Here is a 57,239-nt window from a genome sequence, read left to right on the forward strand (position 1 = left end):
TACCGGGTGAGCGGGCGGCTGGTCTATCGCAACGACCTGATCGGCAGTTGTTCCGGCCTGTCGCGTGGCGACACGCTGATCATCAAGACCTGGGGATCGCAATATTGCCGCGGCGACATGGCGACCAGCGCTGACCTGACGACCGGCATGGTGACGGGAAATTGCGCGCTGGGGGACTTCACGCCCTATCGTTCGCCGGGCAAATAAGGCTCACTCACCCCTTATACAGCGCGTCCAGCCGTTCCTGATAGCGGGCGCGGATGACATGACGGCGGATCTTCATCGACGGCGTCATCTCGCTATTGTCGATGGTGAAGGGTTCGTCCGCCAGGATGAAGCGCCGCACCCGCTCGATCACCGACAGGTCGTCATTCACCCGGTCGACCGCTCCGCGCAGGGCCGCCTGATAGGCCGGGTCGTTCCCGATCCCGTCGACGCTGCGTCCTTGCGCCTGCGCCCATTCCCGCGTCCATTCGGCATCGGGCACCAGCAGCCCCACCAGATGCGGACGGCGGTCGCCATAGACCATCGCCTGCCCGATCTCCGGCAGGAGCGTCAGTATCCCTTCCACCTTCTGGGGCGAGACATTGTCGCCCTTGTCGTTGACGATCAGATCCTTCTTGCGATCGGTGATGCGGATGCGGCCCTTGGCGTCGATCTCCCCGATGTCGCCGGTGTGCAGCCAGCCATTTTGCAGCGCCTTCTCCGTTTCCGCCGGATTGCGCCAATAGCCGTGCATCACCAGTTCGCCGCGCACGAGAATCTCACCATCCTCCGCGATCCGCACTTCTACCCCGTCGAGCGGCGGGCCGACCGTGTCCATCGCAATTCCGGCGCGGGGGCGGTTGCAACTGATCACCGGTCCCGCCTCGGTCTGGCCATAGCCCTGGAGCAGCGTCAGGCCCATGGCGTCGAAGAACAGGCCGACATCGGGGTTGAGCGGGGCGCCCCCCGACACCAGCGCCTTCATCCGCCCGCCGAAGCGCGCCGCGATCTTGGGCTTGAGCGTGCGGGACAGCAGCGCCTTCATAGGCAGGTCGAGCAGCGATTTCTGTCCGCGCTGTTCCTTTGCCGCGATGCGCAGCGCCTGGCCAAGCAGATAGGCGGGGAATTTGCCCTGCTTCTCGATCGACTTGATGATGCGGGTGCGCAGCACTTCGAACAGGCGGGGGACGACGACCATGATGGTCGGCCGCGTTTCCTCGATATTGCTGGCGAGCTTTTCCAGCCCCTCCGCATAATAGATCTGCCCCGCCAGCATGATCGGCATGAACTGGCCGCCGCTATGCTCATAGGCGTGGGAGAGGGGGAGGAAGGAGAGGAACACCTCCTCGCCCCATCCGAAATCCTCCTCCAGCAGCCGACCTGCCCCCTCGATATTGCAGAGGATGGAGCCATGATGCTGCATCACCCCACGCGGCGCGCCGCCCGTGCCGCTGGTGTAGATGATGCAGGCCAGATCGTCGCGCTTCGCCGTCTGGCTGGCCGCGCAGGCGTCGATGTCGGTGGGATGATGGGCGATCAGGTCGCTCCACAGATGGCAGGCGACATGGCCCTGCGCGCCCCGCAGCGGCTCCATGCCGATGACGAAGCTCGCCTGCGACCGCAGCACGGCGGGCATCAGATTTTGCGCCAGCTTCGCGGTGGAGACGATGACGGCGCGGGCGCCGCTGTCGGTCAGGATATGCTGGTGATCGCGGGTGGTGTTGGTGGTGTAGGTCGGCACCGTGACACAGCCCGCCGCCATGATGGCGAGGTCCGCGATGCAGAATTCCGGCCGGTTCTCGCTGACCAGCATCACCGGGTCGCCCGGTTTCAGCCCCTGGGCCTGCAAGGCGCTGGCGAGCGAGGCGACGTCATGGGCGACCTCGGTCCAGCTCAGCGATTGCCATTGGCCGGCCACCTTGCGCCAGAGGAAGGGCGTGTCGCCCATCGCCCTGGCGCGGGCGAAGAACATGGTCACCAGATTGGGAAAACGCTCGATCGCCCTCAAAACGGCATCTCCTCACTCGCGGCGCGTCGCTTGCGCGCGTCTTCGCCTGCCTCGCAGGCTATAACCTCGCCATGCCGTAACGGCCATGATTTTTCGCGGATTTCTGAGACGCGCTTTGGGGTATGCGGGGGATGTGGCTCAGCGGCGAAGATGGGTGGAAGGCGGACATTGAGGTTTGTCCTATGGCGCGCCGTGCTCCTGCGAAGGCAGGAGCCCAGTTCAGATGGTGCGATGATTCACTGAGGGCGCAAATGGGCTCCTGCCTACGCAGGAGCACGTACCGCTCAATGGCAAAGACTGACCAATTTCCGACCAACCCTATCCTAATCGAACAACCCATCCTGAACATTGGACGGCGGGTTCAGCCCCAGATGCTTCCAGCCGGGCCCATTGAGGCAACGCCCCCGCGCCGTCCGGGCGATCAGCCCGAGCTGGATGAGATAGGGCTCGATCACTTCCTCGATCGTGTCGCGCGCTTCGGAGAGGCCCGCCGCCAGCGTCTCGACCCCCACCGGCCCACCGCGATAAATGTCCGCGATCATGGTCAGATAGCGCCGGTCCATCAGGTCGAGGCCGAGATGATCGACCTCCAGTCGGGTCAGCGCGGCGTCGGCCACCTGGGCGTCCACCGCCGCCGCGCCCGCCACATTGGCGAAATCGCGCACTCGCCGCAGCAGCCGCCCAGCGATGCGCGGCGTGCCCCGCGAGCGCCGGGCGATCTCGACCGCGCCATCGGAGGTGATGGCAAGGTCCAGCAGCCGTGCGGCCCGGCGCACCACCAGTTCCAGCTCATCGACGGTGTAGAATTGCAGCCGCACCGGAATGCCGAAACGGTCGCGCAAGGGCGTCGTCAGCAGGCCTTGTCGCGTGGTCGCGCCGACCAGGGTGAAGGGCGGCAGGTCGATCCGCACCGATCGGGCGGAGGGGCCTTCCCCGATCATCAGGTCGAGCGCCCGATCCTCCATGGCGGGGTAGAGCACTTCCTCGACGGCTGGGTTAAGACGGTGAATCTCGTCGACGAAGAGGACGTCGCCCTCATCCAGATTGGTGAGCAGCGCGGCCAGATCGCCCGACTTGGCGATAACCGGGCCGGAGGTGGCGCGGAACCCCACGCCCATCTCGCGGGCGACGATTTGCGCCAGCGTCGTCTTGCCCAGGCCGGGCGGGCCGAAGAAGAGCACATGGTCCAGCGCCTCGCCACGCCCTTTGGCGGCCTCGATGAAGATGCGCAGATTTTCCCGCGCCGCCTGCTGGCCGATGAATTCGGCCAGCGACTTGGGACGCAGCGCGGCGTCGACATCTTCGATGCGGCGGGTGGAGGAGATCAGGCGATCCTCGCTCATGCGCGACACTCACCCCAACCGTCATGCTGAACTCGTTTCAGCATCCATCGTGCCGCTGGCCCGGATGAAGAGGCGATAAACCAAGGCTGGGAGCCAGATCCATCCACCTTGGATTCTCGGATTCGATCAGATTGATCTTCCACTGCCGATGCCAGCGCTTGAGCCGCTTTTCCCGGTTGATAGCTTGTTCCATCGTGTCGCATATTTCGAAGCGGACGAGATTGTGGACGGCATATCTCTCTGTGAAGCCCAGAATGCCGTTCATGCGGTGCTGATGCAGACGTCCGAGCAGGTTCGATGTCACTCCGATATAGAGCGTGCCGTAAGGCTGACTGGCGAGGATATAGACGCATGGTTCTTTCATCATCTCCTCCCTTCGGTGTGAGAGGCCTGATGGATGCTGAAACAAGTTCAGCATGACGGGTGGGGAGGGGGAGGCGCATCATTTCGCCGCTTTCCTGAGCGCCAGGCGGACCAACGCGTCCAGCGACGCGCCCTCGCCCAGTTCCTCTTCCGCCGCAACGACGGCGGTGCTGGCTTCGGCGGGCTTGAAGCCCAGATTCTGCAGCGCGGAGATCGCATCGGCGCTGTGGCCGCCGGTCGGCAGCGGGGCGAACCCACCGCCGATCCCGCCGGCGGGCGTGGGCACGGCGCCGATCTTGTCCTTCAGCTCATTGGCGATGCGCTGGGCGAGCTTGGGGCCGACGCCGTTGGCGCGGGCGATCATCGCCTTGTCGCCGGTCGCCACGGCGCGGTGCAGCTCCGCCGGCTCGAGCGCGGAGAGGATGGCCAGCGCCACCCGCGAACCCACGCCCTGCACGCCGGTCAGCAGGCGGAACCAGTCGCGTTCCTCGGCGCGAGCGAAGCCGACCAGGCGGATCGCATCGTCCGACACCAGCATTTCGGTGTGGACCGTCACCGCTTCCCCCACCGGACCCAGCGCGGCGAGCGTGCGGGAGGAGGCGCCGACCAGATAGCCGACCCCGCCGACATCGATGATGGCATGGTCCAGGCCCGTGCTGTCCAGCCGCCCTTTCAGTTTCGCGATCATGCGCCCTGCCCTTTGGTCATGGTCTGTTCTTTAGGGGCGTCTCCGGCGGGGCGCCAGCTAAAAACCGACGGGCCGCAAGGCACCAATTGCGAACCCAAGCGTAGAGCGACCAAGGGGCAGGGAAAGGAACCTTTTTTCATGTCGATGCAGGCGCCATTGCTGGGCCCCAAGGATTTCGAATATCCCACGATCATGCTGTCGGGCTATGTCGACCATGGCATGTATCTACATTTCCGCAATTGCCTGTCGTCGGCGCCGCAGCAGGGGCTGGTGGTGGTGGAGATCGCCACTTTGGGCGGCGATCCGGAAATCGCGCGGATGATGGGGGAGGACATACGCTTCCATTCCGATCTCTATCCCGACCGGCGGCTGGTGTTCCTGGGCAAGACGGCGGTCTATTCGGCGGGCGCGACCTTCATGGGCTTCTTCGCGGCGGAGAACCGCTATCTGGCGCGGGGGACGCGGCTGATGATCCATGAGCGGATCATCACACGGGACATCCATCTGGAAGGGCCGTTGTCGACCTGCATCGCATCCCTCAAGGCCACGCTGCATGAGATCGAGGCGTCGATCGCGATCCAGAATGAAGGGTTCGCGAACCTGATCCTGGGGTCGCAACTGTCGATGGAGGAACTGCTGAACCGCGCGCCGGAGAATTGGTATCTGGAGGCGAATGAGGCGCAGGCGTTGGGGCTGATCGCGGCGGTGATATAAAGCGGCTTGTACGGCGCGCTGATTTTGCCTTTGATGCGGGGCATGAGCCGGTCGCAAATCTTCCCCTGGCGTTATGGCATGTTCCTGGCCCTGCTGGCGAGCATGGTGCCGTTCGGGCTGCTGCTGCTGCCCTGGCATGAGGCGGTGATGGCGGGCTTCGATGTCGCGGCGCTGGCGTTCATCCTGTCGGCATGGCCGCTGCTGGATGCCGATCCGGACGCGATGCGGCGCAAGGCGGCGGACAATGACGCGAACCGGCAGTTGATGCTGTTGCTGACGGGGATCGTCTCGGTGGTGATCCTGATCGCCGTGGGGGTCGCGGTCAGCCAGCATGGCGGGCACAGCGTGGCGGCGATCGCCCTACTGCTGGGGACGCTGGCGCTGGCCTGGCTATTCTCCAACCTCGTCTATGCGATGCATTATGCGCACATCTTCTATCTGGCGGGCGGGAAGGGCGGGGATAGCGGCGGGCTGGATTTTCCCGATACGCGGGAGCCGGGCTATTGGGATTTCCTCTATTTCGCCTTCACCCTGGGAATGACGTTCCAGACGTCGGACGTGGCGGTGACGAATGGGGAGATGCGGCAGACGGCGCTGTTCCATTGTCTGGCGGCGTTCGTGTTCAACCTGGGGATATTGGCGTTCACCATCAATGTGCTGGGCGGCGGCTGAGGCGACAGGATTCGAGGCGTGTTTCGGGGTGGGTTTGGTCAATAGCTGCCGTTAAGCATGCCGTGTTCCTGCGAAGGCAGGAACCCAGTTCAGATGGTGCGATGATCCACTCAGGGCAGGACTGGGCTCTTGCCTTCGCAGGAGCACGACTTACTCCAGAAGGTTCGCCATCCACCCATTCCCACCTTCGGGGGTTGTTTACCAATTTTCGCTAGGGCCACGGCATGAGCGACCCTGCCGATCCCTGCCCCAAATCCGCCGTCAGCCATGGGGTTGGCGTGGCCGGGCTGGTCGGGTTGGGGCTTTGGACGCTGGTCGCCCGGCATTATGGGATGGACGGCCCCAATGCGGGCTTTGCCGCCGTGGTCGCCTGTGGCGTGCCGATGGTGTTGTGGTCGCTGCTGGTCGACAAGGTGCATCGCAACGCATCGACCGGGATCGATTGGGCTGCGCCGGCGCGGCCCTGGCGGGCGGTGCTGGATGTCAGCCTGGTCAAGATCGCCGGGCTTTGGGCGACATGGCTCGCCATCGCGGTCTTCTATTGCGTCGCGCGCTGGTATTGGAACGGGGATTACCGCTTTTCCATGAACCTGTTCATGGGCGCGGCGCCCTGGTTGCTGGTCGCGTCGGTGCCTTATGTGATCTGGCTGGACCGGCGGCTGGTCGAGCCCAGGGACGCCAGCTACGCCTTCGGGCAGTGGGTCATCGGTGGAAAGGCGGATCGCGTCGAGGTCGCGAATCATGCGCGGGCCTGGGCGGTGAAGGGCTTTTTCCTGGCCTTCATGGTGTCGATCGTGCCGGGCAATTTCGCCAGCGTGGTGGCGTGGCGGATCGAGGACGCCTTCAGCCATCCCGTGGCGCTGGCGAGTTTCCTGATCGCGGTCATGTTCATGATCGACGTCTGCATGGCGACCGTCGGCTATATGCTGACGATGAAGCCGCTGGATTCGCATATCCGGACGGCCAATCCCCTGTTGGCGGGCTGGGTCGCGGCGTTGATCTGCTATCCGCCCTTCGTGCTGATGGGGAATGGCGGGCCGCTCGATTATCATGCGGGCGGGGCGGAATGGGACGTCTGGACGCGGGGCCATGGCGTCCTGCAATGGCTGTTGGGCGGGTGGCTTGTGCTGCTGACCGGGGTTTATGCCTGGGCGACCGTGGCTTTCGGGTTGCGCTTTTCCAATCTGACGCATCGGGGGATATTGACCCATGGGCCGTATCGCTGGACGCGGCATCCGGCCTATCTGTCGAAGAATCTGTTCTGGTGGTTTTCCGCGCTGCCGTTTCTCAGCGTGTCGGGAAGTTTGACCGACGTCGCGCGGAATTGCGTTCTGCTGGGGGTGACCAATGCGGTCTATTATTGGCGCGCGAAGACCGAGGAGGCGCATTTGAGCGCCGACGCGGATTATCGGGCCTATAGCGACTGGATGGCGCGCAATGGCGTGGTGCCACGCTTTTTTGCGTGGGTAGCGGGGCGGAAGCCTTTGGGCGCCGTTCAGCCTGCCGAATAGCTGTTCGTTTCCTGCATTCAAAAGCCCGTCATGCTGAACTTGTTTAGCATGACGGATAGGGGGGATGCTGTTGCCCTCCAGCATCCCACCGATCCTGCCTAGAAGCTTTCCTCGGCGTAGATTTGGCTGAGGTCGCCCTGCCACTCGCCATGATAGCGGGCGAGCAGCCGTTCGGCGTGGGTCTGGCCTGAGGCGATGATCTCGTCCAGCGGGGCGAGGAAACCGCTTTCATTGTCGCCCGACGCATTGAGCCGGGCGCGGGCGGAAAGGCCGCTACGGGCAATGGCGAGGACTTCGCCCGCTATGTCGCGCAGCTTGCGGTTGCCGCCGATGGGGGCATCCAACGCCAGTTTCGGCACGGAATCGCGCAAAATCTGGCGTTCCTCCATGCTCCAGTCCTTGACCAGATCCCATGCGGCGTCCAGCGCGCCCTCGTCATACAGCAGGCCGACCCACAGCGCCGGGAGCGCGCAGATGCGGTTCCAGGGGCCGCCGTCCGCGCCGCGCATTTCGAGGAAGCTCTTCATCCGCACTTCGGGGAAGGCGGTGGAGAGATGATCCTCCCAATCCTTCTCCGTTGGCTTCTCGCCTGGCAGGGCGGGCAGTTCGCCGTTCAGGAAATCGCGGAAGCTCTGGCCCGCCGCGTCGATATAGCGACCGTCGCGATAGACGAAATACATCGGCACATCGAGCGCATAGTCGGCATAGCGTTCATAGCCGAAGCCGTCCTCGAACACGAAGGGCAGCATGCCGGTGCGGCCGGGGTCGGTGTCCGACCAGATATGGCTGCGATAGGAGAGGAAGCCGTTGGGCTTGCCCTCGGTAAAGGGCGAGTTGGCGAACAAGGCGGTCGCCAGCGGTTGCAGGGCGAGCGAGACGCGGAACTTCTTCACCATGTCCGCCTCGCTGCCATAGTCGAGGTTGGTCTGGATGGTGCAGGTGCGCAGCATCATGTCGAGGCCCATCGTGCCGACGCGCGGCATGTGGCGCAGCATGATGTCGTAGCGGCCCTTGGGCATGATGGGCAGCTCTTCGCGCGTCTTGTCCGGCCACATGCCCAGGCCCAGGAAACCCAGGCCCAGCATGTCGCCCACATATTTCACCTGTTCCAGATGGCGGCTGGTTTCCGCGCAGGTCTGGTGCAGATTTTCCAGCGGCGCGCCCGACAGTTCCAACTGCCCCGCCGGTTCCAGGCTGATGGTGCCGTCGGTGCCGGACAGGGCGATGATATTCTCGCCCTCGAACACCGGATTCCAGCCATAGCGGGTAAGGCCGATCAGCAGCGTGTGGATGCCGCCGCGCTCGTCATAGCTTGGGGCGTGATGATCCTTGCGGCTGTAGACGAATTTCTCATGCTCGGTGCCGATGCGCCAGCGGTCCTTGGGCTTGGCGCCCTTGGCGAAGGCCGCGATCAACTGGTCGCGGCTCTCGATGATGGGATCGTCGCCCCCTGAGTCTGTTCTGGTGCTCATGCCCCGCCTTAATCTATCCCCCGGTTGCGGCAAAGGCGCAACGTTCGGCGCTCAAATAAGCTGCGTTGATGAAGGCTTCAATCCGGTTGCGTAAGAAAACGATATTTGGGGGTTGGCACAGCGTGCTCCTGCGCAGGCAGGAGCCCAGTCCCGCCGTCTGAACTAGGCTCCTGCCTGCGCAGGAGCACGCTGCGCCTAAATTCAGCGCCAATCCCCATTGATCGTCATCCAGGCGGTGGTCGCGGCGATGGCGGCGGTTTCGGCGCGCAGGATGCGGGGGCCGAGCGAGACCGCCACGGATTTGGGGTGGTCGCGGATTGATTCCCGTTCGGCGGGGTCGAAGCCGCCCTCGGGGCCGATCAGGAAAGCGGCTGGGCCGGGATGGGCCTTGAGCGTATCCGCCAGCGGTTCGCCGCCGGTTTCGTCCGCGAAGAAGAGCCAGCGATTGTCGGGCCAGTCCTTGAGCAGCGCGTCCAGCTTCATCATGGCGCCAAGCTCGGGAAGGGCGGTGCGGCCGCATTGTTCGGCCGCCTCGACCAGATGGGCGTGCAGGCGGTCGAGGTTGAGCTTGTCCACCACGGCGCGGCGGGTGAGCACGGGTTGCAGCCGCGCCACCCCCAATTCACAGGCCTTTTCCGCGATCAGGTCGATGCGGCCCTTCTTGATCGGGGCGCAGCAGAGCCAGAAATCGGGGACATGCTCGGGCGGCTTGGTTTGGCTGAGGACTTCCAGCACCAGGTCGCGCTTGCGGATGTCGCGGGCCCTGGCCGCCCATTCGCCCGAGCGGCCGTCGAAGAGCAGCACGATGTCGTCCGGCTTCACCCGCATGACGCTGATCAGATAATGGGCCGGATTGCCGTCTATGGGCACGGCGACGCCTTCGCCCAGTTGGGTCTCGACATAAAGGCGCGGGGCGCTTTGCGGCGGCCAGGCGGGGGTTGCGGTCATTCGGTTTGAACTCCGTTCGGGCTGAGCTTGTCGAAGCCCTTTTCTTCTCTAAAGAACAAGTGGAGCCCTTCGACAAGCTCAGGGCGAACGGAGTAATTGTGGCAAGTAGCATCGTTCCCGATAGCGAAGCGCGTGGGCTGGTGGCGCGGTTGCCGGATGTTCCGCGTGCCTTGGCCTTGCTGGCGCGGTTCGACCGGCCGATCGGCTGGTGGCTGCTGTTCTGGCCGGGCGCCTGGGCAGTGGTGCTGGCGGGCGGGGCGCGGGCGCATTGGCCGCTGATCCTGTGGCTGCTGCTGGGCAGCATCGCGATGCGCGGTGCTGGCTGCGTGTTCAACGACATCGTCGACTGCGATCTCGACCGGCAGGTGGCGCGGACGGCTTCGCGGCCCTTGGCGAGCGGGGCGGTTTCGGTGAAGACCGCCTGGGTCTGGCTGGTGGCGCTTTGCCTGATGGGGCTGGTGGTGCTGTTGCAGCTTCATCTTCATGCGCAGGTCGTGGCGCTGGGGTCGCTGGCGCTGGTGGCGGCCTATCCCTTCATGAAGCGGATCACCGGCTGGCCGCAGATCTGGTTGGGGCTGGTCTTTTCCTGGGCGGCTCTGGTGGGGTGGAGCGAGGTGGCGGGGGCGCTGACCTTGCCGGGGATATTGCTCTATGCGGGCTGCATCTTCTGGGTGGTGGGCTATGACACCATCTATGCGTTGCAGGACCGGGAGGATGATGCGTTGATCGGCATCGGGTCGAGCGCGCTCTCCATGGGGCGGCATGTGCGGGGCGGGGTGACGCTCTGCTATGCGCTGGCGCTGGCGCTTTGGGCGGGCGCGATCTGGCAGGTCCGGCCGCAGGGGCTGGCGTTGGCGGCGTTGCTGCCGATGGCGGCGCATCTGGGCTGGCAGGTGGCGACGTTGAAGGAGGACGGCATCGATCCCTTGGCGAAATTCCGCTCCAACCGCTTTGCCGGGCTGCTGATGTTCCTGGGCTGCCTGGTGGTGGGCAGCGCATGAGCGGGCCGCGCGAGGGGGAGGATTGCTGGCGCATCGGCCGGGCGTCGAAGGCCAGCGTGATCGTCGATGCGGACGCCTATTTTCGCCATGCCCGCGCCGCGATGATGAAGGCGAAGCGGCGGATCATGCTGATCGGCTGGGATTTCGACGCCGCGATCACGCTGATCCGGGAGGATGAGGCGGGCGATGGCGCGCCGACGGTAATCGGGGATTTCATAAGCTGGCTGGTGGAGCGGACGCCGGAGCTGGAAATCTTCCTGCTGCGCTGGGACGTGGGAGCGATGAAGTCGATGGTGCGGCCCTCGAACCTGTTCACCACGGTCCGCTGGATGGCCAATTCGCGCATCACGGTGAAGCTGGACAGCCATCATCCGACCGCCGCCTCGCATCATCAGAAGATCGTGGTGATCGACGATTGCTTCGCCTTTTGCGGCGGGATCGACATGACGGCGGACCGGTGGGACACGCGGCATCATCGCGATGACGATCCGGGGCGGCGGCATCCGGACGGGTCGGCCTATGGGCCATGGCATGACGCGACGACGGCCTTGCAGGGGCGGGTGGCGGCGGCCCTGGGCGAACATGCGCGGAACCGGTGGCAGGGGGCGGGCGGCGAGGCGCTGGCGCCGGTGGAGGGCGTGGAGGATTGCTGGCCCGACGCCCTGCCGGTGCAGTTCGAGGATGTCGATGTCGCCATCTCCCGCTCTGCGCCGGAGATGGAGGATCAGGAGCCGCTGATCGAGATCGAGCGGCTCTATGTGAACCAGATCGCCTCGGCGCGGCGCACTATTTACGCCGAGAGCCAATATTTCGCGTCCCGCCGCATTGCCGAAGCGATTGCGGCGCGGCTGGGCGAGGAAGACGGGCCGGAGATCGTCATCGTCAACCCGGAGCAGGCCGATGGCTGGCTGGAGCAGCAGGCGATGGACACCGCCCGCGCCCGGCTGTTCGAGGCATTGAAGGCGCGGGACGCCCATGGGCGGCTGCGGCTTTATCACCCCTTCACCGCGCGGGGGGAGCCGATCTATGTCCATGCCAAGATATTGATCGTCGACGGTCGGGTGTTGCGCGTCGGGTCGTCCAACATGAACAACCGCTCGATGCGGCTGGACACGGAATGCGACGTGACGATCGATGCGGCGCTGCCGGCCAATGCGGGGCGGGAGGAGGCGATCCGGGAGATTCGCGACGATCTGATCGCGGAGCATCTGGACCTGCCGGTCGAGCGGGTGGCGGCGGTGATTGCGGAGCGCGGGCTGATCGCGGCGATCGAGCAGTTGCGGGAGAAGGCGGGGCGGACTCTGCGGCCTTATGTCACGCCGGATCTGAACGAGGTGCAGGCCTGGTTGGCGGACAATGAGGTGCTTGATCCGGAAGGGCCGGGCGAGATGCTGGAGCCCATGGCGGAGCGGGGCTTGTTCCGGCGGATGCGGGGGTGGATGGAGGGGTGAGGCTCGTCATTCCCGCCTTCGCGGGAATGACGGTTACGAAATAGGGCTGGCTATTCTGCTGCCAGCAAAGCCTCCGCGCCCCCGAGATTGACGGAGACGAGGCGGCTCACCCCCCGTTCCACCATCGTCACGCCGAACAGGCGGTGCATGCGCGCCATCGTCACTGCATTGTGGCTGACGATCAGGTAGCGCGTGTCGGTCTGCCCCACCATGGCGTCGAGCAGGTCGCAGAAGCGCTCCACATTGGCGTCGTCCAGCGGGGCGTCGACTTCGTCCAGCACGCAGATCGGGGCGGGGTTCGTCAGGAACAGGCCGAAGATCAGGGCGACGGCGGTCAGCGCCTGTTCGCCGCCTGACAGAAGCGTCAGGGCGGCGAGCTTTTTGCCCGGCGGCTGGGCCATGATCTCCAGCCCCGCTTCCAGCGGATCGTCACTCTCGATCAGTTCCAGATGCGCCTGGCCGCCGTTGAAGAGGGTGGTGAAGAGGCGGCGGAAATGGCCGTCCACCGCTTCGAACGCGGCGAGCAGGCGCTGGCGGCCCTCGCGGTTGAGGCTGCCGATCGAGCCGCGCAGGCGGTTGATGGCTTGGGTCAGTTCCTCGCTTTCGGCGCGGCTGGTGGCCTGGGTGGTTTCCAGCTCCTCCAGTTCCTGCGCAGCGACAAGGTTGACCGGGCCGATGCGCTCGCGTTCGGTGGAGAGGCGGTCATGTTCCGCCTGTTCGGTCTGGGCGATGCGGATGTCGGCGCTGGCGAAGCCCAGTTTTTCGGGCAGGACCGGCGGCGGGCATTCGAAGCGTTCGCCCGAGAGGCGGTTGGTTTCGACGCGCTTTTCATCGGCCGCTTCAGCGCGGGCGGCGGCGGTGGCGCGGGCTTCGCGGCACCCTGCGAGCGTTTCGCCCGCCTGGGAAGCACGCTGTTCGGCGGCGCGCAGGGCGGCTTCGGCTTGGGTTTCCTCGCGGCGGGCAGTGTCGGCGGCCTGGGTCAACGCGTCGCCCTGCTCGGCAAGGCTTGCGATGGTGGCCGCAAGGCTGTCCGGCTGGTCCGCGATTTCGGCGCGCTCCTGGGCGATGGCGTCGTTGCGGTCGACCATGGCGGCGATGCGCTTGGCCGCTTCGCCCGCGCGAGCGCGCCAGCCCTTGGCCTCCGCATCGGCGGCGGCCATGCGTTCGCGGTCGCTGGCCAGCGCCCGGTCGGCCAGCGCCTGATCGGCCTGCAACTGGCTAACGGCGAGGCGGGCCTTTTCGCTGGTTTGCTGGAGCGTGGCGACGAGGGTGTGGGTTTCCTCGCCGTCCGGCATGGCGGCGCGGTTGCTTTGCGCCTTGTCATATTCGGCCTGCGCAGCGTTGAGATCGGCGCGGGCTTCGGTGAGGCGTTCCTCTATGGCTTCGCGGCGGCCAGTCAGGCGTTCGAGCGCTGTGGCGGCCTCGTCGGCAGAGCGCAGGGCAGTGCGCAGGCGCTGGTCGGCGCTGGAGAGCTGCGTGCGACCGGTGGCGAGGGTCTGGGCGGCCTCGCGTTCCTGGGCGGCGGCGGAGTCCTGCGCGGCGCGGGCGGTTTCGACTTCGGCCTCGGCGGCGGGGCGGGCGGCGGCGATGGCTTCGAGGCGGTTGAGGCGGATCAGCCGCTCGGCGGCGGCCGCGCCCCCTTCCAGAGCGACATAGCCGTCCCAGCGGCGAAGCTGGCCGTCCTTGGTGACGAGGCGCTGGCCGACCGCGAGGGGCTGGCCTTCGTCTTTGTCCGCGACCGCGACCTGAGCCAAGCGACGGGCGAGTTCGGGCGGGGCGGTGACATGGGCGGAGAGGGCGGTGCAGCCTTCGGGCAGCCTGGGGTCGCTGTCGAGCGCGGCGGCGCCTGCCCAGCGGCGCTTGCCCTCCGCTGCGATGGGCGCTTCCAGATCGTCGCCCAGCGCGGCGGCGAGGGCGCGTTCATAGCCGGGGGCGGCCTTCAACTGATCGAGGGCGCGGCTGCGGTTGTTGGCGCCGCTTTCGACGGCCCGTTTGAGGGCGGCAGCTTCGCTGTCCAGCGCGGCGAGTCCGGCACGGGCGGAGGCAAGCGCGGCTTCGGCGGTGGCGCGGGCTTCGGCGGCTTCGGCGCGGCTGGTTTCGGCGGTACGGATCGCGGCTTCGGCGGAGTCGCGGTCGACGCTGGCCTGCTGCTGGGTGGTCAGGGCTTCGGCGCGCTTGGCCTCCAGCGGCGCGGCGTCGGGCAGGGCGGCGGCTTCGGATTGGAGCCGTTGGGCTTCGCGACTGGCGCGCTCGAGGCGGCTGCGCGCCGCCGCGAGCGCGGCTTCGGCCACCCGCAATTCGGCCTGCTCGCCAGCCTGCTTCGCCATGGCCTTGGCGAGATCAAGTTCGGCGTCCCGCGCTGCATCCTCGGCGCGGGCGATTCGGCCGGCGAAATCGGGGCGCATCGCTTCGGTCTCGGTAATGCGCGCCTTTAGCGTGGCGATTTCGTCGGTAAGGCGGGCGATCGCCTCCGCCGCGTCATTGGCGAGCGTGCCTTCGCGTTCGCGGTCTTCCTCCAGCCGGGCGGCCTGCTGGGCGAGGTCGTGGAGGCGGCGGACCACGCCGTCGCGCTCGGTGCGGAGAGCCGTGAGCTTGTGGCCCGCCTCGCTGGCGGCGTCGCGGGCGGTCTGGGCGGCGGCGCGTTTCTGGGCAAGCGCCTCGACGGCGGCGTTGGCGTGGACGGCGGCGGCCTGCTGCGCTTCCTGTGCGGCGCTGACGGCGGTTTCGGCCTGCTTCGCTTCGGCGCGGGCAGCGTCGGCACTGGCGGCGGCCTCGCGCCAGCGGGCGAAGATGGTGCGGGCTTCGGCAATGCGGATCTGCTCCGACAGGCGGATATAGCGCTCCGCCGCCTTGGCCTGACGGCGCAGGCTGTTGGCGCGGGCGTCCATGTCGGAGAGGATTTCGTCCAGCCGCATCAGATTCGCTTCGGCGGCGCGCAGCTTTTGCTCGGCATCCTTGCGGCGGACGTGCAGGCCGGAAATGCCCGCCGCTTCCTCCAGCATGGCGCGGCGTTCCTGCGGGCGTGCGGCGATGACGGCGGCGATGCGGCCCTGACTGACCAGCGCAGGACTGTGCGGGCCGGTGGCGGCGTCCGCGAAGATCAGCGCCACATCCTTGGCACGGACGTCGCGGCCATTGGCGCGATAGGCGCTGCCCGCCCCGCGCTCGATCCGGCGGGTGACTTCCAGCTCGCCGTCGGCGGCGACCTCGACCGCGTTGAACAGCTCGCCCTGTTCCTGCACGGTCATCAGCGAGACTTCGGCAAAATCGCGCTGCGGGCGGGTGGAGGTGCCCGCGAAGATCACATCCTCCATGCCGCCGCCGCGCATCGACTTGGCGCTGGATTCGCCCATGACCCAGCGGATCGCTTCAAGCAGATTCGACTTGCCGCAGCCGTTCGGCCCGACAATGCCGGTCAGGCCGGGTTCGATGCGCAACTCCGTCGGATCGACGAAGCTCTTGAAGCCGGAAAGTTTGAGGCGCTTTATCTGCATGCGTGCCGGTAGGGGCAGCCGGAAGCCGCCCTGCGGCTGGCCCCTTGCGGGGCCAGCATATTTTTGTTGCCCGTGATTTCCGAGCCGCCGGATGTTGCCATCCGGCTTGAAATCACTTTAGCGGAAACCCGCATCGATGATGTCAGCCCCCTTTTACCCAATCCCAAATCCCTGACCTAGAGCGTTTTCCAAGCAGATAGAATCATCTGCTGACTCGGAAAACGCGGCAAAACAAAGGTCTAGAGCAGCCGATCCGATGCAATCGGGTCGGATTCTGCTCTAGAGTCCCGTTTCCTTGAGCTTGGTGCGCAGCGCCGGCCAGGCGGCGGTGTTTTCCACCATCACGCCGTTCAGGATGAAGGTCGGCGTGCCTTCGATCTTATATTGCTGATTGGCGTCTTCCACGCCCTTGGCCAGCTTTTCGGCGGCGGCGGTGTCGGCCAGGCATTGCTTGGCCTGATCCTCCGCTATGCCGCGCTGCTTGGCGAAGTCGACCAGGCCGACGGCGGCGGCAAGCTGGCCGAAGCGCTGGGCCGGGGGCGCGCTCATCAGCGCCTTGTATTTTTCGTCGCCCAGCGCCTGCGCCTTTTCGAACATCGCGTTCTGGTTGGCGAAAAACTGTTCGGACAGGGGATAGAAGATGTCCTTGCCGCCGCAACGGGCCAGCAGCGCCGTCGAAATGTCGATCGGGTCGCGCACATAATTGCGGAATTCGAAGCTCATCTTGCCGCTGTCGACAATCTGCTTGATCTCCTCCGCCGATTCAGCGGCGAAATCGCGGCAGTGCGAGCAGGTGTAGGAGCCATATTCGATCAGCTTCACCTTCGCATTGGGGTTGCCCATGACGAACTGGCCGTCGGGCGTCGCGGCGATGGTCTCCGACCATTTGGTGCCCGCCGGCGCGGCGACGGCGGCGACCGGTTCGGCTGAAGTTGCGCCGCCTTCATCCTTCTTGCCGCAGGCGGCGATGGTCAAGCTGAGAGCGATGAGGGCAAGTCCGGTAAGGGCTTTCACGGTATTTTGGCTCCGTTTGTCGGGCGTTATCGTGCACGTTTAGATCAGGGCAGTGCCGCCTGCAACCGCGTCCAGTCGGACCCGTGGACCAGCGTGCCGTTCAGCGTGAAGGCGGGGGTGCCGGAAATCTGCACCTTGTTCCAGGCTTCGTCGGTCATGGCGAGGATGCGCTGCATCGATGCGGGGTCGTTGATGCAGGCGTCGAGCTGGGCAGGCTTGAAGCCGCGCTTGGCCATCAGGGCGTAAAGGCCGGTCTTTTGCCCGATGTCGCGCAGGGCGGCCTTTTGATCGGCGGGCTTGGCGGCGTCCTTTTCATAGGCCTGGAGCTTTTCCATCCAGGCGTCCTGATTGGCGAAAAGAGCCTCATGATTGCCGAAGAAGCGCCGGGGGCCGCCGCAGCGGGCGAGCAGGGCGGCGGTCAGGTCATATTTGTCGCGCACGGCGTTGCGGACTTCGACGCTCAGCTTGCCGGGCTTCACATAATTGGCGCGCAGGGGCTCGCTGGCCTCGCCCACGAAATGGGCGCAGTGGGAGCAGGTGTAGCTGACATATTCGACCAGCTTGTCCGGCGCGGCGGGATTGCCCAGCACATGGCCGCCGATGGGGGACAGCACGACCTGGCTCACCCAGTTGACAGCGGGGGCGGCCCATGCGGACAGAGATGCGCCCGCGGGGATGGCGAGCAGGGCGAGGAGAGCCAGGCGGAGTTTGGTCATGCGGTGGTCCAGTGATGCGCCGCCCCTGTCACGGCCTTTGAATGTTTCAGGCTGTGTGGGGGATTTGGCCTGAAATGGTCAAGAGCGGACATTTCCTTACCGTCACCCCGGGCTTGACCCAGGGGCCCGCTGCCTTGGGCTGGGCGGGGCTTCAAAGAAAAGCGGAACCCCGGGTCAAGCCCGGGGTGACGAAGGTGGGGATGGCTGGAATTCAACCATTTTTTCCTAAGCTATGCTAACTGATCTTGGGCAAACCACCGCTATTGGCAAGCCCCTGCGCCAGCGATTCCAGCACCGCCCGCAATTCCGGATCGCCAATGTCGCGCAGGGAATCGCCCAGCTCGACCGGAATCGGCTTCAGGTTGCGCGGCGGGGGCCGGCGTTCCGGTTCCCTGGGCTGGATCATGCCCTGCTTCATCGCGACCTTGGCGACGGCGGCATAGCCGAAGAAGCGGTTCACCCGGTCGATGATGTCGGGCAACACATGCTGGATCATCGGCGCATGGCCGCTCATGACGGTGAGCTGCAATGTGCCGCCCGCCTTCTTGCCTGCCGGAAAGCGGATCGATTCGGGTTCGCTGATGGCGGCATAATGGGCGCCGACAATCTCCGCCCAGCGGGTGACGATGCTGGACTGGACGAAGCCGAATTTGCGGAAGGCGGCGGCGCCGATGGCGGGCATCAGGTCCGCGATCCGGCGCGGCGCGCCGACGCGTGGGCGTTCCTGGTCCCGCTCCTTGCGGCTTTTCATTTTAGGGGGCGCGGGGCGTTCCGTCATGGCTCTCTTAATGGCATAGGGGCGGCATGCGCGTCGAGGGTAACATCCAGAAAATAGCATCCGATTTGCTCGCTCATTATGATGTGCATGCGCGCAAACTGCCCTGGCGCGCCCCGCCGGGGGCCAATGCCGCCGATCCCTATCGCGTCTGGCTGTCGGAGGTGATGCTCCAGCAAACCACGGTGGCGGCGGTCGGGCCCTATTTTGCGAAGTTCACGGCGCGCTGGCCCGATGTGGCGGCTTTGGCGGCGGAACAGGATGCCGAGGTCATGGCCGCCTGGGCGGGGCTGGGCTATTATGCCCGCGCCCGCAATCTGCTGGCCTGCGCCCGGGCGGTGGCGGGCGAGCATGGCGGTGTGTTTCCCGATACCGAAGAGGGCCTGCGCGCTCTGCCGGGGGTCGGCGCCTATACGGCGGCGGCGGTGGCGGCGATCGCCTTCGGGCGGCGCGCCGTGGTGGTCGACGCCAATGTCGAGCGGGTGGTGGCGCGGCTCTTCGCCATCGCCACGCCCTTGCCTGCGGCGCGCCCGGAGATTCGCGCCGCGACCGACGCGATCACCCCCGATGCCCGCGCCGGGGATTTCGCGCAGGCGATGATGGACCTGGGCGCGACCATCTGTACGGCGCGCAACCCCGCCTGCGGCATTTGCCCCTTGCGGGAGGATTGCGCGGCTTTCCGCACCGCCGATCCCGCCGCTTTCCCGGTCAAGGCGGCGAAGAAGGCCAAGCCGCACCGTTTGGGCCATGGCTGGTGGATCGAGCGGCCCGACGGGCAGGTCTGGCTGGTGCGGCGGCCAGACAAGGGAATGCTGGGGGGCATGCGGGCGCTGCCTTCCTCCGAGTGGAACGATGCGCCCGACGCGACGCCGCCGCTTGCCGCGTCGTGGCGGCGGGTGGCCGAGCCGGTCGCGCATGTTTTTAGCCATTTCTCCCTCGCATTGACGGTGCACCATGCCCATGTCGGGCCGGACGTGACGCCGCCCGGCGAGGGTGAGTGGTGGCCGATGGCGGACATCGGGAAGGCGGGCCTGCCGACCCTGTTCGCCCGCGCCGCCGAGGCAGCGATGAAGGAGAGGATGGACGATGCACGGCTCTAGCACCCCGGATTCGCGGCTTGTGGCCTTTGGCGGGGGACGGCTGGACCGGGTCGACCATGTCCGCACCAATCCCGCTTTGCTGGCGGACGCCTTCGCCTCGCCGCTGGCCCGCCGGGTGGTGCTGGAGGGGCTGGAGCCAGTGGTCGAGGGCGGTCATCTGGTGATGGAACCGCTGCCGGGCGATGCCTGGATCGAGCATCATGCGCTGCTGGGCGTGGATGAGCAGCAGCGGCCGATCTTCGTGGAGTTGCTGGCGGATACGCCGGACAGTTTCCTGGCCTCGGCCCGCGCCCGGGCGCTGGCGGACGAGGTGCCGGGGCATGAGGTTGCGCTGTACGGCGCGGCGCGCAGCCTGCTGGCCTGGCATGCGCGGCATCGCTTCTGTTCGGTGTGCGGGCAGCGCACGGCGCCGGTCAAGGCGGGCTGGTCGCGGCAATGCGGGTCGTGCCGGGCCGAGCATTTTCCCCGCGTCGATCCGGTGGTGATCATGCTGGCCGAACATCGCGGGCGGGTGTTGCTGGGGCGGCAGCATAGCTGGCCTGCGGGGCGCTATTCTGCGCTGGCGGGCTTCGTCGAGCCGGGCGAAACGCTGGAGGAAGCCGTCATCCGCGAGATCAAGGAGGAAGCGGGCGTCGCCACCCATGCGGTGCGCTATGTGACCAGCCAGCCCTGGCCCTTCCCCTCCTCGCTGATGATCGCCTGCACGGCGCAGGCGGATGACGACGCGCTGAAGATCGATGAAAATGAGATCGAACATGCCTTCTGGTGCGATGAGGCGGGCGTTCGCGCCGCGATGGCTGGCGAAGAGGACGCGCCCTTCATCGCGCCGCCGCCGATGGCGGTCGCCTGGCATCTGTTGCGGCACTGGTTGGATGAGCGACCGGAAGGGCAGGTTGCCGACCATGGCCCAAGCGCGTAAGGCCGCCCCTTCGCCCTGCATATCCCCTTTCAGGAATCGACACAGTCCATGCTCAGCCTAGAAGAAGCCCAGTCCCGCGCGCAGGATCTGGTGACGGCGGCGCGCCGGGCTGGGGCGGATGCGGCCGACGCCATCTATGCCTGCAACGCCTCGACCAACATATCCGTGCGGCTGGGCGCGCTGGAGGATGTGGAGCGGTCGGAGGGCGAGGAAATCGGCCTGCGCGTGTTCATCGGCAGCCGGTCCGCCAGCATTTCGGCGTCGGACATGAATCCGGCGACATTGGCGACTTTGGTCGACCGTTGCATCGCCATGGCGGGGCAGGCGCCGGAGGACCCCTATGCGGGCCTTGCGCCCGAAGACCGGCTGCTCAAGAAGAAGCTGCCCGCGCTGGACCTGACCGATCCGTTCGAGCCGGAACCGGCGCAGCTCAGGGAGCGCGCCATGATAGCCGAGGAGGCGGCGCGGGCCGTGCCGGGCGTCACCAACAGCGAAGGCGGCGGCGCGGCGACCGGGCGGAGCCAGATGGCGCTGGCGACCAGCCATGGCTTTGCCGGGGCCTATGCGGGGACGAGCCATTCGACTTGGGCGAGCGTGCTGGCCGGGACCGGCGCCGACATGCAGCGCGACCATGCCAGCCACAGCGTCCGCCATATCGCGGATCTGGACGATGCAGAAACGGTCGGCACCCGCGCCGGGCATCGGGCGGTGGCGCGGCTCAATCCGGTGAAGGTGGGCAGCGGCGTGATGCCGGTGATCTTCGACCCGCGCATTGGCTCCAGCCTGGTCGGGCATCTGATCGGCGGCATGGTGGGGCCGGCGATCGCACGGCGGTCGAGTTTCCTGCTGGAATCGCTGGGTGAGGCGCTGTTCGATTCGGCCATCACGATTGTCGACGATCCGCTGCGGCTGCGCGGCCTGCGTTCGCGGCCCTTCGACGGCGAGGGGCTTCCGGTCGAACGCCGCGCATTGATCGACAAGGGTGTGCTGACCGGCTGGCTGATGGACAGCGCTTCGGCGCGGCAATTGGGGTTGGAGCCGACCGGCCATGCCAGCCGGGGCGGCAGCGGCGCGCCGGGCGCGGGCGTCACCAATGTGCATATGGAGCCGGGCACGGTCTCGCCGGGCGAATTGATGGCGGACGTGAAGCGCGGCCTTTACGTCACCGAACTGATCGGCATGGGCGTCAACGGCGTGACCGGGGATTACAGCCGGGGCGCCGCAGGCTTCCTGATCGAAAATGGCGCCGTGGGTCAGGCGGTGTCGGAAATCACCATCGCCAGCAATTTGAAGGACATGTTCCGGGCGCTGGTGCCGGCCAACGACCTGGCCTTCCGCTATGGCATGAACGTGCCGACCATCCGCGTCGACGGGATGACCGTTGCCGGCGGCTGACATCTCTTTGCGCGACGTGGTGGCGGTCGTGTCGGACGCGGCCGACCGGGCCCTGACGCTCTGGGCGGGCGGGGAGACGCGCGTGCGCCAGTGGGAGAAAGTGCCCGGCCATCCGGTGTGCGAAGCCGATCTGGAACTGGACGCGATGCTGCGCGAGCGGCTCTACGCCATCGATCCGTCGGCTGGCTGGCTGTCGGAGGAGACGGCGGACACCGTGCACCGGCTGAACCTGCCCCGCGTCTGGGTGGTCGATCCGATCGACGGGACGCGGGATTATCTGCGCGGGCGGCCCGGCTGGGCGGTGTCGGTGGCGCTGGTGGAGCATGGCGCGGTGCGCTTCGGCATATTGGCGGCGCCTGCGCGAAACGAACTGTGGATAGCGCAGGCAGGCGCAGGGGCGACCCGCAACGGGCGTATTTTGCAGGCGGGATCGCGGGCCATCCTGCCGGGTTCGCGGGTGCCGGCGGATCAGTTGCCCCGCCATGACCGCGATCTCGTCACCGTCGACAAGCCCAACAGCATCGCGCTGCGCATGGCGATGGTGGCGGCGGACGAGGCCGATCTGGTCGCCACGGTGCGCTGGGGCAATGAATGGGACGTTGCCGCCGCCGCGCTGATCGCGGAGGAGGCGGGGGCGATCGTCACCGATGCGCTCAGCAATCCCTTTTCCTTCAACCGGCCGCAGCCGACCGCCTTCGGATTGCTCTGCGCTGCGCCGGGGATTCATGCCGCGGCGGCGGAGCGTCTGGGGCCGCGGGCGCGGGAGATATTGGGGCGGGGGTAAGGGCGTCGGTCTGTCGGTCGGTGGGGCTGATTTGCCAATAGTTGCCTCTAAGCGCTCCGTGCTCCTGCGAAGGCAGGAGCCCAGCCCTGCCCTTTGTATATCATCGCACCGTCTGAACTGGGCTCCTGCCTTCGCAGGAGCACGGTGTATTTTAAGGAAAGCGACGCAAAGCAGACCGTCCGCCTCCCACCCCCATCAAGGCGCGCAGCGGCCTACCGTCTTGGGCGGCAGGACTTGCTTCAGCCGCTGGCGCACCACCTCCGCCCAGATGCGATACCCTGCCGGGTTCATATGCACGCCGTCGGGCTGGTAATTGTCGCCCAGCTTCCCGTCCTTCAGCAGCGGCGTCGTGATGTCGACATAATAGGTCAGCGGAACCTGTGGGATAAGCCTTTGCGCCGCCCCATTGAACAGCATCTGGTTGGAGAAGCTCGACCGGCGCGTCGGGCTGGGCTTCATCGACAGCACCAGGACCGGCACGTCGGCCATCATCCGGTTGCGCAGGTCCAGGAAATAGGCAAGGTCGCGGATGACGGTCCGGACCGCAATGCCGTTGGCGATGTCGTTTTCGCCGGCATAGAGAATGATCGCCACCGGCTTGTGATCGTCCCCCGCATTGGCGAAGCGCGGCAGGATTTGCGCGAAGGTTGCATTGTCGATGCCCCTGTTATGGGCCAGCCAAGGCCTCATGTCCTGGCTGAGACTGGTCCAGCGGTGCATGGACGAACTCCCCACGAACCACAGCGAGCAGGCGCTTTGCCGGGGGTCGTCGTTCGGCAGCGTCGCGCGCGCATCGCGATACCGGCCGACCGCCAGCCAGCCGCCGACGATCACGCAAAAGACCAGGACCGCCAGCGCGAACTTGGCGAAAGGGGAGGCGTCGAGGCGTTGCAGCAGCGGCGTCTTCATCGAAAGATATAGATAAAGATTTTTTCTCCGCTGCAAAGCCGTATTCGTTTCTTTCCGTTAACGATGTCGCAACCCTATGGCGCTAGCGTTCCGATTGGGACGCTGGGGCAAGATTTTCGTGGCGAAGAATCCGTCGATCGACCTGCTGAAAGGCATGCTGATCCTGCTCGTCATGGGCGGGCACGTGATGGAGCTGACCGGCGGTCACGATCTGGCGCTATGGGTCGGATCGGGATTTCGCATGCCCTTGATGGTCGGCATTTCCGGCTATCTGCTCAATGTCACCCGCACCCGCGCCGATTCCACCCAGGCGCTGATGTCCCGCTATGGCCGGCGGATGCTGCTGCCCTGGGCTTTTGCCGGTCTGGTCTATATGCTCGCCAGCGGGGAGGCGCTGCACTGGACCCTGCCGTTCGACCTGCTGTTCCGGCCGCCCTTCCACCTCTGGTATGTGCCGACGCTGTTCTTCCTGATCATGCTGACGCGGCTGCTGCCCTTCTCGCCGCTGGTGCTGCTGGCCATCGGCACGCCGGTCAGCCTGGCGGTCATGTACGGCTTCGGCCTTGCGCACGGCCCGGTGGGGCACAGCCTGCTGTCGCTGGACAGCCGCTATCTGCGCTATCCTGTCTATTTCTTCTTCGGCATGCTGATGGCGGAACGGCGCATTGCCCGGCGCTACCTGCCCATCGCCGGGGCGGTCGCGTTGCTGGGCCTGATCTGGTGGGCGGGGCTGTACGATGCCGACGATGAGCTGGCTTTCGTGCCGGCGCGGCTGCTGATGTGCCTGGGCCTGATTGCGCTGTTGCCGATGCTGTCGGCGCTGTGGCTGGACTTCGCGCCGGTCAACGCGATCGGGCGGGACAGCCTGTTCTTCTACCTCTGGCATCCGCTGGTGATGGGCGTGGTCATCATGACCGGCGTGGGCGCTGCGGCGACGCTGGCCCTGTCGATCCTGTTGCTGGCGTTCGGCAACCGGCTGGCGGCGCGGGGCGCGCTGCTGCCGCTGCTGTTCGGCAGCGTGCCGCAAGGGCGCGGGGCGGCTCCCGCGCTGGCGAAGGCGCCCCTACCGGCCTGACCGTTCAGATCTTGCCATATTTGGCTTCGAACCCGGCAAGGTCACCCGCGGCGAGATATTTCGCCTGGTCGATCCACTGGTCGCGTACCGGACGGCCCTTGAAATTGCCCAGCTTCGCGTCGATCGCGGCGATGTCGCTGTCGTTCCAGCCGGCGATCTGCGCATAGCGAGTGACGCCCAATTCGATCAGCAGCGTGTTGAGCTTGGGGCCGACGCCCTTGAGCTTCAGCAGATCGTCCTTGTCGGCGGAGGGCGTGGTGACGGCGGGCGAGACCGGGATCGGTTCCGGCGCGGGCGCGACGGGTTCAGCCGGTGCCGGGGCAGCGGCGACAGGTTCGGGCGCGACGGGCTCGATTGGCGTGGAGACGGGCGGCGCGGCAACAGGCGTGGCGGCGGCAAGCGGGGCGGCAGTGGGCGGGGCAGGCTTCTTCACTTCCGCCGGGACGGATGGCTCACTCGGCCGGTTGCGTCCGGACAGCAGGAAAACGATGCCGATGATGACCAGCAGCGCGATCAGCAGCCATAGGCCATAGTCCATGAAAAATTCTTGCATCGCTCGTCCCTCCCTGTCCGAATTTGGCCTATTTAAGGATGGTTGAGGGCGCGCTGCAAGGGGATCAGCGCGCGGCTTCCTCCCTCGCGACCTCTCTCCACCCAATATCGCGGCGGCAGAAGCCGGTCGGGAAGCCGATGGCGTCGACCGCCTTGTAGGCCGCTTCCTGCGCCGCCTTCACCGTGTCGCCGGTCGCGGTGACGTTCAGCACGCGGCCGCCATGGGCGACGATCGCGCCGTCCCTGTCCGCCGTGCCCGCATGGAAAACCCGCGCCCCGGTGGCTTCCGCCGCGTCGATGCCGGTGATCGCGCCGCCCTTTTCCGGGGTGCCGGGATAGCCGTTCGCTGCCATGACGATGGTGAGCGCGGTGCGGTCCGCCAGTTGCACGGGCCCTTGATCGGCCAGCCTGCCCTCCGCCACCGCGAGCAGCAGCGTCACCAGATCGCCGTCGAAGCGCATCATCAGCACCTGGCATTCGGGATCACCGAAGCGGGCATTATATTCGATCAGCTTCGGCCCTTCGTCGGTCAGCATCAACCCGGCATAAAGAACGCCGCTATAGGGCGTGCCTTCGGCAGCGAGCGTTTCCACCGTGGGGCGGATGATCTTCTCGATCACTTCCGCTTCCAATTCCGGGGTCAGCACGCGGGCCGGACTATAGGCGCCCATGCCGCCGGTATTGGGGCCGGTGTCGCCATCGCCCACGCGCTTGTGGTCCTGCGCCGATCCGAAGGGCAGGATCGCGCTGCCGTCGGTGAGGGCGAAGAAGCTGGCTTCCTCGCCGGTCATGAACTCCTCCAGCACCACTTCCTCGCCCGCCGCGCCGAACGCGCCGGAGAACATGGAGTCGAGCGCCTCCAGCGCCTCTTCCCGCGTTTCCGCGATGATCACGCCCTTGCCCGCCGCCAGACCGTCCGCCTTGATCACCACCGGCAGCGCGAAATCGTCGAGCGCGGCGATGGCGCCATCCTTGCTGTGGACGCGCTCATAGGCGGCGGTGGGGATGTTGGCGCGCTTGCACAGATCCTTGGTGAAGCCCTTGGACCCCTCAAGCTGCGCGGCCTTCTTGCCGGGGCCGAAGACCGGATAGCCCTTCACCCGCAGATTGTCGGCCAGCCCGTCGACCAGCGGCGCTTCCGGGCCGATCACCACCAGGCCGATGCTGTGGCGCAGGCAGAAATCCACGACGGCGCGATGATCCGTGGCATCAAGGTCGACCAATGTCGCATGCTGGGCTATGCCGGGATTGCCCGGCGCGGCATAAAGGGTGCTGAGAGCAGGCGATTGCGCCAGCTTCCAGGCCAGAGCATGTTCGCGGCCGCCGCCGCCCAACAGAAGGATGTTCATTTCGCCCATGTCCCCGGAATATGAAGCTGGTTTAGATGTCTCGGGGCGCCTGTTAGCCGAGGAACGCGCAGGGGACAACGCGCCGCCGCTGTCGGTGAGCGAATTGTCGGCCCTGTTGAAGCGCACGGTCGAGGACCGTTTCGGCCATGTCCGCCTGCGCGGCGAGATTTCCGGGTTCAAGCGGGCGGGGTCTGGGCACATCTATCTGTGCCTGAAGGACGACAATGCAGTGATCGACGGCGTGATGTGGAAGGGTGGGGCGGCGCGCCTGCCCTTTGCGCCGCAGGACGGGGTGGAGGTGATCGCCACCGGCAAGCTCACCACCTATCCGGGGCGGTCGAAATATCAGATCGTGATCGAGCGGATGGAGCTGGCGGGTGAAGGCGCGCTGATGGCGCTGCTGGAGAAATTGAAGCAGAAGCTGGCGGCGGAGGGGCTGTTCGACCGGGAGCGCAAGCGGCGTTTGCCCTTCATGCCACGGGTGATCGGCGTCGTGACCTCGCCCACGGGGGCGGTGATCCGGGACATATTGCATCGGTTGGAGGATCGCTGCCCGACGCAGGTGCTGCTCTGGCCCGTGCTGGTGCAGGGGCAGGGCGCCGCCGAGCAGGTGGCGCGGGCGGTGCGCGGGTTCAGCGAGATGCAGCCGGGCGGTCCGCTGCCCCGCCCCGATCTGGTGATCGTGGCGCGTGGCGGCGGCTCGATCGAGGATTTGTGGAGCTTCAACGAGGAGATCGTCGTCCGGGCGGTGGCGGAATGTTCGATCCCGATCATCTCCGCCGTGGGGCATGAGACCGATACGACGCTCTGCGACTATGCCGCCGACATGCGTGCGCCGACGCCCACGGCGGCGGCGGAAATGGCGGTGCCGGTGCGGGCGGAGCTGCTGGCGACGCTGACCGAACAGGGCTTGCGCATGGACCGGGCCGTGCGGCGGGGTGCGGCGCAGGCGCGGGAACGGCTGGAGATGCAGGCGCGGCTGATGCCGACGCCGGACATGCTGCTCGCGCCCCAGCGCCAGCGGCTGGACCAATTGTCAGATGGCCTTGTCAGCGGTCTGCGTCACCGCGTTGCCGATGCCCGCGCCCATCTGGGGCAGGCGAGCGGCGCCCTGCGCCCCGCGCTGCTCCGCCAATATGTCAGCCGCGCCGCCGAGCGCGTCGGCCGGTTGCGGCTGCGCCCGGATTATCTGGAGCGCGTTTACAAGGACCGGGCGACCGCTTTCGATCGCGTCTCGCGTCTCTTCACGTCGGTCAATCCCGACCTGCCGCTGCAACGCGGCTTTGCGCGGGTGATGGCGGGCGACCGGCTGGTAAAATCCGTGGCGGAGGCGCGGGCGGCGGGCGCGGTCAGCCTGCATTTCCGCGACGGCGCGGTGGGCGCGAGCATCGATGGCGGCGCGCCTCTTGAGAAGCCGTCCGCCGAGGCTATATCGACTCCATCCCGCGCCCCGCGCAAAGCGCGCGAGGGCCAGGAGACGGGCCAGCAGGACCTGTTTTCCTGATGACGCCGTCGCGCAAGAAAGGCCGAGTGATCCCATGCTGATGTCCAACCGCGACCGCCCGGCCCGGCTGCATTATATGGCCTACAGCTTCCGTGTGCTGCAGGCGGGCGACCATGTGATCTGCGCCGTCAGCGGACGGAAGATTCCGCTGGATGACCTGCGCTACTGGAGCATCGCCCGGCAGGAACCCTATGCCAGCGCCGAAATGTCCGCCCAGGCCGAATTGAAGGCGCGTGGGCTGTAAAATGTCGGATTATAGATGAAGAGCTGGATCGCCGCCGTGGCGTTGGCGATGGCCGGCGTGGCGGCCGCGTCTTTCGCCGCGCCCCCGGCCACGGAACTGGTGCTGGTTGGCGCGCCCGTCCAGGGCGGCACGTTGCAGGGCACGGCGCCCAGGGGGACGGTCGAATTGCGCGTCGACGGGCAATTGGTGCCGGTCGATGCCGATGGCCGCTTCCTGATCGCCTTTGACCGGGATGCCGCGTCGCAGGCCCACCTTGCCGGACGTCTTGCCAACGGCACGCTTTTCGACCGTGCCCTTGCCGTGGCGCCTCGCGACTGGCGGATCGAGCAGGTGAACGCGCCGCTGCGGCCGACGAAAAGCACGGAAGCCTTCCTTGCCCTGCGCAAGCCGGAACTGGAGCAGATCGCCGCCGCCCGCGACACGGTGACGGACGCGCAGGGCTGGCGTCAGCGGTTCATCTGGCCGCGCATCGGCCGCATCTCCGGCCTGTTCGGGGCGCAGCGGATTTATCAGGGGCAGCCGGGCGCCTATCATGGCGGCGTCGACGTTGCGGGGGCGCCGGGCGATCCTGTCGTTGCGCCGGCCGACGGCGTGGTGATCCTGGCCGCCGATCACCCCTTCACCCTGGAGGGCAATCTGCTGATGATCGACCATGGCCATGGTCTCAACAGCGCCTTTCTGCACCTGTCGCGGATCGACGTGATTCCCGGTCAGCATGTGATTCAGGGACAGCAGATCGGCGCGATCGGCGCCACCGGGCGCGCCACCGGACCGCATCTTCATTGGGGCATGAAGTGGAACGATGCGCGGATCGACCCGCTTTTGCTGACCGGACCGATGCCGCAACGTTGAAGTAATATTTCACGGAACTATAATTTTCTTCGTTCGTTACGACGCACCGAATGCGAAAGTTTTTCCCGGAAACACGGGTCTATAACAAAGTTGTTATACGGGCGTTCAACGACCATTTTGCGCGATTGTGGCATAAATGCTACAGTTTCTTTCAAATGCGATTTCCGACCCTCGACACTGCTTTACACTTATAAAACGACTGCGCAGAGTATTGCGCAGTACGTGTGAAGAGGGTTTGCTGTCGGGCTCCTTTTGCTCTCTTCACGCGTCAAAAGAACGGAACAGACGATGGGCTTTCAGCCCGTCATCACTCCAGAGCAAGGGACTGGATAGTGAAGACCATAACCAAGATCGGGCTGCGCGGTAGCGCGGCTCTTCAGGCGTTGACCCTCGTCGGCGCCGGCCTCGCGACCTTCTCCGCACCCGCTTTCGCACAAGCGCCGCAGGCCGCCGATACGCAGGCCGCAACCGATGAAGGCAATGACACCATTGTCGTCACCGGCTCCATCTTCCGCAATCCGTCGACCTCGACCGCAGCGCCGCTGACGGTGCTGAGCTCCGAGGAGCTGACGAAGCGCGGCGTCAACACCATTTCCGATGCCGTCCAGTCGATCTCCGCCAACAATGCGGGTTCGATGAGCAAGAGCTGGAACAGCTTCAATTTTGCGACTGGCGCGACCGCCGTGTCGCTGCGAGGCCTGGGTAGCGGCAACACGCTGACCCTGTTCGACGGCCTGCGCAGCGCCCCCTATCCGCTGGCGGATGACGGTCACCGCAACTTCGTCGACCTGAACGCGATTCCCGACGCCATCGTCGACCGCATCGACGTGTTGCAAGACGGCGCGTCGGCCACCTATGGCGCGGACGCCGTTGCGGGCGTGGTCAACGTCATCGTCAAGAAGGAAATCGTTGGCCTGCACGCCAATGCATCCGCCGGTCTTTCGCAGCGCGGTGATGCCGGCGAACGCCGCATCGACGCCACCTATGGCTATGGCAAGCTGAATGAAGACGGTTTCAACGTCTACATCAACGGCGAATATCAGAAGAGCGACCCGCTCTATGCCCGCGATCGCGGCTTCCCCTGGAATACCGCCGATCTCAGCTCTTACTGCAATGATTCGGGTAGCTGCCTGGCCAATAACGTCGTCAATGGCGTCCAGAGCAATGGCGCGATCCTGAGCATCGGGTCCACTCGCGTGCCGGTCATGCGCCCTTATGACCCGACTTCGCTCACGCCGAGCGGCAACTGGGTGCTCGCCAATCCCGCCGCCGGCTGCCGCGACCTGACGGCGATCACGCTGACTCCCGCACAGCAGGCTGCGCTGGGTGCGACCCCGCAGCAGTGCCAGCAGGACAATGTGAAGGATTATCTGCAGGCGCAGCCGTCGATTGAGCGCATCGGCGGCACGTTGCACGCCACGGTCAATGTGGGCAGCAGCGCCCAGGCCTATGCGATGTTCAACTTCTATAATGTGAAGACGGCCTCTTCGCTGACGCCGTTGACCTTCGCCGGTCAGACCGCTGCGGGCGGCGACACCTTCGTGCTCAGCCCGGTTCTGCTGCCGGTCTATGTCTGCCCGCAGGGCACCGTGACCTGCACCGCGGCGAACGGCACGTTGAACCCCAACAACCCCTTCGCCTCCTCGGGCCAGCTTGCCCGCGTCAACTACCGCTATGACCGTCCGCGTGAGACGTTCAGCGATGCCAAGACCTATCGTGCGGCTGCTGGCATCAACGGCTCCTTCGGCACGGGCTGGGATTATGACGCGAACTTCACCTGGTCGCGCGTCGACCTGAAGGTCACGAACAAGAATTATCTGTTCGCCCAGCATCTGGTCGACGTGATCAATGACGGTTCCTGGAACTTCATCAATCCGGCGGCCAATTCGGAAGAGATCCGCAATTACATTGCGCCGACGAACATCAACAAGTCGTCCTCCGAACTGTGGCAGGTCCAGGCCACGCTGGCCAAGGAGCTCTTCCAACTGCCCGGTGGCGCGCTGAAGTTCGCCGTCGGCGGCGCCTATCGTCACGAGTCGATCGACAACCCCAGCGCCAATCCGCCGAACAACGACAATCCGTCGGAGCGCTACTACAGCATCAACGCTGTGGGTGCGATCGGCAGCCGTAACGTCAAGTCGGCCTTCTTCGAACTCGATGCGCCGATCTTCGACCAACTGTCGCTGAACGCTTCGGGCCGCTACGACAAATATTCGTCGGGCCAGAAGAATTTTTCGCCTAAGTTCACCGCGATCGTGAAGCCGATCGAGCAGATCAAGCTGCGCGGCACCTTCTCGAAAGGCTTCCGCATCCCGAGCTTCAACGAGGCTTATGGCCTGCCGACGACCGGCTATATCACGACGACGATCGATCCGACGTCTCCGGAAGGCGCTGCCTTCATTGCCGCCCATGGTGGCAATGCCTATGCGTCGCTGCCTTATTCCTATGGTCTGACGGCGACCGGCAATTCGGAACTGAAGCCTGAAAAGTCGACTTCCTACACGCTGGGTGCCGTGTTCGAGCCGTCCTCACGCTTCTCCTTCACCGCGGATTATTGGCACATCAAGATCAAGGGCTTGATCGGCAGCCCCGATTATTCGGAAGTCCCGACGCTCTATTATCAGAATAATGGCGTCGTGAACCTGCCGGGTCTGACGGTCAAGCCGGGCATCCCCGATCCCGATCACCCGACGGCCCTGCCGGTCCTGGGCTTCATCGAATATTCGTTCGTGAACTCGGATTCGCAGATCGCATCGGGTCTCGATTTCTCGGCTACGGGCCGTTTCGATCTGGGCAGCAACATCCGCCTGACCAGCAGCGTCAACGCCTCCTATCTGATGAAGCTCCAGAAGTCGGTCGGCGGCGTTGTGCAGCGCTATGACGGCACGCTCAGCCCCTGCGACGTGACGTCCTGCTCGGGTGCGCCGAAGTGGCGCGGCACCTGGAGCAACACGCTGGACTTCAACGACAAGGCGTTCATCAACCTGACCGCTTACTATACGTCGGGCTATGACATGGCGTCGATCGACTATGAAGGCGTGAAGGGCGATTGCGAGGCCAGCACTGGGGCTTCGGTCTACACCTATCGCGACGGCACGCCGTTCAAGTGCCGCGCCAAGCGTTGGATCGACGTCGACATGACCGCCAGCGTGAAGGTCAACGACCAGTTCACCCTGTACGCCAACGTCATGAATCTGCTCGACACCAAGCCGGACTTCAATCCGGGCCAGACCTACAGCCTGGGCTATAACTATAACGTGGCTTGGGAAGGCGCCGGCTTCACCGGCCGCTGGTTCCGCGTCGGCGTGAAGGTCGATTACTGATCGGCTTGCCGTGATCTGAATGGAGAAGGGGCGCTTCCGTTGGAAGCGCCCCTTTTTTGTTGAAGGCTGCGGTGTCGGGTTTTGGCCAATCCAAGACATTCCCCTCCCGCAGGCGGGAGGGGTTAGGGGTGGGTGCGAGCGCAGCGAGCTTCCAGCTTAGCCGTTGAAAATTCACGCTGATGTCGCGCCAGCCCACCCCCTAGCCCCCTCCCGCCTGCGGGAGGGGGAATGTCCTGAATCCACCCGAAAATGCACTTCAGCCAATCCCCAGCTTCAACGCGCCATCGCCTTCATCGACCCTGACGGTCGAACCGTCCGGCACCTCGCCGCGCAGGATGAGGTCGGCCAGCGGGTCCTGCAAATAGCGCTGCACCGCCCGTTTCAGCGGCCTTGCGCCGTAGACCGGATCGTAGCCGACCCGGCCCAGCCACGCCCTCGCGCCATCCGTCAGGTCGAGCGTCACCTTCCGGTCCTTCAGCAGCTTGCCGATGCGCGCTACCTGAATGTCGACGATCGGGGCCATGTGGGCAGCGCCCAGGCGGTGGAACAGGATCACCTCGTCCAGCCGGTTCAGGAACTCCGGCCTGAAATGGCTCCGCACGATGTCCATCACCTGGTCCTCGACCTTCTCGACCGGCTCGTCATCGGCCAGGCTGGCGATGAACTGGCTGCCCAGGTTCGACGTCAGCACTATGATCGTGTTGGTGAAGTCCACCGTCCGCCCCTGCCCGTCGGTCAGGCGGCCGTCGTCCAGCACCTGCAACAGCACGTTGAACACATCGCTGTGTGCCTTCTCCACCTCATCGAACAGCACGACCTGATAGGGCCGCCGTCGCACCGCTTCGGTCAGCACGCCGCCTTCCTCATAACCGACATAGCCCGGAGGCGCGCCGATCAGCCGGGCGACCGAATGCTTCTCCATGAACTCGCTCATGTCGATGCGCACCATTGCGCTGTCATCGTCGAACAGGAAGCCCGCGAGCGCCTTGGTCAATTCCGTCTTGCCGACGCCCGTGGGGCCTAGGAACAGGAACGAGCCCAGCGGCCGGTTCGGGTCCTGCAACCCCGCCCGTGAGCGGCGCACTGCGGTGGACACGGCCTTCACCGCATCGGCCTGGCCGATGACGCGCTTGCCCAGTTCCGCTTCCATGGCGAGCAGCTTTTCGCGTTCGCCCTCCATCATCTTGTCGACGGGGATGCCGGTCCAGCGGGACACGACCGAGGCGATGTCCTCCGGCGTCACTTCCTCGCGCAGCATCGCGCCCTGGGTGACGTTCTGGGCCTCTTCCAGCTTGCGCTCCAGTTCGGGAATGCGGCCATAGGCCAGCTCCCCCGCCTTGGCGAGATCACCGGCCCGCTGCGCCTGGTCCAGCTCGACGCGAGCGGCGTCCAACTGTTCCTTGAGCTTGCTTTCGCCCGCGATCTTGTCCTTCTCCGCCTGCCAGCGCTGGGTGAGTTCGGCCGATTGCTGTTCGAGATTGGCGAGGTCCTCCTCCAGCGCCGCGAGCCGATCCTGCGAAGCCTTGTCCGTCTCCTTCTTCAGCGCCTCCCGCTCGATCTTGAGCTGGATGATCCGCCGGTCGAGCGTCTCGATCTCCTCCGGCTTGCTCTCTACCTCCATGCGCAGCCGCGACGCCGCCTCGTCCATCAGGTCGATGGCCTTGTCCGGCAGGAATCGATCGGTGATGTAACGGTTACCGAGCGTCGCCGCCGACACGATCGCGCCGTCGGTGATCCGCACGCCATGGTGCAGCTCATATTTCTCCTTGAGACCGCGCAGGATGGAGATGGTGTCCTCCACCGTCGGCTCACCCACGAACACCGGCTGGAAGCGCCGCTGGAGCGCGGGGTCCTTCTCGACATATTTGCGATATTCGTCGAGCGTGGTCGCGCCGATGCAGTGCAGTTCGCCGCGTGCCAAGGCAGGCTTCAGCAGATTGCCCGCGTCCATCGCACCTTCGGATTTGCCCGCGCCGATCAGCGTGTGCATCTCGTCGATGAAGAGGACGATCTGGCCTTCCGCGCCCTTCACCTCGTCGAGTACGCCTTTCAGCCGTTCCTCGAACTCGCCGCGATATTTGGCGCCCGCGATCAGCGACCCCATGTCGAGCGCCATCAAGGTGCGGTCCTTCAGCGTATCGGGCACGTCGCCATTGGCGATGCGCAGCGCCAGCCCTTCCGCGATGGCGGTCTTGCCGACGCCGGGATCACCGATGAGGACGGGGTTGTTCTTGGTGCGCCGGGCGAGAATCTGGATGGTGCGGCGGATTTCCTCGTCGCGGCCGATCACCGGATCGAGCTTGCCCATGCGCGCCGCTTCGGTGAGGTCGCGGGCGAATTTCTTGAGCGCGTCATAACGATCCTCCGCGCCCGCCGTGTCGGCGGTGCGGCCGCCGCGCAGATTGTTGATCGCGGCGTTCAGCGCCTCGGCCTTTACGCCCGCCGCTGCGAGCGCCTTGCCCGCCGCCGTGGTGGTGGCGAGGGTCAGCGCTAGCAACAGCCGTTCGACGGTGACGAAGCTGTCGCCCGCCTTGGCCGCGACCTGCTCGGCGCTGTCCAGCACCCGCACGGCGTCATTGTCCAGACCCGGCGTCTGCTGCGCGCCGCTGCCGGAGACGGACGGCACCTTGGCCAACGCCGCATCGGTTTCGCGCAGCGCCACGCCAGCATCGCCGCCCGCCGCTTTGATCAGGCCGGACGCCATGCCCTGCTGGTCCTCCAGCAGCGCCTTCAGCAGATGCTCCGGGCTGATGCGCTGATGGCTCATCCGGATCGCGACGGTCTGCGCCGACTGGAGGAAGCCCTTGGCGCGGTCAGTGAATTTTTCGAGGTTCATAAAATCCCCTTCGTGAAGCTTGGTCACGATGTAATGTTGCATAAAAGCAACACAAGAGGCGCTACGCAAATATCCTTAGAGCTAGAGTTTCCGTGTTCCTGCGAAGGCACTGGAGCGAGACAAGTGGCTCGCGACAGCCCAGTCCCGCCGTCAGAACTGGGCTCCTGCCTCCGCAGGAGCACGTTACTTGATCCGGAACGCAAGCATGCTGTTCAAACTCGATGGAAGCGGTCGGTTCCTACGGCCTCACCGCCTTGGCCGCATCCGGCGCGAAAGCATCCCCGAAGAAATCGCCCTTGTACCAGCGCGGCGCGTCCGGCTCGTCGGCAATTTCGCGCGCGATGGCATAGTTGACCTTGGCGAATTTGGCCGCTGCTTCCCAATGGAAGGGCAGGCTCATCTGGTCGGAGGGCTGGTGATAATCGGTCTTGAGGAAATGTTCGAACGCCTCTTTGCCCGGCCCGGCGAACCCCGTCATCAGGAACACGGCGGGCACGCCCTCCTGCACGAAGCGATAATGGTCGGAACGGGTGAACAGCCCCTCGGCAGGCAGCGGATCGGGCGAGAGCGAGATGCCTTCCGCCCTGGCCGCCTTTTCCACAATCGGCCCCAGGGTGGAATGATCGGCGCCAAAGGCGATCACGTCCTGAAAATCATAAGTCAGGATCGGCATATCGAGATTGACCACGCCGACCAGCTTCGCCCCCGCCGGCAATACCGGATTCTTCGCCAGAAATTGCGAACCGAGCAGCCCGTCCTCTTCCCCCGTCACCGCCGCGAACAGGATGGAGCGTTTGGGTCGTTCGCCGCTGTCGATAAAGGCCTTCGCCACCGCCAGCATGGTCGCCACGCCCGAGGCATTGTCCATCGCGCCATTATAGATTTTGTCCGGCCCCTTGGCGCTTTCCTTGACCCCCAGATGGTCGAGATGCGCCATCAGCAGCACATATTCGTGGGAAAGCGCCGGGTCGGAACCGGGCAGCACCGCCAGCACATTGCGGCTGGGTGCCGTCTCGACGGAGCTGGCGCGGTCGATGCGGATGCTGGGCTTGAGCGCGAAGCCCCTGGGCCGGACGCCCTTCTTCTCCGCCTGGGCGCGGATGGCGGCGAGGCTCTTGCCCGATCCGGCGAGCAGCGCTTCTGCGGCGGCCCCGGTCACGGTGCCGGTGCCGCGAATGGCGGGCGTGCGGACATAGGGCTGGCCGTCCTTGTCGATCCAGCTCACCATCAGACTTTGCGCCCGCTCGCGCACTTTCTCCCAGGGTGTCCGACTGAGATAGCTGGCGCTGGGAATGGTGATGAGGCCGATCGCGCCCGCCTGTTGCGCGGCCAGGGATTTTTCGGCGGTCAGATGCGCGCCGATCTCGCTCGGCATGCCGACCGGGGAGCCGGAAAGGGCGACCGCGAACTTGCCCTTCAGGTCGAGACCGGCATAGTCGTCGATCTTCTGCCGGTCGGATTTCAGGCCATAGCCGACGAACACGGCCTGCGCCTCGACGCTTTGCTTCGGTTCGCGGCCGAAGGCGCCGATGGCGACGTCATCGCCATTGACGAAGCGCCTGCCGCCGATGGTCAGCGACGGGGCGGACGCCTTGTCGAGTTGGGCGACGGCCAGCGTCACGGGCTGATACCAGCTATCCGGGATGGCTTGTCGCAGGCCCAGCGCCTCGAACCGCGCGGCGACATAGCGGGCGGCGATGTCATAGCCGCGCGTGCCCGCGTCGCGCCCTTCCAGCAGGTCGTCGGCCAGGAAGCCGATGTCGGCGCGGATGGCTTCCCCGGTGATGGCGGGAGCGGTCTGGGCGGAGGCGAGACCGGGGATGGCGAGCGCAAGGGGGAAGGCGAAGGAGCGAAGGCGCATCGGGTGCGAAACCTCTCTTTTATGGTTGGAAGAGGAGCCTAACGCGTTGGTTTCGCCTGTCCAGCGGCCTATCGCCCGAAAGGAGGGGAAGGCTTCTCTCCCACATGCGTATTGCGCGGCTAAAACGCCTCGCTATGCTGCCCGCCGATCCATTGACCATCATGAGGCGCTCATGACCTTTCCCCCATTTTCCTGCCGGATGGCCCTGATGCTCGGCCTGTCTTCGCTTGCCCTCATGCCGATGGCGCAGGCGGCTCCGGCGTCCAAAGCGACCAGCGCCGCTGCGCCCGCGCCGCTTTCCAGCCTGGTGGCAGCGGTGAACATTCCCTATGAGGAATTTACGCTGAAAAACGGCCTGCGCGTCATCGTCCATAGCGACCGCAAGGCGCCGGTGGTGGGCGTGTCGATCTGGTATCATGTCGGCTCGCGCTTCGAACCGGCGGGCAAGACCGGCTTCGCCCATCTGTTCGAGCATCTGATGTTCTACGGCTCGGAAAATGCCGACGGACCCTTCTTCGGCCGGCTGGAGGACATCGGCGCGACCGACTGGAACGGCACGACCTGGTTCGACCGCACCAATTATTTCGAGACGGTGCCGACCGGCGCGCTGGACCGGGCGCTGTTCCTGGAATCGGACCGCATGGGGCATCTGCTCGGCGCCGTCACCCAGACCAAGCTCGATGCGCAGCGCAGCGTCGTGCAGAATGAAAAGCGCATGGGCGAGAATGAGCCCTATGGCCTTGTCGAATATGCGCAGCTCGCCGCGATGCTGCCGGAGGGGCACCCCTATCGCCACTCCACCATCGGTTCGATGGCGGACCTGAACGCAGCCAGCCTGGCCGACGTGCAGACATGGTTCAAGACGCATTACGGCCCGAACAACGCCGTGCTGGTGCTGGCGGGCGACATCGACGTGCCGACCGCGAAGGCCAAGGTCGAGAAGTGGTTCGGCAACATCCCCGCCGGTCCCGCGCCCAAGGATGTGGATGCGACCGTCCCGACGCTCGACAAGGATGTCGAGAAGGTGATGCACGACAATGTCGCCGCCACCCGGCTCTACCGCAACTGGATCGTGCCGGGGGTCAATTCGGACGATCTGACGCCGCTTAATCTGGCGATGGCGGTGTTCGGCGGCCTCAGCTCCTCACGGCTGGACAATATATTGGTGCGTGACGAGAAGGTGGCGGTCGGCGTCAAGGCCAGCATTCAGCCCTTTGAGAAGCTTTCGCTCGCGGAGATCACCGTGGACGTGAAGCCGGGACAGGACGCGGTGGCCGTCGGCAAGCGGCTCGACCAGCTCCTGGCTGATTATCTCGCCAAGGGGCCGACGGCGGACGAGGTGCAGCGCGCCGCGACGCAGCAGCTTTCGGGTATCATCGGCGGGCTGGAGAAGGTCGGCGGCTTCAGCGGCAAGGCGGTGACGCTGGCCGAGGGGGCGGTCTATTCCAACGATCCGGCCAAATATAAGAAGGATCTGGCCGCCGCCGCCGCCGCCACGCCGCAATCGGTGAGCGAGGTGGCGCGCAAATGGCTCGGAAGGCCGGTGTTCCGCCTGACCGTGGCGCCGGGCGAACGTTCGGCGGAGGACAATGCGCTGGCGGGCAACGCGACCCATCATCCGGCCTATTTCCGCGATCCGAAGAAACCCGCTCCGGTCGCGGCGACCCCGCCGCCGCCAACGAAGATTGCCGAACCGGGGATCGAGCCAGTCAAGGATCTGGAGTTCCCGGCGGTCGAGCATGCGACGTTGAAGAACGGGATTCCCATCGTCTTCGCCCGCCGGGCGACGGTGCCGGTGGTGCGGGTTTCCGTGTCCTTCGACGCGGGCAATGCCGCCGACGACAAGGCGAAGCTGGGTACGGCGGGGCTGACCACGGCGCTGCTGGATGAGGGCACGAAGACGCGCAGCTCGGTGCAGATCGCGGAGGAGCAGGAGCGGTTGGGCGCCTCGATCGGCGCGGGCAACAGCATGGATGCGACGAATGTCGGCCTTTATGCGCTGAAGCCCAATCTGGACGCCTCGCTGGGGCTGCTGGCGGACGTGATCCGCAATCCAGCCTTCGCGCCGACCGAGGTCGAACGCCTGCGCGGGCAGATACTGACGCGGATCGCGGCGGAAAAGACCGAGCCGATGCCGATCGCGCAGCGCCTGCTGCCGCCGCTGCTCTATGGGCAGGCGCATCCCTACGGCATTCCCTTCACCGGATCGGGCACGGAAAGCGGCGTCAAGGCGGTGACGCGGGCCGATCTGGTGGCCTTCCACGACAAATGGCTGCGGCCCGACAATGCGACCATCTTCGTGACCGGCGATACCACGCTGGCCGATGTGATGCCGCTGCTGGAAAAGCGCTTCGGAGACTGGAAGGCGCCCAAGGTCGCCAAGGGCGCCAAGCTATTCCGCATGGACCGCATGATGCGCCCGTCGCGCATCATCCTGGTCGACAAGCCGCAAAGCCCGCAGTCGATGATCCTGGCAGGTCTGCTCACCAACAAGGCGGGCACCGACAATCCGGTGACGCTGCTGACCGCCAATGAGGTGCTGGGCGGCAGCTCGACATCCCGCCTGATCATGGACCTGCGGGAGAGCAAGGGCTGGGCCTATTATGCGGGCAGCGCGCTTCCCGGCGTCAAGGAGACGATCCCGCTGCTGGTCTATGCCCCGGTGCAGACCGACAAGACCGGCGAGTCCATCGTCGCGGCGCGGAAAGACATCAGCGATTTCCTGACGGCCAAGGGCACGACCGAGGCGGAGCGCAACCAGACGATCAACAGCCAGATATTGTCGCTGCCGGGCAGCTTCGAAACCTCGTCCGACTTGCTGGGCGCGATGATGCGCAACCGCATGCTGGGGCGGCCGGACGATTATTATGCCAGCCTGCCGGGCGTGTATCGGGCGATGACGGCGGCCGATCTCGACAAGGCGGCGCGGGAAGCGATCAATCCCGACCGGCTGATCTGGGTCGTGGTGGGCGACGCGAAACTGGTGAAGCCGCAGCTTGACGCGGTCGGCCTTCCGGTGGAGATGGGCACATTGGCGGATTGACGACGGGCTGTTCGCCATTCAGCCCATGCGGGCCTGCAAAGCGCGATTTTCTGCGCTTCGGTGCTCACGGACTGAGGGTCCGCTGCGCTCCGATGCTCGAAAATCCCACTTTTCGGCTCCACCTGAACTGAATGGCGAACAGCCCTTAACTTCAAGGAGAAGGGATATGGCAGCAGTGGACGGCGCCTATGATTGCGTGGCGAAGACCCCGATGGGCGACCAGAATGGCGTGCTGACCGTCATCAGCGCGGGCGACGGCTTTCATGGCACCTTCGCGGGCATGATGGGCTCGCTCGACGTGGCCGAGGGCAAGGTCGACGGCAACAAGCTGAGCTGGAAGATGAACATGACCCTGCCGATGCCGATGACGCTGGAATGCGAGGCGGAGGTGAATGGGGATGCCATCACCGGGACGATGCAGCTTGGGGCCTTTGGCGCGGCGGGCTTTTCGGGCACGCGCCGGGGTTGAGGGTTTCGGTAGGTTAGGAAAGGGGCTGGGAACGGGAGTTTCCGGCCCCTTTTACATGACGCGCCAAAAATCCTCCCCATCGAGAGATGGGGAGGGGGACCGCCGCCAAAGGCGGTGGTGGAGGGGAAATTGGCGCGACCTGCGGCGCCCTGCGGGCGCTCCCCTCCACCATTCGCTTCGCGAACGGTCCCCCTCCCCACGCTTCGCGCAGGGAGGATCAAGATGGCCCTTGACCGCAGAAATTAGTTAGCTATCTAAGAAAAATGTCCCGATCGGAATTGAAGCGCGCCCTGGCGCATAAAATGCCTCAGGTGGCGCGCCAGTGGCGGCAATTGGCCGATCTGGCGCTGGCCGAATTCGGCGTGTCGAACAGCGCGGGTTGGTGCCTGATCTATCTCGACCGGCTGGGTCCGGATGTGCGGCAGGCCGATCTGGCCGAGGAACTGGGCATCACCCAGCCCTCGCTGGTGCGGACGCTGGACCAGTTGCAGGCGGCGGGGCTTGTCGAACGGGTGCCCAATCCCGATGATCGGCGTTCGAACCGAGTCGCCTTCACGCCGGAGGGGCAGGAACTGGTGGGGCAGATCGAAGCCAGGCTGGGGAATTTGCGGCGCGAGCTGCTGGACGGCGTGCCCGACGCCGCGATCGAGATCGTCGTCAATCTGCTGAACCTGCTGGAGCGGCGCATGGCCGAGCGGCGGGGGCAGTCCTGATGAGTGCCCTGACATGCGAGCGCTAGGATGAACGCCTTTGGCGAGCGCATCGGCTGGCCCGCCGCGCTCTTTTCCCTGAAATGCTTCGCGGCGGCGATGCTGGCGCTTTATGTGGCGCTCAGCATCGGGCTGGAGCGGCCCTATTGGGCGTTCCTGACCAGCTATATCGTCGCCCAACCGCTGGCCGGGGCGGTGATCTCCAAGGCGGTGTTCCGCGTCATCGGCACGCTGACCGGGGCGATTTTTTCCGTCGCCATCGTGCCGCCGCTGGTCAATGCGCCGGAACTGCTGTCGCTCGCCATGGCGCTGTGGATGGCGACCTGCGTGTTCGTGTCGCTGCTCGACCGCACGCCGCGATCCTATATGTTCGTGCTGGCGGGCTATAGCGCCTGCCTGATCGTCTTTCCGGACGTCGACACGCCGCAGACCATCTTCACCGTGGCGACATTGCGCGTGCAGGAGATCACCATCGGCATAATGTGCGGCAGCCTGGTCCACGGCGTCGTCTTCCCCGGTTCCATCACCAATTTTTTGCTTGCGCGGGTGGAGGCGATGCTGCGCGATGCCGAACGCTGGTCCCATGACGCCATCGCGCTGGCGCCGGTGGAGGGGCTGGCGCAGGAACGCCGCCGTCTGGCGCAGGACATCACCGAACTGCATCAGATGTCGGTGCATCTGCCCTTCGACATCAGCCGCCTCGCGCCCCGCGTGCGCACGGTGCGGGCGATGCAGGACCAGCTTTCGCTGCTGCTGCCCCTGGGCGCGGCGGTCGAGGACCGGCTGGCGATGCTGAAGGCGGCGAGCAGGGGAAAGGTGCCGCGGGAGGTGGTGACGCTGATTGCCGATGCGCGGGCCTGGATCGTGGACCCCGGCGAGGAGATTGTCGCCCGCACCGCGGCGGCGGACGCGCTGATCGCCCGCTGCGCCGCGCTGGAACCGGTGGCGCGGGCGGAGATGGGCTGGGCGGAGATGATGCGCCTCAGCTTGTTTGCGCGGCTGGCCACGCTGATCGCGGCGCATCGCGATTGCCGCGACCTCTACGACCAGATGGTGACGCACAGGCGGGAGGCCGTCAGCCCCCGCGTCGGTGAATTGCTGGAGGGGCGGCGCAACCGTGAGCTGCACAAGGATTATGCCGGAGCGGCGCGCGGGGCCTTCGGCGCCTTCGCCACCGTGGCGCTGGGGTGCGCGCTGTGGATCGGCAGCGGCTGGAAGGACGGCGGCAGCGCGGTGATGCTGGCGGGCGTGTTCCTCTCCCTGTTCGCGGCGTCGGACAATCCGCTGGCGCCGCTCAAGGGCTTCATGATCGGCACCATCGCCGCTTCGCTGCTGGGGGCGGTCTATGGCTATGCGATCATGCCGCGCCTCGACGGCTTCGCCATGCTGGCGGCCGCCTATGCGCCGATGCTGCTGTTGCTCGGCACGATGATGGCGTCGCCGCGCTGGGCCGGGATCGCGTTGCCGACGCTGCTGGGGCTGGGCAGCCCCGTGCTGCTGTCGGACCGCTATGTCAGCGCCTTCGCCAGCTACGCCAACGGCACGGTGGCGCAACTGGTCGGCATCTGGTTCGCGATCATCATGGCCGGGCTGTTGCAGTCGGCGGGGGTCGAGCGGGCGATCCGGCGCACGGTGCGCGCAGGCTGGAACGACATCGCCAACCGCGCCACGCTGATGACGCCGCCCGACGTGCGCGGCTGGATCAACCGGATGCTGGACCGTATCGCGCTGCTGGCGCCCCGGCTGGCGGCGGTGCGGTCGGACAGCGGGCGGCCGCTTTACGATGCGCTGCGCGACCTGCGGACCGGCGTCGCCATTGGCGAATTGCGGCAATTGCGGCTCGACCTGCCCGCCGACGACGCCGCGCCGCTGGCCGATGTCCTGACGGGCGTCAGCGCCCATTATCGCGGGCTGGACCCGGATGCGCCCGCGCCTGCGAGGTCCGCCCTGCTCACCGACATCGACCATGCGATCAGCGACCTGTCGCGCAATCCCAGCGCCATGATCCGGCGAGAAGCCATCCTCGCTTTGGTCAGCCTGCGCCGCAATCTTTTCCCTGACAGCGAAGGCTATCGCAGGCCCTCGCCAATCGGACAGCCCGCATGACCGGAGAAATCGCCCTGGGCGGCGTCTATGTGCCGACCCTCCTGCTGTTGGCGCTGGTCGCGCTGATCCTGAGCTGGGGCGTGACCCGGCTGATCGGCGCGTTCGGCCTCTATCGTTTCCTTGCCTATCGGGCGGCGGTCGACCTCAGCATCTTCGTGCTGATGCTGGGCGCGCTCGCCATCCTCGTTCCCTCCCTTGGAATCCGCCTATGAACCGTTTTGCCGCCACGCTGATCCCCCCTGCCCTGATCAGGAGCGCCGCCACCATCGTCATCGTTATCGCCGCCGCGCTGGTGGCGGTGTGGATGTGGAACCATTATGAGCGCAGCCCCTGGACCCGCGACGGGCGGGTGCGCGCCGATGTGGTGCGGGTGACGCCGGACATCGGCGGACTCGTCACCTCCGTCGCGGTGCATGACAATCAGGCGGTGAAGGCGGGTGACCTGCTGTTCGTGATCGACCGGCCGCGCTATGCGCTGGCGCTGGAGCAGGCGGAGGCGCGGATCGCCAGCGCCAAGGCGACGCTGGGCCAGGCGCGGCGGGAGGCGACACGCGACGTCGCGCTGGGCGACCTCGTCGCGAAGGAAGCGCATGAGCAGAATGTCGCGCGGGTGGCGACGGCGGAGGCTGCGCTGGCCGAGGCGATGAGTGCGCGGGACGCCGCTGCGCTCAATCTGAAGCGCACGCAGGTGGTGGCGTCGGTCAACGGCGTGGTCACGAATCTTGACCTGCATCCGGGCGATTTCGTCGCGGCGGGGCAGCAGGCCATGGCGCTGGTCGACCGTGACAGCCTGCGCGTCGAGGGCTATTTCGAGGAAACCAAGCTGCCGCTGGTCTGCATCGGCGCGCCGGTGACGGTGCGGCTGATGGGCGAGGCGCAGGACCTGCATGGGCGGGTCGACAGCATCGCCTATGGCATCAACGACAGCAGCCGTTCGGATTCGGGCAATTTGCTGCCGACGGTCGAGCCGACCTTTTCCTGGGTGCGCCTCGCCCAGCGCATTCCGGTGCGGGTGAAGCTGACCAGGGTGCCCGCGGAGGTGAAGCTGATCGCGGGGCGCACCGCCACAGTGACGATCGAACCGGCGCGGAAGGACGCGAAGCCGGGGGTGTGCCGCCATGCATAACGTCCCGGCTACCGGCACGCCCTCCTTCCCTGGGAAGGGGAGCGCGAAACTGTGGACGCCCTTTCTGGCCCTGGCGCTGGCGGCCTGCGCGACCGCAGGCCCGGATTATCGCCCGCCGGAAAAGTCCGCCGCAACCGCCCCCGTCGCGCAGGGCGCTTTCCTGTCGGCGCAGGAAACCAGTTTCAGCAATGCCGAACTGCCCGATCATTGGTGGCGGCTCTATGACGATCCCCGGCTGGATGCGCTGGTCGAGCAGGCGCTTGCCGCCAACACCGACCTGCGCGTGGCCGACGCGAACCTGACCGCGGCGGAGGCGGTGCTGCGCGAGGCGGAGGCCGGGCGCACCATCGGCACGACGGTCAGCGGCGGGGCGACGCTGGCGCGGCCCTCCGGCACGGCGGAGAGCCTGCCCGGCGTGGTCGGCTATGATCTGGGCCTTGCCGCCTCCTATCCGCTCGACCTGAACGGCCGGATCAAGCGCGCCATAGAGGCCAGCACCGCCGATCTGGAAACGGTCGTGGCGGCGCGCGACTATGTGCGGGTCGGCGTGGCGGCCGCTACCGCCAGGGCCTATGCGCAGGTCTGCGCCGCCAATTATTCGCTGGCCGTCAACCGGCGCGTCGTGGCCCTGCAACGGGAGACTCTCAATGCCACGCGGCGGCTGTTCCGGGGCGGGCGCGGCACGGCGTTCGACGTCAGCCGGGCGCGGGCAGCGGTCGACGCCAGCGAGGCGAGCCTGCCCGCCTTCGATGCGCAGCGGCAGGGTGGACTCTATCTGCTGGCGACGCTGCTGGGGCGAGCGCCGGCGGATTATCCCAAGGAGGTGGAGGGCTGCGCGACCCTGCCTGCGCTGCATGCGCCCATGCCGGTGGGCGATGGCGCGGCGCTGATCCGGCGGCGGCCGGACATCAGGCAGGCGGAACGCGGCATCGCCGCCGACACCGCCCGCGTCGGAGTGGCGACTGCAGACCTTTATCCGCAGATCAGCATCGGCGGATCGTTGGGGCTGGGCGGGCCGCTGAAAAGCTTTGGCTCCGGAACCAGCTTCGGCATGAGTCTGGGGCCATTGCTGAGCTGGAGCTTCCCCAACCGGCCGGTCGTCAAGGCGCGGATCGCGCAGGCCGACGCGCAGGTGCAGGCCGATCTGGCGCGCTTCGACGGGACGGTGCTGGAGGCCTTGCGGCAGACGGAGACGGCGCTGGAAAGCTACCGCCGCCATGCCGAGCAGGCGGCGGCGCTCGACCGGGCGCGGGACAGCGCGGGCGTGTCGGGGGCCCAAGCGGGCAAGCTGTTCCGTTTCGGGCGGGGGGATTTCCTGTCCTTGCTCGACGCGCAGCGCTCGCTGGCCAATGCGGAGGCTGCGGCGGCGGCGGCGCGGGTGCAACTGGTGCAGGATCAGATCGCGATCTTCCTCGCGCTGGGGGGCGGTTGGTCCTAAAATATAGTCGTCAGTCAGCCGATCCTGTCCACCAAGGCGCGTGGCACGCGGAGCAAGGAGCCGTGACGCGCGCCCACGGGCATGGTGAGGCGGCTGCTCACATCCTCCCAATGCGCCATGTCTCGGGTCAGGGCGGCGCCCCAGCGGCCCTCCCTGTAGACATCATAATAGCAGATCAGCGCGTCCCCGACGCGAGCGGTCATCGGGCCTTCGACCCAGGAGGGGGAGAAGGGCTGCGACAGCGGGCCGAAGGGGCCGTTGACGCTTTGCGCGTGCGCAATTTGCAGCCATTTGCGGGGCGGCTGGACCGTTTCATCCTTGACGATCTGATAGAGGCCGCCGTCGGGACCATGAGCGAAGGTGCCGTCGATCACGCTGAAACCGGGATCGTAAAGCGGCTGCGGTTCTGAAAAAGTCTTGAAATCCGCCGTGCTGCTGCGCCACAGCCGGTGGTTGTAGCCTGATTCCGACGTCCCGGCGGTTTCGGTGAAGCGGCCTGCGACGGTGCTGGACCAGAAGAGTTCATAGCGGCCGGTGCGCGGGTCGCGGATCGCCTCGGGTGCCCAGCAATTGCGGGTGCCGGGAATGTGCTGCATCACCGGGATTGCCCCCTGCGCGGACCAGTGGAGGAGGTCCTTGCTGGTGGCATGGCCGATGGTCACGCCTTCCCAGGCGGTGGTCCAGAGCAGATGATAGATCCGGCCGTCGTGGAAGAGGAAGGGATCGCGCAGCAGTTTCTTTTCGCCCACCTCGGGGATCAGCAGGCTGCGACTGTTGGCGAGCGCGCGGAAGGTGAAGCCGTCTTCGCTGACGGCGAGCTTGAGGCCGTCCGCCTCGCCTTTCTTGCCCGTTGCGAAATAGGCGAAGATCAGCGGATCGCTCCGGCCCCCGCCGCGTCCGGTGGCGCAGCCGGTCAGGGCCAGCGCGCCCAGCCCTAGGGCGAAGTCGCGCCGCCTCATCGATAGGCCTTCGCCATTTGGGCGTAGAGGTCGAGCAGCGGATTGGCGACATAGTCGCCGCCATGGCCGATGGGACCGGCCGGTTCCGGTTCGGGCGCGGGTGGCTGGGCGGCAAGGCCGCCGGGCGCTTCGGCGCTGTTGAGGCCTTGCGAAATCAGGTCGGGCTTGGGTCCGCCGCCCGCATTCCCGCCGTTCAGGTCGAAGATTGCTTCCTGATGGCGGGTCGGCTCCCAGATGAACGTGCCCCAGCCCCTTTTGCCCGGCAGATTATGGACGAGGTCGTTCAGCATGCGCTTGCGGCTGGAATATTCGGCCACCAGCAGACCCTTGTCGGGATAGCGCTTCACGAACGCGTTGAAGGTCGCGGCCCAGTCCCCCTGCGCGCGCTGCTGGTAGCAGGAGAAGCCGATCACGTCGAAATCGACCTGGCGGGCGATCAGGGCATCGGTCCATTCGCGCACGATCGGCCAGTGGCGGCCGAGATGGTTGTGAAGCTGGATTTGGACCGCCGGTTCGGCCTTGCGGGCGCCTGCGATCCCGGCGCGCAGTAACTGGGCGAAGGCGTCGAAGCCGCCGACTTCCCCGACCCTGGCATGATTGGCGTCGGTGACGGGATTGCCGGTCGGGGTGGAGAGCTTCACCCGGCCATGGGGCCAGAGCATGCCGAAGGTCGTTTCATTGCCGATCACCGCCATGTCGACCGGCGCGCCGCCCGCCCGCATCGCGACGAGCGTGTCATGGGTGTGAGCTTCCACCGCCCTGGCAAGCTGCGGGAGATCATAGCCGCTCCAGGCGGCGGGGACGCCCTGATGCTCCGGATCGGCCCAGATGTCGCTATAATGGAAGCTGAGGACCAGCCCCATGCCCGCTTCGCGGACGCGGCGGCCGAGCTTGACGGTCTGGTCGAGACCTGCCCAGGCCTTGTCGGGTTCGCGTTTCGAATAGCCCTTGGACGGGTCGACGAAGATGCGCAGGCGGATGGCGTTGAATCCCGCGTCGCGCAGGATAAGGATCGGGTCTTTCCGCTCGCCCTTCACGAAATAGCGGGCGCCCGCCGCTTCATCCTCGGGAAGCCAGCTTATATCGGCGCCGATCAGGAAGGGGCCGGGGCGGGCGCCGGTCTTTCGGAGCGCGGCCTGCGTGGGGAGCGCCAAGCCAAGGGCGGTGAGGCTGGTTCCAGCCAAGGCGGTTCGCCTGTCGATATGGGGCATCGATCCTCCTCCTCTTCCGGATGTGGGAGAGTGCACCCCTCCTCTAGATGTGACGTGCTCCTGCCTTCGCAGGAGCACGTCACTCTCCGATCAGCGCGCCAGCCAGCCGCCATCGACGGCGAGCGTGTGGCCGTGGATATAATTGGCTGCCTGGCTCGCCAGAAATACCGCCGCGCCGCCGATGTCGCTGGGATCGCCCCAGTGGCCTGCCGGAATGCGCTCTTGAATCTGGCGGTTACGGGTCTCGTCGGCCTGCAAGGCGGCGGTGTTGTTGGTCGCGATATAGCCCGGCGCGATGGCGTTGACGTTCACGCCCTTGGCCGCCCACTCGTTTGCCAGCAGCTTGGTGAGTCCCGCCACGCCGCTTTTCGACGCGGTGTAGCTGGGCACGCGGATGCCGCCCTGGAAGGAGAGCAGCGAGGCGATGTTGATGATCTTGCCCGAACCTTGCGCCAGCATGTGCCGCCCCGCCGTCTGGCAGAGGAAGAAGAGGACCTTCAGGTTCGTGTCGATCACCGCGTCCCAATCTTCCTCGGTGAAGTCGACGCTGTCGGCGCGGCGGATGATTCCGGCATTGTTGACGAGGATGTCGAGGCGGCCAAGCTTTTCCAGCGTTTCGTCGACGACGCGCTGGACCGGTTCGATGGTGGAGAGGTCGGCGGAGACGATTTCCGCCTTCTTTCCAAGCGCGCGGACCTTTTCGACGGTTTCCTCAGCAGGCGTGCGGCCCACGGCGGCGATGTCCGCGCCAGCCTGCGCCAGCGACAGCGCGATCGCCTTACCGATGCCGGTATTGGCGCCGGTGACGATCGCGACCTGGCCGGTAAGATCGAAGGGAGTGGTCATTTCCTGTCTCCCCCCTCCCACGGGCGGGAGGGGTCGGGGGTGGGTGCGCCTCGCGATAGCGGGGCGCTTCAACGCTGGCGGCGGAGGCCCACCCCCAGCCCCTCCCGCTTGCGGGAGGGGAGTTTTGCGAGCTTACTTCAACTGGCAGATGTCGAGCACGTTCATGTCGGTATAATCGAGATTCTCGCCCCCCATCGCCCAGATGAAGGCGTAGCTCTTCGTGCCCGATCCCATGTGGACCGACCAGGGCGGGGAGATCACCGCTTCCTCATTCTCGATGACGATGTGACGCATCGCGTCCGGTTCGCCCATATAGTGGAAGACGCGGTCGCCGCCTTGAAGATCGAAATAAAGATAAATTTCGCTGCGGCGGTCGTGGAGGTGTGGGGGCATGGTGTTCCACACGCTGCCGGTTTCGAGGACGGTGAGGCCCATCAGCAACTGCGCGCTTTCGCACACGCCGGGGATGACGAGCTGGTAGATGGTGCGGTGGTTGGAGTTGGCGAGGTCGCCGCGCTCCAGCGGATTGGCCTGCGCCAGCGTGATCTTCCTGATTGGGCAGGCTTTGTGCGCGGGCAGCGAGGCGATGTAGAAACGCGCCTCCGCGCCTTCGAAGATGACCTCCTTCGACCCCATGGGAATGTAAAGGCATTCCTTGTTGCCGATCTCGTGGCGCGCGCCGTCGACGGTGATCGCGCCGGGGCCGCCGATATTCACCACGCCCGCCTCGCGGCGTTCCAGGAAGGGATGACCCGCCGCCGAAGCGGGTTCGGTCTGGTCGGGCAGTTTCAGCGAACCGCCCGCCGGCACGGCGCCGCCGATCACGAAGCGTTCATTATGCGAGTAGTACAAGACGACCTTGCCCGCTTCGAACATGCCGCCGACCAGATAGCGGTCGCGCAAGCTCTCATTGTCCACGCACTCCATCATGTCGGGATGCGTCGCGTGATAGGTCTTCTCGAACACAGGGAATCTCCATGCAGGGGCTTCTGTCCCGCTTATAGCGTCCGAAGCGCAGAAAGTAACCCTTTATTCCCGAAATGTGGAATAGTGTTCTAACATGCGGTTATCATTCCCGCAGCAGGATGACATGAAGGAAGCGCGGGCCATGGGCGCCGCGCACATAGCTGCCCTCTATGTCGGTGGTGCCGGACACGCCGGTGATCCAATAATGGGCGCGGGGCTGGGCGCCCGGCAGCGGGGCGTCCTCCAGATAAGGCGCGATGTCCTGCGCGGCCAGCAGCACGATATGGTGCAGGGCCAGGAAATTGGGGAGCATCGGCGCTTGCGGAGAGGTTTCGAAGATCAGCGAGCCGGTTTCCGCGATCCCCTTGCGCGCGATGGCGAGGGTGGCGGTTTCGTCGGGTGCGGCATTATCGTGGACGGTGAAGCCGCTCCAGTCGCAGGGGCCGAGGCGCGGGTCGGGCGGCAGGCAGAGGGTCAAAGGTTCGTCCTGTCCCGCAAGATAGCGGGCGATGGCGGCCGGGAGGTCGCGCAGGCCCTCAATGGCGTCATGCGTCGCGCTGACGCCCGGCAAGGCGAGCCGGGCAAGGAACTCGGCCGTCAGCGCGCCCTCATCCACCGCCGGGCGCTCGGGGGCGGCCAGCAAGGCGTCGGCTTCCGCCTTGTCCGGGGCGGCGCCTTCAAGACGGGCGAGAATGGTCTGCCGGGCGCTCATTTGCGGCGCTCCTTGCTATATTGGGCCATGAAGCTTTGCGGCGCGGGCCTGGGCATGTCGCGATAACGGGTCCAGCCGCCCGCCAGCGGGAGCCGGGTGATCCAGCCCTTTTTCCCGATCATCCGCATGGCGCGCACGGCGATGCCGGTGCCGAAGCGGTAGAGCTTCGGGCGGCGAGCGGCGAAAGCCCAGAAGCTCAAGCCCCATCGCATGGACCTCGGCTCCAGCCCCTCGCGCCAGCTTTTCTCGCGCCAGCCGCGCAGCAGCGTGGGGAGCGGGATGCGGACCGGGCAGACCTCCTGACATTTGCCGTTGAGCGTGCAGGCATGGGGCAGGTCGCGGCTTTCCGCCAGACCATCCAGCGCGGGGGTCAGCACCGATCCCATCGGCCCCGGATAGGTGCCGCCATAGGCATGGCCCCCGATCTGGCGGAAGACGACGCAGTGATTCATGCACGCCCCGCAGCGGATGCAGCGCAGCATCTCGGCCAGCCCTTCCTCGCGCATTGTCGTGCGGCCATTGTCGACCAGGACGATATGCATCTCCTCCGGCCCGTCGCTGTCGCCGGGGCGTTTGGGGCCGGCGTAGAAGGTCGTATATTGGGTCAGCGCTGCGCCGGTTGCGGATCGCGCCAGCATCCGCAGCATATGGATGGCGTGGGGCATGGATGGCACGATCTTCTCGATGCCCGCCGTCACGATATGGACGCGGGGCGGGACGAGCGAGAGTTCGGCATTGCCTTCATTGGTGACGGTGCAGATGGCGCCCGTGTCCGCGATCAGGAAGTTCGCGCCGGATATGCCGACATCCGCGCCCAGCATCTGCGAGCGGAGTTCGCGCCGGGCGCTTTCGGCCATGGCGGCGATGCTTTCCTCTTCATGCGGCGTGCGGTGCCTGGCCTTGAACAGCGCGGAGACCTGCTCCCGCGTCTTGTGCATGGCGGGCCAGATGATGTGCGAGGGGCGTTCGTCGGCCAATTGGATGATATGTTCGGCCAGGTCGGTTTCGACGCGGCCAATCCCGGCTTCGGCCAAGGCGTGGGGCAGGCCGATTTCCTCGCCCAGCATGGATTTGGAACGGGCGACCGTCTTCGTGCCCGCCGCTTTGCAGAGGTCGATGACGATCCGGCACGCTTCGTCGGCGGTGCTGGCCCAATGGACCTTGGCTCCGGCAGCGATGGCGTTGGCCTCGAACTGTTCGAGATAGGCCCCGAGATGGGCGATGACATGGTCCTTGATCGCGGCGGCGCGGGTCCGCGCAGCCTCGAAATCGGGGAAGGCGGAGACGGCGATGGCGCGCTTGGCTTCGGCGGTGCCGGCGGTGCGCTCGACCGCGATCTTCAGCATGCGGTCGGCCAGCGCCGCATCGGCGCGGTCCGTGAAGGCGCTCATGGCTCCTCCCCGATGGCGGGGCCGTCGCCCATGCCCGCGATCAGTTCGATGGCGTGATAGGCACGGACCTTGGACCCCAAGCGGTTCAGCTTGCCCGCCATGTTCATGAGGCAGCCCAGGTCGCCCGCCAGCAGCAGGTCGGCGCCGGTCGCGTCGATGGCGTCGGCTTTCTCCCCGACGATGGCGTTGGAGATGGCCGGATATTTGACGCAGAAGGTGCCGCCGAAACCGCAGCAGCTTTCTTCGCCTTGGAGGGGAGCGAAGGTCAGTCCGTCGATGCTTTTCAACAGGCGGCGCGGCTGGGCCTTGATGCCGAGTTCGCGCAGGCCGGAGCAACTGTCATGATAGGTCGCCTTGGCGTCGACGCTGACGCCTTCGGGCTTCCAGCCGCAGACTTCGTCGAGATAGGCCATGATCTCGAAGGTCTTGGCCGCAACCGCCTGGGCGCGGGGGAGCCATTCCGGGTCATGCTCGAAGATTTCCGGATAATGACAGCGGATCGTCCCCGCGCAGGAGCCAGAGGGGACGACGATCGCTGCATAAGGTTCGAGCGCTGTGATGGTCTGCTTCGCCAGCGCCGCCGCATGGCTTCGGTCGCCGCTGTTGAGCGCGGGCTGGCCGCAGCAGGTCTGGCCTTCGGGCACGACCACCTCGCAGCCCGCCGCCTCCAGAGCGCGGATCGCGGCGAAGCCGATGCGCGGGCGCATCAGGTCGACCAGGCAGGTGACGAACAGGGCGACTTGTTTGCTCATACGCCATGGCGCTTTGCGAAGGCGAGGAAGAGGTCGGGCCAGGGCGCGGAAGCCTCGGCTTGCTGGGTGATGCCGAAGCCATGGCCGCCCGTCTCGAACAGATGGCATTCGGCGGGGATGGCCTTGGCCCGGAGCGCGCTCAACATGGCGATGCTGTTCTGGAACGGCACCACCTTGTCGTTGAGCGCATGGGCGAGGAAGGCGGGCGGGGTCGTCTCGCTGACATTCTGGTCGAGTGAGTAGGCCCGCATCTGTTCCGGTGTCGGGTTGGGGCCGAGCAATTGGGTGCGGGAACCGGCATGGACGAACTCTCCCTCCATCTGGATCACGGGATACATATAGGCCGCGACGGCGGCTCTGGCTGGTTCGCGGTCGGCGGCGTCGATCGGCTTGTAGCTTTCGGCGGTGCGGCTGGTCAGCCAGGCTGCGAGATGCCCGCCTGCGGAAAAGCCAATGACGCCAACCCGGTTGGCATCGAATTTCTCTTTGGCGGCAAGGCTGCGGATCAGGCGGAGGGCGCGCTGCGCGTCCTGCAACGGCGCTTCGGGCCCGGCGGCCCAGCCGTCTCCGGGCAGGCGGTAGAGCAGGACGAAGCAGGTGTAGCCGGCCTGCGCGAACCGGCGGGCAATGCTGTAGCCTTCATGGCCGATGGCGACGCGGCTGTAACCGCCGCCGGGGATCAGCATCATCGCCGCGCCATTGGGCTTTGCCGGGCGCAGCATCGTCAGGGTCGGGGTGACGATATGCGCGAACATGCCGTCATCCGGCCCGCTGTCGGGGCGGCGCAGGGTTTCGACCTCCTGCACGGTGACATGCTCGCCGCCGGGGGCCTTGCCGGGCCAGATCGGGAAGCGCTCGAAGCCCTGGGGCACGGGGAAGCTCTGCGCCGCGGCCGCAGAGGCGAGGGTTGCGGTAGCGGCGGCCCCGGTTAGAAGCGTGCGGCGGTCGAGAATCGTCATTGGCAGCTCGTCTTTCCCAGCGGCGTGGTGCGGGTGAGGGCGGGGCGCTGGCTCAGCACCTTGGCGGAGATGGGGAGGTTCAGCGATTTGAGGCCGCCCGCCACCAGATCCGCGACATGGCGGGCGCCCAGTTCGCTGAAATGGGTGTCGTCGTCGATCCCCTTGGGAAAGCCGATCGCGCCGTCCTCCGGGCGGTAATGGAGATAATAGGCGCTGGACGCCTGCCGCCCGGCCCGGTCGACCCAGGCGCGGGACAGCGCCTCAAGATCGATCAGCGGCGTGTGCGTGGCCGCTGCCAGGTCGCGCACTATGGCGGAATAGTCCGCGAAATCGGCCCTGGCCTTGCCGTCCGGGCCAAAGCTGCGGCGCGTGACGGGGGTGAGCAGGACCGGCGTGCCGCCCGCGGCGCGCACGTCCCAGATGAAGCGGAGCAGATTGTTGCGATAGTCGGTCGGCGCGGGCGCCCAGCGTTCCGGCCTGGCGCGGTTGGCGTCGTTATGGCCGAACTGGATGAGGACGGTGTCGCCGGGGGTGACTTCGGAGAGCAATTGCATCCAGCGGCCTTCGCTCAGAAAGCTGCGGGTGGAGCGGCCACCCATGGCATGGTTGCTGACCCGGACTTCGGGCGCGAGGCCGCATCGCAGCATCATGCCCCAGCCGGTCTGGGGATAGCTGCCGGGTTGGTAATCGGCGGCGGTGGAATCGCTGGCGATGAGGATCGTGTCGCCGGGGCGCGCGGCGAAGGCGGGCAGCGGCGCGAGCAGGGCGATGAGGGCTGCTGCGGATTTGAGTGCGATCCTCATGGGGCGGCTTCTCTGGATGGGTCGCGTTCCCGCGCAGGCGGGAACCCATCTCCTGACCGAGCCGCGTGGGGCGCCTTATGGGAGATGAATTCCCGCCTTCGCGGGAATGACAGGGAGGGGGTTATTGGAGGTTCACATACATGCCGCCGTCGACCAGCAGCGCCGCGCCCGTCACATAGGCCGCCATGTCCGAAGCGAGAAACACGATCGGCCCGGCAAGGTCTTCCGGCTGGCCAAGGCGGCCCAAGGGCGTGCGGGCCTCCATATATTTCCGCTTCTCGACATCGGCCAGATCGTCCTTGTTGATCTCGGTTAGGATGGTGCCCGGCAGCACGCTGTTGCAGCGTATGCCATGCTTGCCGAGCGCGATGGCGGTCGATTGCATCAGCGAATGCACGCCCGCCTTGGTCGGGGTATAGTGGGTCTGATATTCGCCGCCGACCAGCGCGGAGATGGAGGAGACCGCGACGATCGAGCCGCCATGCCCCTGGCGGACCATCTGCTGCGCGGCCGCCTGCACCATGAAGTAGGCGCCGTGCAGGTTCACCCGGAAAGTGCGCTCCACCACGTCGACCGGCATGTCGAGAAAGGCGTGGAAGGGGCAGATGCCCGCATTGCTGACCATCACGTCGACCTTGCCGAAGGCGTCCACCGCCTTGGCTACGAAATCCTGCGCGGTCTGCGGATCGGCCACATCGCCCTTCACCGCGAGGGCGCGCTGGCCCAGCGCTTCAATCTCCGCGACGCAGCTTTGGGCGGGGCCGTCGCTGTTCGCATAGTTGATGACCACATCGGCGCCATGCCGGGCCGCGCCGATGGCGGCGGCGCGGCCAATGCCGGTCGATGCGCCGGTGACGAGGACGGTCTTGCCTTCAAGCAGCTTCATGGGAGGTTCCTTGGAGAGTTCAGCGCCGCGTCGGGCGGCGGGGTGGTTTGACGCCGGGGGTCCAGCCCAGATCGGCGCTGATCCTGTGCGCGGTGCCGCGGACATCTTCGCTCAGCGTCTGCATCCGGCCGTCATCCATATATTGGGCGGCGCTCGACAGGCTGATGGCGGCGACGATCGCGCCCGACGCGTCCCGGATCGGCGCGGCGACGCAGCGGATCAGATCCTCATTCTCCTCCAGGTCGAAGGATCGCCCCGCCGCCACATAGGCGCGCATCCTCTCCAGCCAGAGGTCGTAATCGACCGGATGCGTGCCCGCGGCCTGATCCGCCTCGAACAGCCGATGCCAGGTCGGTTCGGCGTCGTCCAGCAACAGCGCCTTGCCAAGACCGGTGGAGGTCAACGGCTGGCGGTCCCCGATGCGGCTGGAGATTTCCACGCGGCGTCGGCCGGGAATCTTGTCCAGATACAGCGCCTGATCGCCATCGAGGCGGCCCAGATGCACCACATCCTCGCTGGCGGCGGCGAGCGCCTCCAGATGCGGGCGGGCGATCTGCACCACGTCGGCCTGGCTCTGCGCCAGGAAGCCCAGTTGCAGCAGCTTCGGCCCCAACTGATAGCCCTCACGCGGCAGGAAGGTCAGGAATCCGCGCTCCACAAGCGCATTGGCGAGGCGGTGGGTGGTCGACCGCGTGAGGCCCATGCGTTCCGACAGGTCGGCCAGCTTCACCGGGCCGTCGATCACCTGATCGAGCAGATCCAGCCCCCGTTGCAGGGTCTGGGACCCCTGCACCTTCGACTTTTCCTCTCGCTCGACCGATTCCGGGTTTGACGAATTTTGTCTCATCAAGTAACACTCTATCCCATAAAATGAGAAAAACAAGGGTTAAGGAGAAGCTGGCCTGATTCTTTCCGGTTGCGCCGGAACGCGCTTTCGTCAAAAATAGTGCAACATAGATCCATATAGTGGAATTATTTTCTGCCGTTCTCCGACGGGACGGTAGCGGGTTTTGAGGAGTTTTTCGCGTGCCGATCGTGACCCTGCCAAAGATCAGCCAAGTCCGCGCCTTCACCGTGCGCGGCGGCGGCGCCGACTATCATGACCAGGGCGAAGGCCACTGGATCGACGATCACATCGCGACGCCGATGTCGCGCTATCCCGAATATCGCCAGTCGCGGCAGAGCTTCGGCATCAACGTGCTGGGCACGCTGGTTGTGGAGATCGAGGCGGAGGATGGCACGGTCGGCTTCGCGGTGACGACCGGGGGCGAACCGGCGGCCTATATCGTCGAGAAGCATCTTGCCCGGTTCCTCGAAGGGCGCTCGCCCACGGATTATGAGAAGATCTGGGACCAGATGTATTTCTCGACCCAATATTATGGGCGCAAGGGTCTGGTCGTGAACGCCATTTCGGGCGTCGACCTGGCGCTGTGGGACTTGCTCGGCAAGCTGCGGCAGGAGCCGGTCTATCATCTGCTGGGCGGCGCGGTGCGCGACGAGCTGCAATTCTACGCCACCGGCGCGCGGCCTGATGTCGCCAAGGATTTCGGCTTCATCGGCGGCAAGCTGCCGCTGCACCATGGCCCGGCCGAGGGGATAGAGGGCCTGAAGAAGAATATCGCGGAACTGGCCGATATGCGGTCCAGGGTGGGCGATGATTTCTGGCTGATGTGGGATTGCTGGATGGCGCTCGACGTCGATTATGCGACCCGGCTTGCCATTGCCGCCCATGACCTCGGCCTCAAATGGATCGAGGAGGCGATCAGCCCGGACGATTATTGGGGCTATCAGCAGCTCAAGCGCAACGTGCCCCAGGGCATGCTGGTGACGACCGGCGAACATGAGGCGACCCGCTGGGGTTTCCGCATGCTGATGGAAATGGACTGCTGCGACATCATCCAGCCCGATGTCGGCTGGTGCGGCGGCGTCACCGAATTGCTGAAGATCAGCGCGCTGGCCGACGCCCATGGCAAGATGGTCGTGCCGCATGGCTCGTCAGTCTAT

At 66.1% G+C, this 57,239-nt stretch carries 49 protein-coding genes (2 of these 49 cut by a window edge); 23 read left to right on the forward strand and 26 right to left on the reverse strand.

Annotated elements, in window-relative coordinates:
* On the forward strand, nt 1–207 hold the 3' portion of the coding sequence (locus HUK72_RS12550) for a hypothetical protein (protein WP_176597061.1). Its footprint begins 210 nt before the window's first position; the window shows 207 of its 417 coding nt (coding positions 211–417); its start codon lies beyond the left edge, outside the window; it ends in the stop codon at nt 205–207.
* Between the two features lie 7 nt (nt 208–214).
* Here the strand turns inward: HUK72_RS12550 and HUK72_RS12555 are convergent, their stop codons facing one another.
* From HUK72_RS12555 to ruvA, 4 genes are all read right to left on the reverse strand, one after another.
* Nucleotides 215–1,993 (reverse strand): long-chain fatty acid--CoA ligase, encoded by a 1,779-nt coding sequence (locus HUK72_RS12555; RefSeq protein ID WP_176597062.1) that lies wholly within the window; start codon nt 1,991–1,993, stop codon nt 215–217.
* Between the two features lie 323 nt (nt 1,994–2,316).
* Entirely contained in the window at nt 2,317–3,336 is a 1,020-nt protein-coding gene (gene ruvB / locus HUK72_RS12560; protein WP_176597063.1) for a Holliday junction branch migration DNA helicase RuvB, read from the reverse strand.
* 37 nt (nt 3,337–3,373) lie between these two features.
* Complete coding sequence (locus HUK72_RS12565) at nt 3,374–3,700, reverse strand: GIY-YIG nuclease family protein (protein ID WP_176597842.1); 327 nt, start codon at nt 3,698–3,700, stop codon at nt 3,374–3,376.
* Between the two features lie 78 nt (nt 3,701–3,778).
* Nucleotides 3,779–4,387 (reverse strand): Holliday junction branch migration protein RuvA, encoded by a 609-nt coding sequence (ruvA, locus tag HUK72_RS12570; protein WP_176597064.1) that lies wholly within the window; start codon nt 4,385–4,387, stop codon nt 3,779–3,781.
* A gap of 138 nt (nt 4,388–4,525) precedes the next feature.
* Between ruvA and HUK72_RS12575 the strand changes: the two genes are divergently transcribed.
* From HUK72_RS12575 to HUK72_RS12585, 3 genes are all read left to right on the forward strand, one after another.
* Nucleotides 4,526–5,101: a peptidase S14 gene (locus tag HUK72_RS12575; protein WP_176597065.1), complete on the forward strand. Its 576-nt coding sequence runs from the start codon at nt 4,526–4,528 to the stop codon at nt 5,099–5,101.
* 42 nt (nt 5,102–5,143) lie between these two features.
* Nucleotides 5,144–5,773: a DUF1345 domain-containing protein gene (locus tag HUK72_RS12580; protein ID WP_176597066.1), complete on the forward strand. Its 630-nt coding sequence runs from the start codon at nt 5,144–5,146 to the stop codon at nt 5,771–5,773.
* Between the two features lie 224 nt (nt 5,774–5,997).
* Entirely contained in the window at nt 5,998–7,284 is a 1,287-nt protein-coding gene (locus HUK72_RS12585) for an isoprenylcysteine carboxylmethyltransferase family protein (RefSeq protein WP_176597067.1), read from the forward strand.
* 98 nt (nt 7,285–7,382) lie between these two features.
* On the opposite strand, the gene HUK72_RS12590 is transcribed toward HUK72_RS12585, so the two are convergent.
* On the reverse strand, nt 7,383–8,756 hold the full coding sequence (locus tag HUK72_RS12590) for a glutamate--cysteine ligase (RefSeq protein ID WP_176597068.1): 1,374 nt from the start codon (nt 8,754–8,756) through the stop codon (nt 7,383–7,385).
* 201 nt (nt 8,757–8,957) lie between these two features.
* Nucleotides 8,958–9,704 carry a 16S rRNA (uracil(1498)-N(3))-methyltransferase gene (locus HUK72_RS12595; protein ID WP_176597069.1) on the reverse strand — a complete coding sequence of 249 codons (747 nt, stop codon included), beginning with the start codon at nt 9,702–9,704 and terminating at the stop codon, nt 8,958–8,960.
* Nucleotides 9,705–9,802: 98 nt separating this feature from the next.
* Here HUK72_RS12595 and ubiA point away from each other — a divergent pair, with 98 nt between their 5' ends.
* Nucleotides 9,803–10,705 carry a 4-hydroxybenzoate octaprenyltransferase gene (gene ubiA, locus HUK72_RS12600; RefSeq protein ID WP_176597070.1) on the forward strand — a complete coding sequence of 301 codons (903 nt, stop codon included), beginning with the start codon at nt 9,803–9,805 and terminating at the stop codon, nt 10,703–10,705.
* Entirely contained in the window at nt 10,702–12,156 is a 1,455-nt protein-coding gene (locus tag HUK72_RS12605; RefSeq protein ID WP_176597071.1) for a phospholipase D-like domain-containing protein, read from the forward strand. The genes ubiA and HUK72_RS12605 overlap by 4 nt, the downstream gene beginning before the upstream one ends.
* A 50-nt stretch (nt 12,157–12,206) precedes the next feature.
* On the opposite strand, the gene smc is transcribed toward HUK72_RS12605, so the two are convergent.
* The 4 genes from smc to HUK72_RS12625 form a co-directional block, all read right to left on the reverse strand.
* Entirely contained in the window at nt 12,207–15,650 is a 3,444-nt protein-coding gene (gene smc, locus HUK72_RS12610; RefSeq protein WP_176597072.1) for a chromosome segregation protein SMC, read from the reverse strand.
* Between the two features lie 279 nt (nt 15,651–15,929).
* On the reverse strand, nt 15,930–16,664 hold the full coding sequence (locus HUK72_RS12615; RefSeq protein ID WP_176597073.1) for a thioredoxin domain-containing protein: 735 nt from the start codon (nt 16,662–16,664) through the stop codon (nt 15,930–15,932).
* 44 nt (nt 16,665–16,708) lie between these two features.
* Nucleotides 16,709–17,380: a thioredoxin domain-containing protein gene (locus tag HUK72_RS12620; protein ID WP_176597074.1), complete on the reverse strand. Its 672-nt coding sequence runs from the start codon at nt 17,378–17,380 to the stop codon at nt 16,709–16,711.
* A gap of 235 nt (nt 17,381–17,615) precedes the next feature.
* Nucleotides 17,616–18,158 (reverse strand): DUF721 domain-containing protein, encoded by a 543-nt coding sequence (locus tag HUK72_RS12625; protein ID WP_176597075.1) that lies wholly within the window; start codon nt 18,156–18,158, stop codon nt 17,616–17,618.
* 26 nt (nt 18,159–18,184) lie between these two features.
* Here HUK72_RS12625 and HUK72_RS12630 point away from each other — a divergent pair, with 26 nt between their 5' ends.
* Genes HUK72_RS12630 through HUK72_RS12645 form a run of 4 tightly spaced genes read left to right on the forward strand, consistent with a single transcriptional unit; the run spans nt 18,185 to nt 22,353 of the window.
* Nucleotides 18,185–19,255: an A/G-specific adenine glycosylase gene (locus HUK72_RS12630; RefSeq protein WP_176597076.1), complete on the forward strand. Its 1,071-nt coding sequence runs from the start codon at nt 18,185–18,187 to the stop codon at nt 19,253–19,255.
* Nucleotides 19,242–20,174, forward strand: coding sequence for an NAD(+) diphosphatase (gene nudC, locus HUK72_RS12635; RefSeq protein ID WP_176597077.1), 933 nt, complete (start codon nt 19,242–19,244; stop codon nt 20,172–20,174). The genes HUK72_RS12630 and nudC overlap by 14 nt, the downstream gene beginning before the upstream one ends.
* 48 nt (nt 20,175–20,222) lie before the next feature.
* On the forward strand, nt 20,223–21,569 hold the full coding sequence (locus HUK72_RS12640) for a TldD/PmbA family protein (protein ID WP_176597078.1): 1,347 nt from the start codon (nt 20,223–20,225) through the stop codon (nt 21,567–21,569).
* Entirely contained in the window at nt 21,556–22,353 is a 798-nt protein-coding gene (locus HUK72_RS12645; RefSeq protein WP_176597079.1) for an inositol monophosphatase family protein, read from the forward strand. The genes HUK72_RS12640 and HUK72_RS12645 overlap by 14 nt, the downstream gene beginning before the upstream one ends.
* 195 nt (nt 22,354–22,548) lie before the next feature.
* Here the strand turns inward: HUK72_RS12645 and HUK72_RS12650 are convergent, their stop codons facing one another.
* Nucleotides 22,549–23,262, reverse strand: coding sequence for a GDSL-type esterase/lipase family protein (locus tag HUK72_RS12650; protein WP_176597080.1), 714 nt, complete (start codon nt 23,260–23,262; stop codon nt 22,549–22,551).
* A 118-nt stretch (nt 23,263–23,380) separates the two neighbouring features.
* On the opposite strand from HUK72_RS12650, the gene HUK72_RS12655 reads away from it, so the two are divergent.
* On the forward strand, nt 23,381–24,337 hold the full coding sequence (locus HUK72_RS12655) for an acyltransferase (RefSeq protein ID WP_176597843.1): 957 nt from the start codon (nt 23,381–23,383) through the stop codon (nt 24,335–24,337).
* 4 nt (nt 24,338–24,341) lie between these two features.
* Here the strand turns inward: HUK72_RS12655 and HUK72_RS12660 are convergent, their stop codons facing one another.
* Nucleotides 24,342–24,890, reverse strand: coding sequence for a hypothetical protein (locus HUK72_RS12660; protein WP_176597081.1), 549 nt, complete (start codon nt 24,888–24,890; stop codon nt 24,342–24,344).
* Between the two features lie 64 nt (nt 24,891–24,954).
* The gene (purD, locus tag HUK72_RS12665) at nt 24,955–26,238 is read right to left on the reverse strand and encodes a phosphoribosylamine--glycine ligase (RefSeq protein ID WP_176597082.1); all 1,284 of its coding nucleotides are present in this window, start codon (nt 26,236–26,238) and stop codon (nt 24,955–24,957) included.
* 7 nt (nt 26,239–26,245) lie between these two features.
* Between purD and xseA the strand changes: the two genes are divergently transcribed.
* From xseA to HUK72_RS12685, 4 genes are all read left to right on the forward strand, one after another.
* Nucleotides 26,246–27,742: an exodeoxyribonuclease VII large subunit gene (gene xseA, locus HUK72_RS12670; protein WP_176597083.1), complete on the forward strand. Its 1,497-nt coding sequence runs from the start codon at nt 26,246–26,248 to the stop codon at nt 27,740–27,742.
* A 34-nt stretch (nt 27,743–27,776) separates the two neighbouring features.
* A complete protein-coding gene (locus tag HUK72_RS12675; RefSeq protein WP_176597084.1) occupies nt 27,777–27,986 on the forward strand; it encodes a DUF2093 domain-containing protein in 210 nt (69 codons plus the stop codon).
* 15 nt (nt 27,987–28,001) lie between these two features.
* Nucleotides 28,002–28,838 carry a M23 family metallopeptidase gene (locus tag HUK72_RS12680; RefSeq protein WP_176597085.1) on the forward strand — a complete coding sequence of 279 codons (837 nt, stop codon included), beginning with the start codon at nt 28,002–28,004 and terminating at the stop codon, nt 28,836–28,838.
* Between the two features lie 332 nt (nt 28,839–29,170).
* Nucleotides 29,171–32,161 carry a TonB-dependent receptor domain-containing protein gene (locus HUK72_RS12685; RefSeq protein ID WP_176597086.1) on the forward strand — a complete coding sequence of 997 codons (2,991 nt, stop codon included), beginning with the start codon at nt 29,171–29,173 and terminating at the stop codon, nt 32,159–32,161.
* A gap of 256 nt (nt 32,162–32,417) precedes the next feature.
* On the opposite strand, the gene clpB is transcribed toward HUK72_RS12685, so the two are convergent.
* Together clpB and HUK72_RS12695 are read right to left on the reverse strand one after the other, a co-directional pair.
* Nucleotides 32,418–34,997, reverse strand: coding sequence for an ATP-dependent chaperone ClpB (clpB, locus tag HUK72_RS12690; RefSeq protein WP_176597087.1), 2,580 nt, complete (start codon nt 34,995–34,997; stop codon nt 32,418–32,420).
* 238 nt (nt 34,998–35,235) lie between these two features.
* Entirely contained in the window at nt 35,236–36,858 is a 1,623-nt protein-coding gene (locus tag HUK72_RS12695; protein ID WP_176597088.1) for a M28 family metallopeptidase, read from the reverse strand.
* 172 nt (nt 36,859–37,030) lie between these two features.
* Between HUK72_RS12695 and HUK72_RS12700 the strand changes: the two genes are divergently transcribed.
* The 7 genes from HUK72_RS12700 (at nt 37,031) to HUK72_RS12730 (ending at nt 45,750) form a co-directional block, all read left to right on the forward strand.
* Nucleotides 37,031–39,901 (forward strand): pitrilysin family protein, encoded by a 2,871-nt coding sequence (locus HUK72_RS12700; protein WP_176597089.1) that lies wholly within the window; start codon nt 37,031–37,033, stop codon nt 39,899–39,901.
* Nucleotides 39,902–40,067: 166 nt separating this feature from the next.
* Complete coding sequence (locus tag HUK72_RS12705) at nt 40,068–40,370, forward strand: hypothetical protein (protein ID WP_176597090.1); 303 nt, start codon at nt 40,068–40,070, stop codon at nt 40,368–40,370.
* Between the two features lie 263 nt (nt 40,371–40,633).
* Nucleotides 40,634–41,083, forward strand: a complete 450-nt coding sequence (locus HUK72_RS12710) for a MarR family winged helix-turn-helix transcriptional regulator (RefSeq protein WP_176597091.1) — start codon at nt 40,634–40,636, stop codon at nt 41,081–41,083.
* 27 nt (nt 41,084–41,110) lie between these two features.
* The gene (locus HUK72_RS12715; RefSeq protein ID WP_176597092.1) at nt 41,111–43,186 is read left to right on the forward strand and encodes an FUSC family protein; all 2,076 of its coding nucleotides are present in this window, start codon (nt 41,111–41,113) and stop codon (nt 43,184–43,186) included.
* A complete protein-coding gene (locus HUK72_RS12720; RefSeq protein WP_176597093.1) occupies nt 43,183–43,398 on the forward strand; it encodes a DUF1656 domain-containing protein in 216 nt (71 codons plus the stop codon). Before HUK72_RS12715 ends, HUK72_RS12720 begins: the two co-directional genes overlap by 4 nt.
* Nucleotides 43,395–44,312 (forward strand): efflux RND transporter periplasmic adaptor subunit, encoded by a 918-nt coding sequence (locus HUK72_RS12725; protein ID WP_176597094.1) that lies wholly within the window; start codon nt 43,395–43,397, stop codon nt 44,310–44,312. Before HUK72_RS12720 ends, HUK72_RS12725 begins: the two co-directional genes overlap by 4 nt.
* Nucleotides 44,313–44,376: 64 nt before the next feature.
* Nucleotides 44,377–45,750: an efflux transporter outer membrane subunit gene (locus tag HUK72_RS12730; protein ID WP_176597844.1), complete on the forward strand. Its 1,374-nt coding sequence runs from the start codon at nt 44,377–44,379 to the stop codon at nt 45,748–45,750.
* A 14-nt stretch (nt 45,751–45,764) separates the two neighbouring features.
* Here HUK72_RS12730 and HUK72_RS12735 read toward each other — a convergent pair whose 3' ends face one another.
* The 11 genes from HUK72_RS12735 to HUK72_RS12785 form a co-directional block, all read right to left on the reverse strand.
* Complete coding sequence (locus tag HUK72_RS12735; RefSeq protein WP_176597095.1) at nt 45,765–46,709, reverse strand: glycoside hydrolase family 43 protein; 945 nt, start codon at nt 46,707–46,709, stop codon at nt 45,765–45,767.
* On the reverse strand, nt 46,706–47,920 hold the full coding sequence (locus tag HUK72_RS12740; RefSeq protein WP_176597096.1) for a glycosyl hydrolase 53 family protein: 1,215 nt from the start codon (nt 47,918–47,920) through the stop codon (nt 46,706–46,708). Before HUK72_RS12740 ends, HUK72_RS12735 begins: the two co-directional genes overlap by 4 nt.
* Nucleotides 47,921–48,010: 90 nt before the next feature.
* Entirely contained in the window at nt 48,011–48,766 is a 756-nt protein-coding gene (gene kduD / locus HUK72_RS12745; RefSeq protein ID WP_176597097.1) for a 2-dehydro-3-deoxy-D-gluconate 5-dehydrogenase KduD, read from the reverse strand.
* Nucleotides 48,767–48,898: 132 nt separating this feature from the next.
* The gene (gene kduI, locus HUK72_RS12750) at nt 48,899–49,732 is read right to left on the reverse strand and encodes a 5-dehydro-4-deoxy-D-glucuronate isomerase (protein WP_176597098.1); all 834 of its coding nucleotides are present in this window, start codon (nt 49,730–49,732) and stop codon (nt 48,899–48,901) included.
* 103 nt (nt 49,733–49,835) lie between these two features.
* On the reverse strand, nt 49,836–50,444 hold the full coding sequence (locus HUK72_RS12755) for an LUD domain-containing protein (RefSeq protein WP_176597099.1): 609 nt from the start codon (nt 50,442–50,444) through the stop codon (nt 49,836–49,838).
* Nucleotides 50,441–51,835: a lactate utilization protein B gene (locus HUK72_RS12760; protein ID WP_176597100.1), complete on the reverse strand. Its 1,395-nt coding sequence runs from the start codon at nt 51,833–51,835 to the stop codon at nt 50,441–50,443. The genes HUK72_RS12755 and HUK72_RS12760 overlap by 4 nt, the downstream gene beginning before the upstream one ends.
* The gene (locus HUK72_RS12765) at nt 51,832–52,587 is read right to left on the reverse strand and encodes a (Fe-S)-binding protein (RefSeq protein ID WP_176597101.1); all 756 of its coding nucleotides are present in this window, start codon (nt 52,585–52,587) and stop codon (nt 51,832–51,834) included. Before HUK72_RS12765 ends, HUK72_RS12760 begins: the two co-directional genes overlap by 4 nt.
* Nucleotides 52,584–53,546, reverse strand: a complete 963-nt coding sequence (locus HUK72_RS12770) for an alpha/beta hydrolase (protein WP_176597102.1) — start codon at nt 53,544–53,546, stop codon at nt 52,584–52,586. Before HUK72_RS12770 ends, HUK72_RS12765 begins: the two co-directional genes overlap by 4 nt.
* The gene (locus HUK72_RS12775) at nt 53,543–54,349 is read right to left on the reverse strand and encodes a rhamnogalacturonan acetylesterase (RefSeq protein ID WP_176597103.1); all 807 of its coding nucleotides are present in this window, start codon (nt 54,347–54,349) and stop codon (nt 53,543–53,545) included. Before HUK72_RS12775 ends, HUK72_RS12770 begins: the two co-directional genes overlap by 4 nt.
* A 121-nt stretch (nt 54,350–54,470) precedes the next feature.
* Nucleotides 54,471–55,235 (reverse strand): SDR family NAD(P)-dependent oxidoreductase, encoded by a 765-nt coding sequence (locus tag HUK72_RS12780; protein ID WP_176597104.1) that lies wholly within the window; start codon nt 55,233–55,235, stop codon nt 54,471–54,473.
* Nucleotides 55,236–55,254: 19 nt separating this feature from the next.
* Nucleotides 55,255–56,082, reverse strand: coding sequence for an IclR family transcriptional regulator (locus HUK72_RS12785; RefSeq protein WP_176597105.1), 828 nt, complete (start codon nt 56,080–56,082; stop codon nt 55,255–55,257).
* A gap of 188 nt (nt 56,083–56,270) precedes the next feature.
* Between HUK72_RS12785 and rhmD the strand changes: the two genes are divergently transcribed.
* On the forward strand, nt 56,271–57,239 hold the 5' portion of the coding sequence (gene rhmD, locus HUK72_RS12790) for an L-rhamnonate dehydratase (protein WP_176597845.1). 216 nt of this gene lie beyond the right edge of the window; 969 of the gene's 1,185 nt are visible here — the first part of the coding sequence; its start codon is at nt 56,271–56,273; its stop codon lies beyond the right edge, outside the window.

Origin of the sequence: Sphingobium sp. 15-1 (genome assembly GCF_013375535.1) — a bacterium.
Classification (GTDB): domain Bacteria; phylum Pseudomonadota; class Alphaproteobacteria; order Sphingomonadales; family Sphingomonadaceae; genus Sphingobium; species Sphingobium aromaticivastans.

Bases quoted from the DNA above. Each gene is read 5' to 3' on its own strand.
- ruvB (WP_176597063.1), bottom strand. From the start codon at position 3,336: ATGAGCGAGGATCGCCTGATCTCCTCCACCCGCCGCATCGAAGATGTC.
- HUK72_RS12565 (WP_176597842.1), bottom strand. From the start codon at position 3,700: ATGAAAGAACCATGCGTCTATATCCTCGCCAGTCAGCCTTACGGCACG.
- ruvA (WP_176597064.1), bottom strand. From the start codon at position 4,387: ATGATCGCGAAACTGAAAGGGCGGCTGGACAGCACGGGCCTGGACCAT.
- HUK72_RS12575 (WP_176597065.1), top strand. From the start codon at position 4,526: ATGTCGATGCAGGCGCCATTGCTGGGCCCCAAGGATTTCGAATATCCC.
- HUK72_RS12580 (WP_176597066.1), top strand. From the start codon at position 5,144: ATGAGCCGGTCGCAAATCTTCCCCTGGCGTTATGGCATGTTCCTGGCC.
- HUK72_RS12585 (WP_176597067.1), top strand. From the start codon at position 5,998: ATGAGCGACCCTGCCGATCCCTGCCCCAAATCCGCCGTCAGCCATGGG.
- HUK72_RS12590 (WP_176597068.1), bottom strand. From the start codon at position 8,756: ATGAGCACCAGAACAGACTCAGGGGGCGACGATCCCATCATCGAGAGC.
- HUK72_RS12595 (WP_176597069.1), bottom strand. From the start codon at position 9,704: ATGACCGCAACCCCCGCCTGGCCGCCGCAAAGCGCCCCGCGCCTTTAT.
- HUK72_RS12605 (WP_176597071.1), top strand. From the start codon at position 10,702: ATGAGCGGGCCGCGCGAGGGGGAGGATTGCTGGCGCATCGGCCGGGCG.
- smc (WP_176597072.1), bottom strand. From the start codon at position 15,650: ATGCAGATAAAGCGCCTCAAACTTTCCGGCTTCAAGAGCTTCGTCGAT.
- HUK72_RS12620 (WP_176597074.1), bottom strand. From the start codon at position 17,380: ATGACCAAACTCCGCCTGGCTCTCCTCGCCCTGCTCGCCATCCCCGCG.
- HUK72_RS12625 (WP_176597075.1), bottom strand. From the start codon at position 18,158: ATGACGGAACGCCCCGCGCCCCCTAAAATGAAAAGCCGCAAGGAGCGG.
- HUK72_RS12630 (WP_176597076.1), top strand. From the start codon at position 18,185: ATGCGCGTCGAGGGTAACATCCAGAAAATAGCATCCGATTTGCTCGCT.
- nudC (WP_176597077.1), top strand. From the start codon at position 19,242: ATGCACGGCTCTAGCACCCCGGATTCGCGGCTTGTGGCCTTTGGCGGG.
- HUK72_RS12640 (WP_176597078.1), top strand. From the start codon at position 20,223: ATGCTCAGCCTAGAAGAAGCCCAGTCCCGCGCGCAGGATCTGGTGACG.
- HUK72_RS12650 (WP_176597080.1), bottom strand. From the start codon at position 23,262: ATGAAGACGCCGCTGCTGCAACGCCTCGACGCCTCCCCTTTCGCCAAG.
- HUK72_RS12660 (WP_176597081.1), bottom strand. From the start codon at position 24,890: ATGCAAGAATTTTTCATGGACTATGGCCTATGGCTGCTGATCGCGCTG.
- purD (WP_176597082.1), bottom strand. From the start codon at position 26,238: ATGAACATCCTTCTGTTGGGCGGCGGCGGCCGCGAACATGCTCTGGCC.
- xseA (WP_176597083.1), top strand. From the start codon at position 26,246: ATGTCCCCGGAATATGAAGCTGGTTTAGATGTCTCGGGGCGCCTGTTA.
- HUK72_RS12675 (WP_176597084.1), top strand. From the start codon at position 27,777: ATGCTGATGTCCAACCGCGACCGCCCGGCCCGGCTGCATTATATGGCC.
- HUK72_RS12680 (WP_176597085.1), top strand. From the start codon at position 28,002: ATGAAGAGCTGGATCGCCGCCGTGGCGTTGGCGATGGCCGGCGTGGCG.
- clpB (WP_176597087.1), bottom strand. From the start codon at position 34,997: ATGAACCTCGAAAAATTCACTGACCGCGCCAAGGGCTTCCTCCAGTCG.
- HUK72_RS12695 (WP_176597088.1), bottom strand. From the start codon at position 36,858: ATGCGCCTTCGCTCCTTCGCCTTCCCCCTTGCGCTCGCCATCCCCGGT.
- HUK72_RS12700 (WP_176597089.1), top strand. From the start codon at position 37,031: ATGACCTTTCCCCCATTTTCCTGCCGGATGGCCCTGATGCTCGGCCTG.
- HUK72_RS12705 (WP_176597090.1), top strand. From the start codon at position 40,068: ATGGCAGCAGTGGACGGCGCCTATGATTGCGTGGCGAAGACCCCGATG.
- HUK72_RS12710 (WP_176597091.1), top strand. From the start codon at position 40,634: ATGTCCCGATCGGAATTGAAGCGCGCCCTGGCGCATAAAATGCCTCAG.
- HUK72_RS12715 (WP_176597092.1), top strand. From the start codon at position 41,111: ATGAACGCCTTTGGCGAGCGCATCGGCTGGCCCGCCGCGCTCTTTTCC.
- HUK72_RS12720 (WP_176597093.1), top strand. From the start codon at position 43,183: ATGACCGGAGAAATCGCCCTGGGCGGCGTCTATGTGCCGACCCTCCTG.
- HUK72_RS12725 (WP_176597094.1), top strand. From the start codon at position 43,395: ATGAACCGTTTTGCCGCCACGCTGATCCCCCCTGCCCTGATCAGGAGC.
- HUK72_RS12735 (WP_176597095.1), bottom strand. From the start codon at position 46,709: ATGAGGCGGCGCGACTTCGCCCTAGGGCTGGGCGCGCTGGCCCTGACC.
- HUK72_RS12740 (WP_176597096.1), bottom strand. From the start codon at position 47,920: ATGCCCCATATCGACAGGCGAACCGCCTTGGCTGGAACCAGCCTCACC.
- kduD (WP_176597097.1), bottom strand. From the start codon at position 48,766: ATGACCACTCCCTTCGATCTTACCGGCCAGGTCGCGATCGTCACCGGC.
- HUK72_RS12755 (WP_176597099.1), bottom strand. From the start codon at position 50,444: ATGAGCGCCCGGCAGACCATTCTCGCCCGTCTTGAAGGCGCCGCCCCG.
- HUK72_RS12760 (WP_176597100.1), bottom strand. From the start codon at position 51,835: ATGAGCGCCTTCACGGACCGCGCCGATGCGGCGCTGGCCGACCGCATG.
- HUK72_RS12765 (WP_176597101.1), bottom strand. From the start codon at position 52,587: ATGAGCAAACAAGTCGCCCTGTTCGTCACCTGCCTGGTCGACCTGATG.
- HUK72_RS12770 (WP_176597102.1), bottom strand. From the start codon at position 53,546: ATGACGATTCTCGACCGCCGCACGCTTCTAACCGGGGCCGCCGCTACC.
- HUK72_RS12775 (WP_176597103.1), bottom strand. From the start codon at position 54,349: ATGAGGATCGCACTCAAATCCGCAGCAGCCCTCATCGCCCTGCTCGCG.
- HUK72_RS12780 (WP_176597104.1), bottom strand. From the start codon at position 55,235: ATGAAGCTGCTTGAAGGCAAGACCGTCCTCGTCACCGGCGCATCGACC.
- HUK72_RS12785 (WP_176597105.1), bottom strand. From the start codon at position 56,082: ATGAGACAAAATTCGTCAAACCCGGAATCGGTCGAGCGAGAGGAAAAG.